Origin of the sequence: Aureimonas ureilytica (assembly GCF_001475935.1) — a bacterium.
Lineage (GTDB): Bacteria > Pseudomonadota > Alphaproteobacteria > Rhizobiales > Rhizobiaceae > Aureimonas > Aureimonas ureilytica_A.
The window spans coordinates 1-57,671 of sequence record NZ_LDQA01000016.1; the positions used below are offsets into that span (position 1 = coordinate 1).

The window sequence follows — 57,671 nt, forward strand, 5'->3', positions numbered from 1 at the left end:
GCGGCCGAGCGCATTCTGGAGGTCGAACCGTTGTCGGCGGACGCGCTGGCGACCAATGGCGGCAAGCGGGCCGAGCCGCGGGTACCCTTTGCGACGCTGCTCGACATGGGCCTCGTCCAGCCCGGCACGATGCTGAGCTGCGCGCGGGGGCGTCACCGGGCCTATGTGCAGGCGGACGGGACGATCCGGGTCGAGGGCGGGGAGCCGGCTTCGATCCACAAGATCGGAGCGCGGGTGCAGGGGCTGGATGCCTGCAACGGCTGGACCTTCTGGCATGTGGTGGACGGGGCCAGCCTCAAGCCGATCGACGCGCTGCGCCAGATCGTGCGCGATGCCATCGCCAAGGCCGGGCTCTAGCGAGACGGCGCGGCGGCCAGGGCCGCCTCGACGGCCTTGCGCATCAGCGTCGGCAATCCGGCGGCATTCAAATCGCCGACCGGTGCCCACCAGCCTGCGTCGGTCGGCTCGGCTTGGATCGTCGCCAGCCAGACTTCCAGCGTCAAGTCGAAATGGGTGAAGCCATGGGTGACTTCGCCCGCGCGCCGCCAGTCGGCGGCGAAGGGCGCGGCGTCAAGTCCCGTCGCTCCGTCAGTTTTCGAACTCCAATCCGTGGTGAAGGGTTCGGCCATGCCGCCGAGCATTCCCGAGGCCGGTCGGCGACGGAGCAGGATCGCGCCGTCGCGCGCCCGCCGGGCGACGAAAGCCGCGCCGCGCCGGGACGGTTTCGCCTTCTTGGCGAGTTTCTTCGGAAACTCCTCCTGCCGCCCCTCCTGCCGCGCCACGCAGCCTTCGCTGACGGGGCAAAGGATGCAGGTCGGCGATCGAGGCGTGCAGATGGTAGCACCCAGATCCATCATGGCCTGCGCGAAGTCGCCGGCGCGGCTCTTTGGCGTCATCTCCGCGACGCGCACGCGAATTGCCTTGCGCGCGGCGGGCAGGGGCGTTTCGATCGCATAAAGGCGCGTCGTCACCCGCTCGATATTGCCGTCCACAACCGGCGCAGGCTCGTCGAAGGCGATGGAGGCGATGGCCGCTGAGGTGTAGTCGCCGATCCCCGGAAGATCGCGCAAGGCATCGGCGGTTTCGGGAAAGCGGCCGTTGCGATGGCGCGTCACTTCGCGGGCGCAGGCCAGGAGGTTGCGGGCGCGGGCGTAATAGCCAAGCCCTGCCCAGGCCCCCATGACATCCTCGTCGGCGGCGTTCGCCAGCGCCTGGACGTCCGGCCAGCGCTGCGTGAAAACGGCAAAATAGCTTTTGACGGCGGCAACCGTCGTTTGTTGCAGCATGACCTCCGACAGCCAGACCCGGTAGGGATCGGGCCGCACGCCCTGCGCGCGGTCGCCGGGTGAAACGCGCCAAGGCAGACTGCGGGCATGGCGATCATACCAGCCCAGCAATCGATCCGAAAAAGGAGGCAATCCGGTCATGCCGACCTCGCGGCTTGACTTCGAGCCTGTGCCCGTCCATCCGACGCGCTGATCGCCGGCAGCCGTGATGCCGCCGTCCAGCGGGATATGTTCTTGAAGATCGAATTCTTCGTCATCAACCTCGACCGCTCGCCCGAACGCCTCGCCGCCATCCGCGCGGAAGCCGCCGCCTCGGGCATCGACCTGATACGGGTCGCTGCCGTGGATGGAAAGAGCGTGCCGGAGGCTGAGCGCGTGCTTCTCGATCGGTCCGGCTTTCTGCGCGACCACGGAAAGCGGCCGATGGACGGGGAATATGGCTGCTATGCCAGCCATCTTGCGGCCTTGCGCCGCATCGCCGCCGGCGAGGCGGAGGCGGGCGTGATCTTCGAGGACGACATCAAGCCGCTGCCCGATCTCGTGCCCGTTCTGGAAGCCCTGGCGGATCGGGACGATTGGGACGTGGTGCGCTTTGCCCATCATCGCCGCGCGGCGCGCAAGGTGGTGCGCGACCTCCCACGCGGCCGCCAACTCTGCGCGACCTATTTCGGGCCGACCGGGAGCGCCGCCGCCTATATCGTTCGCCGCGAGGCGGCCGGGCGGCTGGCCGACGCGCTTACCCCGATGCGTCTTCCTTATGATGTCGCGTTGGAGCGCGGCTGGGCGACGGGCCTGCGCACCTATGACATCTGGCCCGATCTGGTCGGCTTCGGATCGCTGTCGAAGACCAGCCTGACGCGGGAAACCAGCCAGTACGCCGCGATGAAACTTCCCGCATGGCGGCGTCTGCCGACGCTGGCCTTTCGCACGCAGGATCTGGCGCGGCGCATCTGGCGCACCGCGACCATGGGACGACACACGGCATGACCATGATGGGCCGGACGCTTCTTCTGCGCCGCAGGATCGACCCTCTCATCCTGGGCGGCGGGGTGTTTCTACTCGGCCTCATGCTGGGTGCGGGCAAGGTCGCCTTTCTCTTCTTTGCGCTCTGCGGCCTCTACCTCGCTCTGATCCGTCACCGTGCTTGTCGAAGCGCGCCGGTGGTTTTCTCCGGCCTGCTTCTCGCTTGGTCCCTTTGGCAGATCGGCCTCAGCCTCCTGCGCGGAGAGCCGGTCTCAGGAAACCGGGTTCTTTCCTATGCCGCGATCGAGCTGGCCATCGTGTTCTTTCCGATCGGGCTCTGTCTCGTGAGACGACCGGCGGACGCGCTGGCGACGGGCGCACGTCTCGCCCTTCTGGCTTTGCTGGTGGCAACGCCGATCAACTATCTCATGGTCGGCGATCGCGTCGGGCTCGGCGCGAACGAAGCGCTGTTCGCCTTCGTAGCGGGCGTCGTCGGGCTGGCCGCCCGGCTGCCGGCGGTTCGCCCCTGGCGCTGGCTGCCCAATGGCGCGGGATGGACCTATCTTTCGATCGTTCCGATTCTTCTGTCGGGAACGCGCGCGGCTCTCGTAGTCGTGGTCTTCGCGGCACTTGCGGATGTCCTGCGCATGGCTGGCGGCGGGCGGTTCCGCGTCTCGTGGAAACTCGCCATTGCCGCAGGCCTTGGCTTGATTCTTTTGGCCTACCCCGCCAGTCGGATGCTGAGCGAGCGTTTCGAGAGCGGCGTCAGCGAAGTGCAGAATTTCGAGGCGACCGGAGACGTCACGGGTTCGGTGGATGTGCGGCTCGTCATGTGGAAATCGGCCTTGCTCGTCATCGGCGAGCATCCGCTGATCGGGGTTGGCGGAACGCACAAGATGGAAGCCGCCGGTGAGAAGGCCGGTCGCAACGCCTATATGGTCACCTACTACCAGCACCTGCACAATTTCATTCTGGATGAGGCAATTTCGAGCGGGATGATCGGTCTGGGTCTGATGCTCTCGGTCTTCGCGAGCTTTCTGGTCACGGTCTTTCGTCGGACTACGTCGCGCGGCCTGCGCGAAGTCTCCTGTCTCCTCGTCGCCTTTCTCGTGTCCTTCGGCTCGTTTCACGGCGTCCTTCTGAACGAATGGACGTTGATCGTGTTGTTCGGCACGATGGGAACCGTTCTGGCGACGATCGCACGGCAGCGACATTTTCGCCCTGAGCCAGACCTTAAGGGAACACGATGAAGGACGGAGGAGACAAGAGCACACGACCGTCGAAGCCGCGCGGGCCGCGCCCGCTCGCCGATCTCGTGTCCGATCTGGTGGACCCGATCGTGTCCAAACGGGCGGGAATGACGGCTGGGCTTCTCTCGGCTTGGCCGGAGATCGCCGGCCTCCGGCTCGAACAGGGGTGCCGCCCGGAGAAGCTCCTATGGCCGCCGAGGCGTAGCGACGACGATCCGTTCGAGCCGGCCACCCTAGTGGTCGCCTGCGAGGGGGCCTATGTCCTCCGGCTCCAGCACGAAGCGCAGGACCTGCTGACGCGGGTCAACGGCTATTTCGGCTATCCCGCCGTTTCGCGCCTTCGCATCGTTCAGAAGCCCGTGCAGATTCACCGTGTCAGCCGCAAGGTGCCGTCCAAGCCGATCGGCCCCGGCGATCGCCAGATGATCGCGGAGGCAACCTCGCGAATCGAGAACCCGCGCCTTCGCTCCGCGCTGGAGCGCTTCGGCGAAACTGTGCTCGGGCGCAACGCGGCCGAGCGCGATCGCGGCGGGCGATAGTCGTTTTCGACGGGTTTTGCCAGCGGACAGGCGCGCTTACGTTGGATTTGCCACATTTCCTGCGCTAGGTCGGGCATGGCGAAGCCGATGGGGCTTCTTTCGCGAAAGGCCGAGTCGAGATCATGACCCTCCCGAACGAGACGACCCGCATCACATCCGGCGTGGCTTCGAAGCGCAGACGTACGGTCCTCGTCGCGGGCGCGGCCATGCTGGCGATGACGCTGGGTGCGGCGGGAACGGCCTGGAGCCAAAGCGCGACGCCGGCGCAGACCCCCGCCGCCAGCCAGCCGGAGGCCCGCGCCACCAACCCGTCCGCCGCCAAGCCGCCCGCTTCCGAAGGCAAGGTGGACGTGGCCAAGCTCATGGCGCCACAGGCCTTGCCGGATGTGGTGATCGGCAAGGCCGACGCGCCTGTGACGATCGTCGAATATGCCTCGATGACCTGCTCGCACTGCCGCGACTTCCATTCCGAGAGCTACCCGGCGATCAAGAAGGACTATCTCGACACGGGCAAGGCAAAGCTCATCCTTCGCGAGTTCCCCTTCGACCCGCGCGCCGTTGCCGCCTTCATGCTGGCGCGTTGCGCCGGTGACGAGCGTCGCACCGCGATGGTCGATGTCCTGTTCGACCAGCAGCGGGACTGGGCGGCCGCCGAGAATGCCTCCGTCGCGCTCCTGAAGATCGCGCAGCTCGCCGGCATGTCGCAGGATCAGTTCAAGGCCTGCCTCCAGAACACCGAGCTGCAGGGCAAGGTCGTGGCGGTGCAGGAAGCCGGGCAGAAGGAGTTCGGCGTGTCCGCGACACCCACCTTCTTCATCAATGGCGACAAATATGCCGGTGCCATGTCGGCCGATGAGATGGCGGCGATCATCGACAAGCATCTGTGAGATGATCGAAAGATCGAATCATTCGATCTTCGAGATGAAATCGCTCGGGTGCCGCGCCGCAGCATTGGCGCGGCGCGCGCATTTGCGTAAAGATCGCAGGCTGAAGTGATCGCGGTTTCGAAGCCGCCGGGATAGTCAGATATTTCGATGGCCAAAAGACTGTTCACCTTCCGACGAGGTGCCGCCGATCGAACAGCCGATGCGACGGAAGCGCTCGGGCTGAAAGGCTCGAACTTGGCGGTTCTGGCCTCTCTCGATTTGCCGGTGCCACCGGGATTTACGATCTCCACATCGGCCTGGCGCGAGGCGGTGGCGGCGGGAAGCGATCTTCCCCCGGCGCTGCGCAACGAAATGCTGGCGGCCATCGAATGGCTGGAAGGGGTGACGGGGCGCACCTTCGACGGCTCCGACAAGCCTCTGCTTCTGGCGGTGCGCACCAGCGCCCGCGCCATCATGCCCGGGCTGGCCGATACGGTTCTCGATGTTGGCCTCAACAATCGCACGGTGGAGCGTCTGGCGCAGGAGCTCGGCGATCTTGGCTTCGCCTTTCGTAGCTATCGCCGTTTCATCGAAAGCTATTGCTCGCTGGTCTATAGCATGGACCCCGGCGAGTTCGACGAGGTGGCCGACAAGCAGCGCGAGCGTTCCGGCTGGCAAGGCGGCGAGCCGCATTCCCTCGTGGATTGGCGTACGCTCATCGGCGCCTACCTGTCCTTCGTGGAGGACGAGGTGGGTGAGGCGATGCCGCAATCGCCTCTCGAACAGCTTTACCGCGTAGTGGAAGCAAGCTTTGCAAGCTGGCGCGGCCCGGTGGCGCGCGCTTTTCGTATGGTGCACGGGATCGGCGAGAACGCCGGTCTGGCCGTTACCATCCATGCCATGATCTTCAACGAGCGGGGCGAGAAATCCGGCACCGGCCGCGCGCTCTCGCGCGACCTCAAGACGGGCGAGCCGCAACTGACTGGCGAATTTGCGCTGGGCGGCCGGGGCGGCGACGGTATCCAGCCGCATGTGGAGCCGATCGATCTCGGCGCGCCCAGCATTCAATCCCTGTTTCCCGCCGACCTCGGCGCATTGGCCGACCACGCGCGACGCATCGAAGCTCATATGGGCGATGCCTGCGAGATCGATTTCATGGTCGGGGACGGTGAACTGTTCCTGCTCCAGTCCCGTATTCTCAAGCGCAGTGTGGCGGAGGGCATCCGCATCGCCATCGCCATGACGCGCGAAGGGCTGATTGGCGAGGAAGACGCGCTGTTGCGGATCGAGCCCTCGGCGCTCGATCAATTGCTGCATCCCTCGATCGAGCGCGGCGAAGAGGTCGTCGTCATCGGTAAGGGAATGCCGGCCTCGCCGGGCGCGGCGAGCGGGCAGATCGTCTTTTCCTCCGAGCAGGCGATCGCGCTGGCGGCCGAAGGGCGCAAGTCCATCCTGGTTCGCAACGAGACCCTGCCGGAGGACGTGCATGGGATGCATGTGACGGAAGGCGTCCTGACGGTTCGCGGCGGCACGACAAGCCACGCCGCCGTTGTCGCGCGCGGCATCGGCAAGCCTTGTGTCACCGGCGCGGGGGCGCTGCGCGTCAATACCGAGGCCGGCACGCTGACGGCGTCCGGCCGAGTGCTGGAATATGGCGACTGGCTGACGATCGATGGTACGACCGGCGAGGTGATCGCCGGCGCGCCGAAGCTCAAGCGCCCCTCGCTGACCGGCGACTTCGCCACGCTGATGGAATTCTCCGACCGCGCACGCCGAATGCGCGTGCGCACCAATGCCGAAACGCCGGCCGAAGCGCGCGCAGCGCGGGCCTTCGGCGCGGAGGGCATCGGCCTGTGCCGCACGGAACATATGTTCTTCGAGGGCGAGCGCATTTCGATGATGCGCGAGATGATCTTGGCGCGCGACGAGGCGGGCCGGCGCGCGGCTCTCGACAAGCTGCTGCCGATCCAGCGCTCCGACTTCATCGAACTGTTCGAGATCATGGCCGGAATGCCGGTGATGATCCGCCTGCTCGACCCGCCGCTGCATGAGTTCCTGCCCAAGGGCGATCAGGAAATCACCGAAACCGCATCCTCGCTCGGCATCAGCGTGGCCGTCGTGAACGAGCGGATCGACGCGCTCCACGAGTTCAACCCGATGCTCGGCCATCGCGGCTGCCGGCTGGCCATCTCTCATCCCGAAATCGTGGAAATGCAGGCGCGCGCGATTTTTGAGGCGGCGATCGAGGCCGGCGAGCGCAAGGGCAAGGCGGTCGTGCCCGAGATTATGGTGCCGCTGGTCGGGCTGCGCAAGGAACTGGATTTCGTCAAGGCGCGCGTCGACGGGGTGGCCAAGCTCGTGATGGCGGAGCGCAACCGCGAGATCACCTATCTCGTGGGAACCATGATCGAATTGCCGCGCGCCATCGTCCGCGCCGACACGATCGCGGAGGTCGCCGACTTCTTCTCCTTCGGCACCAACGACCTGACCCAGACCGTCTATGGCATCTCGCGCGACGATGCGGCGAACTTCCTATCGGCCTATGAGCGGCAGGGAATCATCGAGCGAGATCCGTTCCAGACGCTGGACATCGAGGGTGTCGGCGAGTTGATCGCGCTCGGCGTCGAGAAGGCGCGCCGCACGCGGCCCGACATTCCGCTCGGCGTCTGCGGCGAGCAGGGCGGCGATCCCGCGTCCATCGCCTTCTTCGAGCGTACGGGGCTGGATTACGTGTCCTGCTCACCCTATCGCGTGCCGATTGCTCGTCTGGCTGCCGCGCAGGCGGCCATCCGGTTCGAGCGCGCTATCCGCACGGCGGCTGCACCTAAAACTCGCACGAGGTTCTAGAACATTTCCAGCGAAAGCCGAGGTGGCTTTCGCGCCCGGACAATGCGTCTAACCAACCCCTCACAGCCTCGTCATTCCGCCTTGGACTCGGCGGCTGGACAAGCCGCGTGATCTTCGGAACACTCGACCGCTCAGACGCCGGGCAGCGGCGCGATGGGCGGGAGGAAAGTGTGATGTTGGGCTTGATACAGGACTGGCCGCTTCTATGCACGAAGGTGATCGATCACGCGGCGCTCAACCATGGCGCGCGCGAGATCGTGTCCCGCTCGGTGGAAGGGCCGATCCATCGCACGACCTACGCTGACGTCCGCGTCCGCGCGCTCCGCTTGGCCAAGCGCCTTCAGGCGGACGGCATCCAGTCTGGTTCTCGGGTCGCCACCATGGCCTGGAACACCTGGCGTCACCTGGAATGCTGGTACGGCATCGTCGGGGCGGGGGCGGTCTATCACACGCTGAACCCGCGTTTGTTCCCCGATCAGATCGCCTGGATCATGAACGATGCGGAGGATGAAATTCTCTTCGCCGATCTGACCTTCCTGCCCATCCTCGAAGCGGTGGCGCCGCGCGTGCCGAGCCTGCGCCGCATCGTGATCCTGACCGACGAAGCGCATCTGCCGGAGAGCACGCTCGACATCGTGCCCTACGAGACATGGCTGGCCGAGGCGGACGAGGATTTCCAATGGGTCAAGCTCGATGAGCGGGACGCCGCCGGCATGTGCTATACTTCAGGCACGACGGGGATGCCGAAAGGCGTTGTCTATTCGCATCGCTCGAACGTTCTCCATTCCATGATCGCGATCCAGCCGGACGCGATGAACCTGTCCTGCCGCGACCGGATTATGCCCGTCGTCCCGCTGTTCCACGCCAATGGCTGGGGCATTGCCTTCTCCTGTCCGATGGTGGGCGCGGCGATGGTTTTGCCGGGGCCGAAAATGGATGGCGCATCGATCCATGAGCTGCTGACGAGCGAGCGCGTGACCTTCAGCGCGGCGGTGCCGACGGTCTGGATGATGCTGCTTCAGCATCTTCAGGCGAGTGGCGGTCTCCTGCCTGATCTCAAGCGCGTGGTGATCGGCGGTGCGGCTTGTCCGCGCGCCATTCTCGAGGCGTTCGAGAAGCGATACGGCGTGGAGGTCGTCCATGCCTGGGGCATGACCGAAACGAGCCCTCTCGGCACGCTGAACGCGCCGACGCCGGAATGGGACGGTTTGGACGACGAGACGCTTTACGCGCTCAAATCCAAACAAGGCCGCGCCCCGTTTGGCGTCGAGATCAAGGTGACGGATGATGAGGACCGCGAATTGCCGCGGGACGGCCGACGTTTCGGTCGCCTGAAGGTTCGCGGCATCGCCATTTCGTCGGCCTATCACAAGGGAGCGGGCTCGGAGGCTTTCGGGGCGGACGATTGGTTCGACACGGGCGATGTCGCCCATATCGACGCCAACGGGACCATGCAGATCACCGACCGCGCCAAGGATGTCATCAAGTCCGGCGGCGAATGGATTTCGACGATCGAGCTGGAAAACCTGGCGGTCGGCCATCCGGACGTGGCGGAGGCTGCGGTGATCGGCGTCGCGCATCCCAAATGGGACGAGCGGCCGCTGCTGGTCGTCGTGCCGCGTGAGGGCGCCCGGCTGACCCGTCAGGACATGATCGATCATTTGAACGGCCGGGTCGCGCGCTGGTGGATGCCCGATGACGTGGTGTTCGTGGATGCAATCCCGCACACGGCCACCGGCAAGATCCAGAAGATGGAGTTGCGCAAGCAGTTCGCCTCCTATCGTCTGCCGACGAACGAAAGCGCGGCTTGAACTGTCGCGCCTCGCCGGCATCTGATACATCGCTGAGGACGAATAGCGGGGCGGCGACGTGGCGGGACATTATCTGACAGGGCGCAGCCGGAGCGCGGACTGGGCGTGGAACCTCGCCCTGTTCGCCCTCGCGCTGCTTCCCGTCTCGGTCCTGTTCTTTCGCCTGCATCTCCTCGATCAATCGGTCCTGTCGCTCTCGCTCGCCCTGGCGGGCGGGCTGGCAGCGCTGGGGCTGCTCCTGGCGGTCTTTGCCATTCTCCTGATCTGGCGCAACGGCGCGCGTGGGGGTGGGCGAGCCATCGGGGCGCTGTTGGTCGGCGGGCTGGCCGCCACGCCCTTTCTGGGGGCGGCCTATCTCTTCTCGAAATATCCCGAAGGCCACGCGGCCGAGACGACGGGGATGAGTGCCATGGCTCTTCCGGCCCAGCCCATCCCGACGCAGGACGGCGTTCTGGTCGGGCGCGATTTCCAGGCGACGGCTTCGACCGTGTTTCAGGCGGCGCGAACCGCTATGGAAAAGCGCGGCATGGTGCTGGTCGATGTGCGCACGCCCGATATGGCGCGTCCGGAAGGGCCTGATCTTGGTGTGTCCGGCACGGTGCTCGTGCCCATCCCGACGCTGCGCGATTCGCTTCGTTTGGACGAAGAGGAAGACGAGGAGGGCGATGAGTTTTCCGATCTCGATTCCGACGATTATACGATCCTTGCCACCGGATATGCGCCGCTCTTTGCATTCCCGAGCGACATGACGATCCGTATCGTCGAGAATGACGGGACAACCTATGTCGATGTCCGCTCGGTGTCGCGCACGCTGGAGCGCGATCTCGGCGAGAACCGCCGGCTGATTCAGGGGTTTCTGGATCGGCTGGACGAGGCGATGAAGGTGCTGGAAGGCGTCGCGCCCGAAAGCTGAGCTGTCGACGGCTCAGCAGGGCTCGAAACGTCCGCTGAGATCGCAGTCGCCTTCCGTCGCCACCAGCCCGCGCTCGCATAGATTTTCAAGATGCGCGAAGACCGAGAGTGCCGCCGCGCCGTGCAGCGCCACCGGCGTGCTGCGATAGATAGCCTTCACGATCTCAGGAATCGTTCGATCGCCGGCGCGGACACGCTCCAGAATGGCCTGTTCGCGCATGCGCCGGTGTGTGCGCAGCGCCCGCACGAAGGCGAGGGGCTTGGCGATCGGCCCGCCATGTCCGGGCAGATAAAGCGTATCCGAGCGAAGCAGGAGCTTGTCGAGCGAGGCCATATAGTCCGCCATTCCGCCATCCGGCGGGGCGACGATCGATGTCGACCAGGACATCACATGATCGCCCGAGAAGAGGATGCCGGATTCCTCCAGCGCGAAAGCCATGTGATTGGCGGTATGGCCAGGGGTCGCGGTGCCGGTGATCCGCCCGGCGGTGGTCGTCATAGTCTCTCCGTCTCGCAACGTCCTGTCGGGCCGAAACGCGTGATCGGCGGCGGCGTCCAGACGGTTGATCTCGTTGGCAGCGAGAGGACGGGCGGTTCGATGCGGGCCTTCCGCTACGACAGGGGCGCTGGTTCGTGCCTTCAAGGCGTCGCACAGGCCGCTGTGGTCGAGATGGGTATGCGTCACCAGTATCGACTCGACGGGCCGACCGTCGATGACACGCAGCAACGCTTCGAGATGACGCTCGTCGCTCGGGCCGGGGTCGATCACGACCAATCTGTCCCGGCCCAAAAGGTAGGTGTTCGTGCCGGTGAAGGTCATCGGGCTGGCATTGGGCGCCGTCAGGCGCACGATCTCTGGCGCGACTTCGACGGGGCGACCATGCTCGGGCTGAAAATTCGTATCGAGATCGAGGCTCATCGGCGCATGAGGTCGTCAGATGGGGCGGTGGAGTCAAGGGGTGTTTGATACCCGGCCGGGCACGGAGTATAGGGCCTGATGACTTGGACCATCGTCGCTCTCTACCGTTTCGTTTCCATTCCGGATTTGCCGTCGCTGCGTGCCGAGCTCTTCGAGTTCGCGCAGGCGCGTGGCATCTTCGGCACGTTGCTGCTCGCCTCCGAAGGCGTCAACGGAACCGTTGCCGGCAGCGCCGAGGCCATTGGCGAGCTGGTGGACGAACTCGACCGGCGACTGGGCGTCCGCCAGGGCGAGGTGAAATATTCAAAGGCCGACGATCGCCCCTTCGCGCGGTTGAAAGTGCGCATTCGCCCCGAGATCATCACCATGCGCGCGCCCGAGGCCGATCCGACTCGGCAGGTCGGAACCTATGTCGCCCCGGCCGACTGGAACGCTCTTTTGACCGACCCTGACGTTCTCGTGATCGACACGCGAAATCGATATGAGACCAAGGTCGGAACCTTCGAGAATGCCGTCGATCCCGAGATCGACAGCTTCACCGAGTTCAAGGATTTCGTTCGCGAAAAGCTCGATCCCGCGCGCCAACCCAAGATCGCCATGTTCTGCACCGGCGGCATCCGATGCGAGAAAGCGTCCTCCTTCATGCTGGCGCACGGGTTCTCGGAAGTCTTCCACCTCAAAGGCGGTATTCTGCAATATCTGGAAGATGTTCCCGCCAGCGAAAGCCGGTGGCAGGGCGAGTGCTACGTCTTCGACGGACGGACGGCGGTGGGCCATGAGCTGAGCCAGACGGAGTCCTGGCTGCGATGTTTCGGCTGCGGCTCGCCGATCACGCGGGAGGACGAGACCGATTCGCGCTTCGAACCGGGCGTGTCCTGCCCGCATTGCTTCGATCGGCTGACACCCGAGCGCGCCAGCGCGCTCCGGATGCGCCAATCCCAGATGGCAAAAGGTCAACGCTGACAGGAAGTCGTGGAAATCCCGAGTGTTTGGGTGCGACGCAATTCTTTCGTCACGGCATTGCAACAAAAATTGGGGTAGAAACCTTCGATCCTCAACCGGTGATCGGAGGCGTCCATGCTAACGTTTCGTGACCGTAGAATGCATATAGCTGGCCTCGCCGGTCTTGGAATCACCGGTGCGCTTCTGCTGAGCGACAGGGTCGATTTCGTATCCTTCGCTCGCGGGGCGACCGATGTTCGAAATGACATCTCCACGCTCCAGTCCACTCTTCCAGCTCAGCAAGGGGATGGCAGCATTCTGGAGGAGGTGACGTTCGACGGTCGTCTCGTCACGCTTCAATTCGTTGCGGACGAGCGGATCGAGCTGAACGTCTGGCGGCGCGGCGACGAGAAGGCCCGCTGCGGCATGTGGAAGAAGGCCCTGCGCTCGCGGCAGGTGGCCTCCGTCGAATATCGATACCGCGTCGGCGGTAGCATCTCGTCCGTCTTCATCGACCGCGCAGTCTGTAGCTGAAGCCTATCCATCGAAAGCGGCGTTCAGCTTTCAGGCGATGGGACGGAACCGAGCGGATAGGGGCCCGGCGAGCGGGCCCCCCGAATAGGCGTTAGCTGGTCTTGAGCGCCTTGACGATCTGGTCCGCATTGTTGCGGAACATGTCGAGATAGGTCGGGGCCGGACCGTTGCTCGGCGACAGTGCGTCCGAAAAAAGCGAACCGCCGACCTTGGCCTTCGTCTCTCGGCTGATCTGTTCGATCAAACGCGGGTTGGAGATGTTCTCGACGAAGACGGCGCGGATATGCTGCGCGCGAATCTGGTCGATGATCTTGGCCACGTCCTGCGCGGACGCTTCCGCTTCTGTGGAGACGCCCTGCGGCGCGATGAACTTCACATGATAGGCCTGGCCGAAATAGCCGAAGGCATCATGCGAGGTCACGATCAGGCGCTGGTTCTCGGGCACCTGATTAATCTCCGCGCGGACCTTCTCGTCCAGCACCTTCATCTCTGCGATATAGGCGTCGCCGCGCTTGAGATAGTCCTTGGCGTGTTCGGGATCGGCCTTGGCGAGGCCTGCAGCGATGTTCTTGGCGTAGATCTCGCCGTTCTTCAGATCTTGCCAAGCGTGCGGATCGACGTGGTCGTGATCATGATCGGCCTCCGCATGGGCTTCGCCGCCATGGTCATGTGCCTCCTCGGCGGCTTCCAGAGCCTGTTCCTCAGGCGTCAGTTCGCGCGGCTTCACGCCTGTGGAGGCGATCACCGTTTCGCCGGAGAAGCCCGACGTCTTGACGAGGCGGGGCAGCCAGCCTTCCATGTTCAGGCCGTTCTCGACCAGCACTTTGGCTTCCCCGAGCGCCTTCGCATCCTGCGGGGTGGGCTCGTAGACATGCGCGTCGCCGTTGGGACCGACCAGCGTGGTGACGGCGACATCCTTGCCGCCGATCTCCTTGACCATGTCGCCAAGGATCGAGAAGGAGGCCACGACCTTCAGCGGCTCGGCGAAGGCGGGGGAGAAGGCAAGCGTCGAGGCGCCAAGCGCCAGCGCGAGGGAAATCGAGCGAAAGACCATCGAAATGTCCTCGAAGGACGGCCGGGTTCAGGGATGATGGCGGAGCTGAATGCTGCGCACGAAAACGCTGTCGATTCGGCCGACAAGGACCGACAGCGCATAGATGACGCTGGCCGAAAGAATGATGGCCGGCGAAGCGGGGAGGTTCTGATGAAAGGACAACAGAAGCCCGACATAGGAGGAAATCAGCCCGATGAGGCAGGAGATGATCATCTGCCCCGTCACGGTGGACGACCAGAAGCGGCTGGCGGTTGCCGGCAGCATCATGATGCCCACCACCATCAGCGTTCCCAGCGCCTGGAATCCGCCCACGAGATTGAGGACGACGAGCGCCACGAAGGCCATATGGACCACACCGCCGCCGCCGCCGACCGCGCGCAGGAACTGCGGGTCGAAACATTCCGCGACCAGGGGGCGGTAGAGAAGCGCGAGCAGCAGCATCGTCACGGTCGCGATGGAGGCGATGAGCAGGATCGCAGGATCGTCCAGCGCCAGAACGGTGCCGAACAGCACATGGAGAAGATCGACATTCGACCCGTGAACGGAGACGAGAAGAACGCCGATCCCGAGCGAGGCGAGATAGAAGGCGGCGAAGCTCGCGTCTTCGCGCAGCGGCGTGTAGCGCGATACGATGCCGGCGAGGCCCGCCACCAGAAGCCCGGTGACGATGCCGCCGATCGTCATGGCGAACAGCGAGAAGCCCGCGATCAGGAAGCCGACCGCCGCGCCCGGCAGGATGGCATGGGACATGGCATCGCCGACAAGGCTCATGCGCCGGAGCACCAGAAGCACGCCGAGCGGGCAGGCGCCGAAGGAGAGGGCGACGCAGCCGACCATCGCGCGGCCCATGAAGCCATAGTCGAGAAACGGGCCGAGCAAAAACTCACCCGGCGTCATGCCGCGACGCTCTCGAACGGATCCACCCAGTTCTCGGAGAGGTTCCTGGCCTCGCGCAGCCGCTCCCTCGTGAGGACGTCCGATGTGTGTCCCCAGCCCACCAGATCGCGGGCGATGAGAAGCGTCTGAGGGAAATGCTCGCGAACGAGTTCGATGTCGTGAAGAACGGCGATGATCGTCCGCCCTTCGGCGTTCCAATTGCGCACGATTCGCAGGAGATCGGCTGTGGTGCGTGCGTCGATGGCGGTGAAGGGCTCGTCGAGCAGCAGGAGCCGCGCATCCTGCACCAGCATTCGCGCGAAGAGCGCCCGTTGCAATTGCCCACCCGACAGAGAGCCGATCACGCGCTTTTCGAAACCCTCCAGCCCGACGGCGCGGATCGCGTCCGCCACGCGGGCGAGATGCGCGCCGGTGATGCGCCCGAAGAAGCCAGCCTTCCGCCAAGCGCCCAGCGACACGAGATCCAGAACGTCGATCGGGAAGCTTCGGTCGATTTCGGCGCTTTGGGGAAGATAGGCGATGTCGTGACGGGAAATATCGTCCAGCCGAATTTGGCCATCGGACACGGGAACGAGGCCCATCAGACCTTTCAGGAGTGTGGACTTGCCCGCGCCGTTGGGGCCGACGATAGCCGTCAGGGAGCCTGCCGCGAAACGGCCGGAAATGCGGCGGACAGCCGGCTGGCGGTGATAGGCCAGCGTGAGATCGTCGAGGGAAACGGAAGCGCTCATGCTTTCAGTGTCCCAGAACCCATGCGACGAGGAGCCAGAGCGCCACGATCGGAATGCTGACGAAGCCCACCCGCTCCAATGCGGATCGACGCAGGGCAGAGGGTCGGACAGTGGTTCGCGGTGGCTGCAACATGCTCATCGGCTCGAAAGACTTGCCGACTGTTATAACGTAACACGCCGAATGGCCAGTGCCCTTTCCGAAAATTCCTGGAATCGCGGGGCATCGTTGGGCTGGCTCTCGGACCGTCGGCCCAGAAAAAAGGCGGGCTCCGAGAAGCCCGCCTGGCAGTCGATCAGAAGCTCTTGCCGAGCTCAGTCCCGGTTGGCGCGAGGCTTGCGCGGACGACCCTCGGGCTTGCCCTCGGAGCGGTTGCCTGCGGGGCGGCGATCCGGCTTGCCCGGGCCGCCGGGCTTCTTGTTGAAGCGCGGCCGCTCGGTCGAACGCTCTGCAGGGCGTTCGCCTCGTGGCGCGGAACGCTCGCCCTTCGGCGGCGCGTCGGCTGAGGCGATCGTGATATCGTCGTCCAGTCCTTCAGCACTGGCGGCAAAGCGCTTGGCGGCCGCGTCCACGATCTCAAATCGGGTTTCCCGATCGAAAATACGGATCGCGCCGATGTCTTCGCGGGTGATCTTGCCCCGGCGGCAGAGGAGCGGCAGCAGCCATTTCGGATCGGCATTGTTGCGGCGGCCAATATCCATGACGAACCACGAGGTCGGCCCGACGTCGCGCGAACGCGGCGCGCGCTCGGCTCGATCGCTGCGCTCGGGGCGGCCGTCGTCCTCACGGCGCGGCTTCACGCTGCGCGGCTCGCCGGGATCGTAGACATCCTCCGGCGCGGGCAGGCGCTGGCGGTACAGGCGCGCGAAGGCGCCGGCGATTTCCTCGGGCGTGCGCTTGGCGATGAGATCGCGCACGACGTCCTGATCTTCCTCGCCGATCTCCTCGGAGAGAATCGGATCGCTCAGGAGCCGTTCGCGATCCAGCGCGCGAATCTCGTCGGCGGACGGTGCCGCCATCCAGTTCGGCTTGATGCGCGCATCCGACAGGAGGCGCTCGGCCTTGCGGCGGCGCGACAGAGATACGAGCAGAACCGATACGCCCTTGCGCCCGGCACGGCCCGTGCGGCCGCTGCGATGCTGGAGCGTTTCCGCGTCGTTGGGGAGTTCGGCATGGATGACGAGGCCAAGGCTCGGCAGATCGATGCCGCGCGCGGCGACGTCGGTCGCCACGCAGACGCGCGCGCGGCCATCGCGCAGGGCCTGCATGGCCTGATTGCGCTCGGCCTGACCGAGTTCCCCGGACAGGGCGACGGCGGCGAAGCCGCGATCGACGAGCCCGGTGTGGAGGTGGCGGACCTGCTCGCGCGTGTTGCAGAACACGATGGCCGACTGCGAGTCGACCTGACGCAGGATGTTGACGACAGCGAGTTCGGACTCGGTCGGCGCGATGCGCACAGCGCGATATTCGATGTCGGCATGGCCGCTATCGCGCGACGTGGCCTCGATTCGCATCGCATTGCGCTGGTAGCGCTTGGTCAGGCTGACGATGGGCTTGGGCAGGGTCGCCGAGAACAGCAGCGTCCGACGCTCGTCGGGCGTGGCTTCCAGAATGAATTCGAGATCTTCGCGGAAGCCGAGATTGAGCATCTCGTCGGCTTCGTCCAGCACGACGACGCGCAGACGGCCGATCAGGAGACGACCGCGCTCCAGATGGTCGCGAAGGCGGCCCGGCGTGCCGACGACGATATGCGCGCCGCGCGCCAGCGCGCGCTGCTCGGCGCGCGGGTCCATGCCGCCGACGCAGGTGATGATGCGCGCATCCACCTTCGAATAGAGCCATTCCAGCTCGCGCTGAACCTGAAGCGCCAGTTCGCGCGTCGGCGCGACCACCAGCGCCAGCGGCTCGCCGGCTTCCGGCAGGGCGTCCGATTCGCCGAGCAGCGTGCTGGCGAAGGCGAGGCCGAAAGCCACTGTCTTGCCGGAGCCGGTCTGGGCCGAGACGAGGAGATCGCGCTCGCCGACACTGGGGTCGAGCACGGCGTCCTGAACGGGCGTCGGGTCTTGGTATCCACGCTCCTCGAGCGCGGCGGCGAGGGCGGGGTGAGTCGGGCGGAAGGGCACCGGATTTTCCTTGAAGACTGTGCCGTTCCATCGAACGACGGCTGATGGCCGTCGCTTCCCGTCATGGCTCCATTGATCACGCGGGATCGCAATCCCTATCGCGCAATGGGCCAGCCTTCCGGCACCCATAGAAAGCCGGCTCGCCGATCCAAACGCGAGAATGACGCGTCTATACGCGCAAACACGGAAGATGGCGACCCCTTGTCGAACAGGGCGCGCATAGGCTCACGAATGGGACCGGGAGCCCTCTGATCAGATCGCCAGTGCGATGTTCAAAGCCGCCAGCCAGAACACCGAAGACAGGAGAGCCCCGATCGTCAGGCCTCGCCCCATGGCGAGGGGATCAAAAGAATGATGCATCGAAGTCCTCCCGTTGAAGGCAGCGTTGGAGGTTTTCCTCGTTTCTAAGCGTCTGCCCTCGATCGTTAAAATTGCACCCTTTTTTCCTTACGACAAAGGATTTTTGCGCACGATTCCTTTTGCGAAGCTGCTGCCGCCGGAAAAAGGAAGATGGTCAACTCCTGAGTTGCGTACCTCGAAGCCTCAATGGATCAGCCGTTCCCGGCTGAGGGTAGAAATTTCCCGTCAAGCTGCCTGCTGCGATCGTTCTTTTCTCTCTTGCGGCCTCGACCGCCCGCTTCGCCGCCTTGTTTGGAATCGTTTCGAAAGCGAGGATCAGTCCATTCTATCGATGGAGTTTGATGTAACCCATGAAACGACTTTCCTTCGGACTTCTCGCCATGGGTCTCGTGATGGCGGCGGTACTTCCGGCCGGCGCGCAGACGACGCTGCTCAACGTGTCCTACGATCCGACGCGCGAACTCTATCGTGACTACAATTCGGAATTCTCGAAGTTCTGGCAGGGGCAGGGCCATGACGCGGTCACCGTTCGCCAGTCGCATGGCGGATCGGGCGCGCAGGCGCGGACGGTCATCGACGGGCTGGACGCCGATGTCGTGACGTTGGCGCTGGAGGCCGACATCGACGCCATCGCCAAGGCGACGAAGAAGATCCCCGCAGACTGGCGCACCCGCCTGCCGCACAATTCCGCACCTTATACCTCGACCATCGTTTTCCTTGTGCGCAAGGGCAATCCCAAGGCGATCCATGACTGGAACGACCTGGTGAAGGATGGCGTGCAGGTGATCACACCCAACCCAAAGACATCGGGGGGTGCGCGCTGGAACTATCTGGCCGCTTGGGCCTATGCCAACAAAGCGTTCGGCAACGATCCGGAAAAGACCAAGCAGTTCGTCGGCGACATCTATCGCCACGTTCCCGTTCTCGACACGGGCGCTCGCGGCTCCACCACGACCTTCGTGCAGCGCGGCATCGGCGACGTTCTCCTTGCTTGGGAGAACGAGGCGTTCCTGGCGCTGGAAGAACTCGGCCCCGATCAGTTCGAGATCGTTGTTCCCTCCATCTCGATCTTGGCCGAGCCGCCGGTCGCGCTGGTGGATGGGAATATCGATGCCAAGGGCACGCGCGAGGTCGCCACGGCCTATCTCCAGCATCTCTACAGCGATGCCGGCCAGACGATCGCGGCCAAGCATTACTATCGCCCCTCCGAGCCAGAGAAGGTGACCGATAAGGCGCTTCTGGAGCGCTTTCCGAAGCTGAAACTCGTGTCGATCGACGATCCGCAGTTCGGCGGCTGGGCGAAGGCGCAGCCTGAGCATTTCGGAGACGGCGGCATCTTCGATCAGATCTACAAGCCGGGCAAGTAAGCGACCCGTTCCCCAAGCGTTCCTCCCACGACTTGGGGACTTCACCCCGGCGGGACTTGTCCCGCCGGGTTCTTTGCACGGATAATGCCGGGTCACGGCAGGAATGAAGGGGTTCACATGCTCGACCGGACGGCTTTCCGGCGGCGGCTTTTTTCGCGCTCAATGCTCCCTCGCGTGGCTTGAGCGATGGCGTCGTCCGTTCTGCCGCGCTTTCGCGCTCCCAGCGTCATACCGGGTTTCGGTCTCGCGCTCGGCTTCACGCTGACCTATTTGACGCTCCTCGTTCTCGTTCCGCTTTCGGCCTTGGTTCTGCGCAGTTCCAGCCTTGGTTGGGAGGAGTTCGTGCGGCTGGCCCTCGATCCGCGCGTTCTGGCGGCGCTGCGCCTGTCCTTTGGCGCGTCCTTCTTCGCGGCGCTCATCAATGCCGTGTTCGGCCTGCTGATCGCCTGGGTGCTCGTGCGCTATGATTTTCCCGGCCGGCGCTTCGTGGATGCCGTAATCGATCTGCCTTTCGCGCTGCCGACCGCCGTTGCCGGCATCGCGCTGACGGCGCTCTACGCGCCCAATGGATGGGTCGGGCAATTTCTGGCGCCGCTGGGCATCAAGGTCGCCTACACCCCGCTCGGCATCGTGGTGGCGCTAGTCTTCGTGTCGCTGCCCTTCGTCGTGCGCACCGTGCAGCCCGTGCTGGAAGAGATCGACGCGGAGGTGGAGCAGGCTGCCGCGACGCTCGGCGCGAACAGGTTTCAGACGGTGACCCGCGTCGTGCTGCCCAGCGTCATGCCGGCTTTGCTGACCGGCTTTGCTTTGGCGCTCGCCCGCTCGGTTGGCGAATATGGCTCGGTCATCTTCATCGCCGGCAACATTCCCTACGTCTCGGAAATCGCGCCGCTGCTGATCGTGATCCGATTGGAAGAGTTCAACTACGGCGGGGCGACGGCGGTCGCGGCCATGATGCTCGCGATCTCCTTCCTGATGCTTCTCGCCATCAACCTCATTCAGGCCTGGAGCCGGCGGAGATACGGTCATGGTGCTTGACGCCTCCTTGGGCGCGACGCCCGATGCACCCACGCGCCGCCGACCGGTGACGAGCGAAGCGCCGGCGGTCAAATGGGCTCTGATCGCCGTCGCGCTGGTCTTTCTTGCCTTCTTTCTGTTTCTGCCTCTGGTCGCCGTCTTCGTGGAGGCCTTCCGCAACGGGCTGTCGCTCTATTGGCAGGCGATCATCGAGCCCGACGCGCTGGCCGCGATCCGCCTGACGCTTCTGGTGGCGGCGATCTCGGTGCCGCTCAATGTCGTGTTCGGCTTGGCAGCGGCCTGGGCGATCGCGAAATTCGAGTTCAAGGGAAAGGCGCTGCTGATCACGCTGATCGACCTGCCATTCTCGGTCTCGCCGGTGATCGCGGGTCTCGTCTACATCCTCCTGTTCGGAGCGCAGGGCTATTTCGCGCCGCTGCTTCAGGGCACGGGAATCCAGATCGTCTTCGCGTTGCCCGGCATCGTGCTCGCCACCGTCTTCGTCACGCTGCCCTTTGTCGCGCGCGAGCTGATCCCGCTCATGCAGGAGCAGGGGACGGGAGACGAGGAAGCGGCGATCTCGCTGGGCGCGAGCGGCTGGAAGACCTTCTTCCGGGTCACGCTGCCCAATGTGAAATGGGCACTGCTCTACGGCGTGCTTCTGTGCAACGCCCGCGCCATGGGTGAGTTCGGCGCGGTCTCGGTCGTTTCGGGCCGCATTCGCGGCCAGACGAGCACGATGCCCCTGCATGTCGAAATTCTCTACAATGAATACAGCTTCTCCGCCGCCTTCGCCGTCGCGTCCATTCTGGCCTTCCTGGCGTTGATCACGCTCGGCCTGAAGGCGCTTCTGGAATGGCGCTATGCCGGCGACATCGCCTCTTCGCGCGGCGGACACTGAGTTTGGGAAACAGCTTCATGGACATCAAAGTTCGCAATATCCGCAAGGAGTTCGATCGCTATCCCGCGCTGCACGACGTTTCGCTGGATATCCGCTCGGGCGAGCTGATCGCGCTTCTGGGACCTTCCGGCTCAGGCAAGACGACTCTGCTTCGGCTGATCGCGGGACTGGAATTCCCGACCGCCGGCCAGATTTTTTTCGGTGCGGAAGACGCGTCCGAGAAGAGCGTTCAAGAGCGTAATGTCGGCTTCATGTTCCAGCACTATGCGCTGTTCAAGCATATGACCGTCGCCGAGAATATCGGCTTCGGTCTCAGCGTTCGCGACCGGGCGACCCGGCCCGGCAAGGCGGAGATCCGCCGCCGTGCCAGCGAACTGCTCGACCTCGTGCAGCTGTCAGGTCTTGAGAAGCGCTATCCCAACCAGTTGTCGGGCGGTCAGCGGCAGCGCGTGGCCTTGGCTCGCGCGCTCGCCATCGAGCCGCGAGTCCTGCTTCTGGACGAACCCTTCGGTGCGCTGGACGCCAAGGTCCGCAAGGATCTGCGCCGCTGGTTGCGCGAGTTGCACGACAAGATCGGCCTCACCACCATCTTCGTGACTCACGATCAGGAGGAGGCGCTGGAACTGGCGGACAGGGTCGTGGTCATGAGCCAGGGCCGGATCGAGCAGGTCGGCTCGGCCGACGACATCTACGACCGTCCCAGCACGCCTTTCGTCTTTTCCTTCATCGGTCAGTCGAACCGGCTTCCCGTCGACGTGCGCGGCGGCGAAATCCGCCATGGCGACATCGTTCTCGGCCGAACCGCCGAGGCCGACGGGCGCTGGAACCTCTATATGCGCCCGCACGATCTCGATCTCGTGGATGCCGGGGCGCCTGGGCTGACAGGCACCGTGTCGCTGTCGCGCCGCGCCGGCGGCTCTCGCATCTCGGAATTCGAGTTCGGCCCGGAGCGGCACCGGATCGAGGTCGAGCTGCCCGCCGATCGGGGCGGCGAGCCCGGCACCGAACTGCGCGTTCGCCCCCGCCGCTGGCAGCTTTACCGCGAGGGCGCGGCGGCCTGAGGGGCAGCCTGTCAGCGCTCGCTCAGCGTCTTCATCACCAGAAAACTCGCCGTCGCCCGGTTCTCGACGCCGAGCTTGGTGAAGACGACCTCCAGATGCTTGTTCACCGTCCTCGGACTGAGATCGAGGATGGTGGCGATGTCGCGGTTGGATTTGCCGCGTGTCAGCCAAAGAAGCACGTCCGCCTCGCGGGCGGTGAGATTGAAATGCCGGCGCAGCAGGGCTTCCTCGCCAGCCGTATCGTCCACCGTCAGGCGGAAGAGATGCTCGTTCTCGCCCACCTTTCCGAGCGGGCTGAGTTGAAGGCGCACTCCGTCCTCCGACATCAGTTCGCCGCCTGGCGGCGGAGGCGGTTGGGAACCGGCACGAAGCCAGTCGCACAGCGCGGTGGGCAGGGCAGGCCGCCCATCCTTATCAGCGAGGACTCCGGCCAGAAGCCGCGTCGCCTGCGGTGTCGACCAGAGAATGAGACCGTTGCCGTCGACAGCCAGAAGAAACCGGCCGGCCGTGTCGAGCGCGGCGCGGGCGTTCTGGGCCGCGCGCGCATTGGCAAGATGCACGCGCATCCGCGCCAGAAGCTCGTCCGGCACGATGGGCTTGGTGACGTAGTCCACACCGCCCGCTTCCAGCCCACGCACGACATGTTCCGTTTCCGCGAGCCCCGTCATGAAAATCACCGGCACATGGCGCAGCGCGGCGTCGGCCTTGAGGCGGCGCGTCGTCTCGAACCCGTCCATGCCCGGCATGACGGCGTCCATCAGAACGATGTCGGGCGTGATGGCCTCCGCGATCCCGAGCGCCTGCGCGCCGTCGAGCGCGACGAGAACGGTTGCCCCGCCAAGCTCGATCGCGTCCGTCAGCATGCGCAGCGTATCGGGCGAATCGTCCACGACGAGAACGATGTCGCGCTCCCGCTCCAGCGTGGACGTTGCCTTGCTAGTCATCCCGCGCGGTCTCCAGCGCCTCTGCCAGCCGCTTGAGATCGAATCCGCTGAGGTGAACCTTCATCGCCTGTGTGAAGGGTCGATATTGCGGATCGTCGTCCAGAGCGGCCAGCTTCTGTTCGATCCCCCTTGCATAGCCGATCCGGCAGAAGCGGAGAAGTTCGGCGATGTCGGCGGGCGGAGGAAAGCGGAGCGGTTGGGTCACCGGCTCGGCGGCTGGCTTGGCGGTCGCGCCCGTCCATTCCAGTCCGAGCACATCGCGCACCGTCGCCAAGAGTTGGCGCAGGTCGAAGGGTTTGGGCAATTGGGCCGCCGCGTCCGACCCGCTCTCGCCCGCGCGGGGCGCTTCGGCGAAGGTGGCTGAGAGCATGACCGTGCGTCCCGTCTGGCCGCTGGCCCGCAGCGCTTTCGTCAGTTCCCATCCGTTCATACCGGGCATCTGGACATCCAGAAGGAAGAGATCAGGCCGCATCTCGGCGGTCACAGCCAGGGCAGCAGGCCCGTCGGGCGCTGTCAGAACGATGAAGCCGAGCGGGCGCAGAACCTCGACCATCAGATCGCGATGTGTTTCGTCGTCGTCCACCACGAGGACCGTGCGGCGCGAGCCGGCATAGCCCTCAATCGCAAGCGGCGCGCCGGGGTCGGTGGAAACAGGGACGATCGCCTCACGCGTGGCGGCGACGGCCGAGAGCATCACCCGCACTTCGAACCGGCTTCCCTTGCCGGGTGTGGAGGAAACCTTGATGTCACCGCCCATGAGATTGGCCAGAAGCCGCGTGATGGTGAGCCCCAGGCCGAGGCCCGGCGCCTTGCCCTGCGCGGCGCTGCCCCGCTCGAACGGCTCGAAGATACGCTCCAACTCAAGCGGTGGAATGCCAGGGCCCGTGTCGGACACGGTGATGATGGCAACCTGGCTGCGATAGGCGACATCGAAGCCGACGCTGCCGGCTTCCGTGTATTTCACGGCATTGGAGAGGAGATTGATGAGAATTTGGCGCAGTCGCTTCTCGTCGGTCCGCACCACTTCGGGGAGCGTCTCCGGCCGTGTGAAGCGAAACTCCAGCCCCTTGGCGCTGGCCTGGAGGCGGAACATGTCAACAAGCTGAGCCAGAAAATCGCCGAGGCGCACCTCGCCGCGCTGGAGCTGAAGCCGCCCCGTTTCGATCTTGGAGATATCCAGAAGCCCGTCGATCAGGCCCGACAGATGCTCGGCCGAGCGGCGAATCGTCTTGATGCCGCCCAGCTTGGCCTGCGGAATGGCGATATCCTGTTCCAGAAGCTGGGCATAGCCGAGGACGGCGTTGAGCGGCGTGCGCAATTCATGGCTCATGCCGACGACATACCGGCTCTTGGCCAGACTCGCCGCTTCGGCCATTTCCTTGGCTTTTTGGAGGGCTGCGTCGGTGCGCCGATGCGCCTCGATTTCCTTCAGGAGCAGCTGTGTTTGGCGGGCCGATTCCTCCTGCGCCACCCGCCGCGATTCCTGCGCCAGCACGAAGAACCATGTGGAAACACCAGCCACGATCATCAGCACGAAGAAGGCCGCCCAAAGTGCCTTCGCGATGACGTCCGTATCGTCGGGGCTGGCCAAGATTGCCTGATAGTAGATCAGCGACAGAACGACCGAAATGACGCCCGCCAGAAGGGCGAGGCCGCCGATATAATGGCCGACCTTGGCGTCGATCCTGCGGCGCAACCGCTCCGGCAGGGCGGCCTTGCCCGCCGAGGCCATCTGCGCGGAAAAACGCGCCTTGGGTTTGCAGAGATCGTGGCAACGCGCATCCAGCGAGCAGCAGAGCGAGCAGATCGGCGCGGCATAGGCCGGGCAATAGGCCATGTCCTCGGGCTCGAACGGGTGTTCGCAGATAGAGCAGGTGATCTCCGTTCGCCTCTGCCACTCGGCGCGCGGCTTGCGGGCGAGATAGAACCGTCCGCCCGTGGCAAATGCGATGATGGGCGCGGTGATGAGGGCGACACCCAGCGCCACGAAGGCCGACAACGCCTGCGCCGTCTCCCCGAACACGCCGCCGAAGGCCAGAAGCGCCACCAGCGTCGCCAGACCCATCGAACCCAAGCCCACCGGGTTCAGGTCGTAGAGATGCGCGCGCTTGAACTCGATGCCCTCAGGCGAAAGGCCGAGCGGCTTGTTGATGGCGAGATCGGCGGTGATCGCGCCGAGCCAGGCAACGGCGACATTGGCGAAGAGGCCGAACGTCACCTCCAGCGCCTCATAGATGCCGAGTTCCATCAGGAGGAGCGCGATGGCGACGTTGAAGACGAGCCAGACGACGCGGCCGGGATGGCTATGGGTGAGGCGCGAGAAGAAGTTCGACCATGCGAGCGACCCCGCATAGGCGTTCATCACGTTGATCTTCAGCTGCGAGACCACGACGAAGGCCGCCGTGAGGAACGCCGCTGCCACCGGACTCGGCAGCACGTAGCCGAAGGCGACGTCGTACATATGCGCAGGCTCGGCTGCGTGTTCGGCCGGCACGCCGGCCCGCAGCGCGAGAACAGCGAGGAAGGAGCCGAACAGGAGCTTGGGCGCACCGAGCACGATCCAGCCCGGCCCGGCCGACAAAAGCGCCAGCCACCAGGATCGCGTCGCCGGGTCGCGCCAGGATGTCGTCTTGGGCTTGGGGAGAAAGCGGAGGATGTCCACCTGCTCGCCGATCTGCGGCATGAGCGCCAGAATGACCGAGGCCGCCGCGCCGAACTTCACCAGCGACAGGCCATCCATCTCCCCGGCGTTCAGACCGGGGAAATGCAGCCACGCTTCGACCGAGCCCCAATCGTGCCAAAGGATGAAGCCGACCGGCAGAATGTTGAGACCGATCCACAGCGGTTGCGTGGCCAACTGGAACCGGCTGATCCAGGTGACGCCGTGGGTCACGAGGGGCACGACCGCGACGGCCGAGATGATATAGCCGAGCCAGAGCGGCAGGCCGAAGGCGAGTTCCAGCGCCGCCGTCATGATCGACGCTTCCACCGCGAACAGGATGAAGGTGAAGGTCGCGTAGATTAGCGATGTGACGGTCGAGCCGATATAGCCGAAGCCCGCGCCGCGCGTTAGAAGGTCGATGTCCACCCCATAGCGCGCGGCATAGAGGCTGATGGGCAGGCCGGTCACCAGCAGAAGGAGGCCGACGACGAGAATAGCCAGCGCCGCGTTCGAGAAGCCGAAGGAGAGGGTGATCGCGCCGCCCACGGCCTCCAGCGCCAGAAAGGAGATCGCGCCGATCGCCGTCTGCGACACTTGCGGCGCGCTCCAGCGCCGGGCGCGCTTGGCGGTGAAGCGCAGCGCATAGTCTTCAAGCGTCTGGTTGGCGACCCAGCGATTATAGTCGCGGCGCACCGGAAGGATCCGCTGGCGTCCCGTCATGTCGAACGTCCTGATCAGCGCCAGGAGGGCGCGGCTTCTCCATAGCCGGATCGCACGGCGAGGGGGTACGTCATTTGACGTATACCCGCTCTTCACCATTCCGCCGATGGTCCCCCACGGCGGCAATGAGAGCCGCGACGAATTTGAGGGGACCTTCCATGCGACTTTCCCGAAAGGCCGGCTGGCTCTTGGGCGCTTACGCCGCCACCATGCTCTCGGGCCTCAGCGCCCGTGCCGCCGAGGATACGATCAAGGTCGGCATTCTCCACTCCCTGTCCGGCACGATGGCAATTTCAGAAACGACGCTGAAAGACGCCATGCTCATGCTCATCGACGAGCAGAACAAGAAGGGCGGTCTTCTCGGCAAGAAGCTCGAAGCCGTTGTGGTGGACCCCGCGTCCGACTGGCCGCTTTTTGCCGAGAAGGCTCGGCAGCTGATCGCGCAGGACAAGGTCGCCGCGACCTTCGGCTGCTGGACCTCCGTGTCGCGCAAGTCGGTTCTGCCGGTCTTCAAGGAACTGAACTCGATCCTCTTCTACCCCGTGCAGTACGAAGGCGAAGAGTCCGAGCGTAACGTCTTCTATACCGGCGCTGCTCCCAACCAGCAGGCGATCCCCGCCGTCGACTACCTGATGAAGGAAGGCGTGCAGCGCTGGGTTCTGGAGGGCACGGACTATGTCTATCCACGCACCACGAACAAGATCCTCGAAGCCTATCTGAAGTCCAAGGGCGTCGCGGCCGAGGACATCAAGGTGAACTACACGCCCTTCGGCTTCTCCGATTGGCAGACCGAAGTCTCCGCCATCAAGGACTTCAGCGGCTCCGGCAAGAAGACCGCCGTGGTCTCGACCGTGAACGGCGACGCCAACGTGCCCTTCTACAAGGAACTGGCGAACCAGGGTGTCTCGGCCGAGACGACGCCGGTCATGGCCTTCTCGGTGGGCGAAGAGGAACTCGCCGGCATCGACACCGCGCCGCTCGTCGGCCATCTCGCGGCTTGGAACTACTTCGAATCGGTCGATACGCCCGCGAACGAAGAGTTCATCGCGAAGTGGAAGGAGTTCACCAAGGACCCCAAGCGCGTGACGAACGACCCGATGGAAGCCAGCTATATCGGCTTCAACATGTGGGTGAAGGCCGTCGAGGCCGCCGGCACGACCGATCCAGACAAGGTAATCGACGCGATGGTCGGCGTCGCGGTGCCCAATCTGTCGGGCGGCTATTCCTCGATGGGCGCGAACCACCACATCACCAAGCCCGTCCTGATCGGCGAAATCCAGGCCGATGGCCAGTTCGAGATCGTCGATCAGACGCCCGGCCTCGTGCTTGGCGATGCATGGTCGGATTACCTGCCGGAATCGGCGCCGCTGATCGCCGACTGGCGCAAGCCCATGAGCTGCGGCAACTTCAATACGAAGACCGGCAAGTGCGGCGGCGCCGACGCCAAGGCCGCCTCGAACTAAGCCCCACGCGTCCGCCGATATCAGGCGGATGACCTTGGCAAAACGGCCCCCCGCTGCGGGCGGGCCGTTTTCTCGTCTGATCGGCCGGTGTCTCGGCCCTCCCCAAACAGGCTTTTCCATGTTGAAGACGCTTCGCGCCCGATGGGCGGGTACTTGGGAGGCGCTGGCTTTCGGCCTTGCGTTCCTTCTGGGCCTCGCTCTTGCAACAGCCGGCCCCTCGCTTGCGCAAGGGGCGGACCCCGCTTCCATCATCGCCGGCTTTGCGGGCAAGAAGAGCTTCGAGGAGACCGAAGCCAATGTGCGCGCGCTGGCCGCGACGGGTGATCCCCGCGTGTCGACCACGCTGGACGCGCTAGCCTCCGGCGATCTCTACTACTCCAAGACCGACAACCGCGTCGTGATCGCGAGCGGCAAGGGAACCTCCTTTGCCACCTCCGACCCGCTGACCGGCGCGTCGCTGGGCGATGCGCCGAAGGCGAGCCTGGAAAAGGTTCGCGTCAAGAATTCCATTCGCGCGCTCGTGGCGGAGTTGAAGGGCGGGCTGACGCTCGGCTCCAGCGACCCGGCCGAGCGCATGGCCGCCGCCGTCAGCCTGTTCGATAAGGCCTCGCCCGATCAGCTGGCCGTGCTGGACTCTGCCATCGCCAAGGAAACCGATCCGGCGATACGCGCGCGCTTTGCCGAGGCGAGGGCGGTGGCCGTGCTGCGCTCCGACCGCCCTTCCGAGGAGCGGCGCGAGGCCGCGCAACTCGTCGCTGCGCGCGGGGATCGCGCCGCGCAGAACGTCCTGTCGGGGTTTGTCGCCGATCCTGATCCGGCTGTCGCCAAGGCGGCCAGTGCGGGCGCCGCCTCGATCGCGCAGACGATCGCGCTTTGGGGGCAGGCGCAAAACATCTGGTACGGGCTTTCGCTCGGCTCGGTTCTGCTTCTGGCGGCGATCGGCCTCGCCATTACCTTCGGGGTCATGGGCGTCATCAACATGGCGCATGGCGAGATGGTGATGATCGGCGCCTACACGACCTTCGTCGTGCAGCAGACACTCCGCCTCCATGCGCCGCAATGGCTGGACTGGAGCCTCGCGCTCGCCCTGCCGCTCGCCTTTCTCGTCGCCGGTTTCGTCGGCTTCGTCATGGAGCGCGGCATCATCCGCTTCCTCTATGGGCGTCCGCTCGAAACCCTGCTCGCAACCTTCGGCGTGTCGCTGATCCTCCAGCAGGCGGTTCGTACGATCTTCGGCCCGACCAATCGCGAGGTGTCCAATCCCTCTTGGATGTCCGGCTCCTTCGATGTCGGTCTCATGGCCGTTACCTGGAACCGGCTCTGGATCATCGTCTTCGCGCTCGCCGTCTTCGCCGCGCTGCTCTTCGCGCTGAACCGCACCTCGGCCGGCCTCAAGATGCGCGCCGTCACACAGAACCGGCGCATGGCCGCCGCCATGGGCATCCGCACGCCGATGGTGGACGCCATGACCTTCGCGCTCGGCTCCGGCATCGCCGGCATGGCCGGCGTCGCGCTCAGCCAGATCGACAATGTGTCGCCCGACTTGGGCCAAGGCTACATCATCGACAGTTTCATGGTCGTGGTCTTCGGCGGCGTCGGCAATCTCTGGGGCACGCTGGTCGGCGCCATGAGTCTGGGCATCGTCAACAAGTTCCTTGAGCCCTATGCCGGCGCGGTGCTCGGCAAGATCGTCGTGCTCGTCCTCATCATCCTCTTCATTCAGAAGCGCCCGCGCGGCCTCTTCGCCCTCAAGGGAAGGTTCGTCGACGCATGATCACCGCTCGCTTTCTGGGGCCTCGTGCCCTCTGGCTCGCCGGACTTCTCGTTCTCGTCGCCGTGCTCGTGCCCCTCTCGAACCTCGCGCTCGAAATCGGCCATCCCTTGCGCGTACCGGACCATCTCGTACCCCTTCTCGGCAAGTATCTGTCCTACGCCATCCTGGCGCTCAGCCTCGATCTCGTCTGGGGCTATGTCGGCATTCTCTCGCTCGGCCATGGCGCGTTCTTCGCGCTCGGCGGCTATGCGATGGGCATGTATCTGATGCGCCAGATCGGTAGCCGGGGCGTTTACGCCAATCCGGTGCTTCCCGATTTCATGGTCTTCCTGAACTACAAGGAACTGCCCTGGTTCTGGCAGGGGTTCGATCAGTTCTGGTTCGCCGCGCTCATGGTGCTGCTCGTGCCGGGGCTCCTAGCCTTCCTGTTCGGCTTTTTTGCCTTCCGCTCGCGCGTCACCGGCGTCTATCTCTCGATCATCACGCAGGCCCTGACCTATGCGCTGCTGCTCGCCTTCTTTCGGAACGATATGGGCTTTGGCGGCAATAACGGCCTGACCGATTTCAAGGATATTCTCGGCTTCTCCATCCAGGCCGGCTCGACCCGCGCCGCGCTCTTCGCCGCGACGGCAATCGTGCTCGCGCTCTTCGTCCTGATGGTTTCGGCCGTGACGCGCTCCAAGCTCGGGCTTCTGATGGTGGCGGTGCGCGACGCGGAAAGCCGCACGCGGTTCCTGGGCTGGCGGGCCGAGCATGTGAAGCTCTTCGCCTTCACGCTGTCGGCCGTCATGGCGGGTGTGGCCGGAGCGCTTTACGTGCCGCAGGTCGGCATCATCAACCCTGGCGAGTTCGCGCCGCTCAACTCGATCGAGGTCGTGGTCTGGACGGCGGTCGGCGGGCGCGGCACGATCCTCGGGCCGGTGCTCGGCGCGCTGCTGGTCAATGGCGGCAAGAGCTATTTCACCGCCGCCGCGCCCGAAAGCTGGCTTTTCGTCCTCGGCTCGCTCTTCGTGGTCGTCACGCTCTTCCTGCCGCGCGGCATCGTCGGCACTATCGACCACGGCTGGCGCGCCCTGTCCGAGCGCCGCCGCGCGGCCCGTGCCGAGAAGGGCGTCTCTTCGGACGCTGCCACCAATCCTAGCCCGGCGGAGTGACCCTCATGAGCATGACGAACGCGACCCCGGCGCGCATTTCCCCCCATCCTTACGCGACGCTTCTGGCCGAGGCCCGCGAGAAAGAGGCTGCCGGCCGCCCGCCACGCGGCGAAACGCTTCTCTATCTCAACGGCGTGACCAAGAGTTTCGACGGCTTCAAGGCGATCAACGATCTCTCGCTGGTGGTCGCGCGCGGCGAAATGCGGGCGATCATCGGCCCGAACGGTGCCGGCAAGACGACCATGATGGACATAATCACTGGCAAGACCCGGCCGGACGCGGGGGAGGTCTACTTCGCCGGAAACACCGACCTGACGCGCCATGACGAGGCGGAAATCGCCTCCATGGGCATTGGCCGCAAGTTTCAGAAGCCCACCGTTTTCGAAAGTCATACGGTGGAGGACAATCTGGTTCTCGCACTCTCAGGTCAGCGCGGCATCTTCTCGACGCTGTTTCACAAACGGTCAGAAAGCGATTCCAAGCGGATCGATACAATCCTCGAAACCGTTCGCCTGACGGCCAAGCGGCACCTGCCGGCGGCCGATCTCAGCCATGGGCAGAAGCAATGGTTGGAAATCGGGATGCTGCTGGCGCAGGATCCCGAACTTCTTCTGGTGGACGAGCCGGTGGCGGGCATGACCGACGCCGAAACCGAGGAAACGGCCAAGCTGCTGCGCGAGATCGCCGAGACGCGCTCCGTCGTCGTGGTCGAGCACGACATGCACTTCGTTCGCGCATTGGGCGTGAAGGTGACCTGCCTGCACGAAGGCCATGTTCTCGCCGAAGGCCCGCTGGATCAGGTCTCGGCCGATCCGCGTGTCATCGAAGTCTATCTGGGGCGCTGACCATGCTGAGTGTTTCGAACGTCGATCTCTACTACGGCGCGGCGCAGGCTCTGCGGGGCGTTTCCCTCGAGGCCAAGAAAGGCGAGATCACCTGCGTCCTCGGCCGCAACGGCGTCGGCAAGACCTCGCTCATGCGGGCCATCGTCGGGCAGCAGGCGATCCGCTCCGGACAGATCGCGCTGGATGGCTCCGATCTGAAAGGCGAAGCGCCCTACACGCGGGCGCGTCGCGGCATCGGCTTCGTGCCGCAGGGACGAGAGGTCTTTCCGCTGCTTTCCGTCAAGGAAAACCTCCAAACTGGCTTCGCACCGGTGAAGCGCGGTGAGCGCACCATCCCCGATCATGTGTTCGAGCTCTTCCCGGTCCTGAAATCCATGCTCTCACGGCGCGGCGGTGATCTGTCGGGCGGCCAGCAGCAGCAACTCGCCATCGGCCGGGCCTTGGTGACGCGCCCCAACCTTCTCGTGCTGGACGAGCCGACCGAGGGCATCCAGCCCTCGATCATCAAGGATATCGGCCGAGCCATCCGCTACCTGAAGGAGGCGGGCATGGCCGTTCTCTTGGTCGAGCAATATCTCGAATTCTGCCGGGAACTGGCCGATAAGGTCTATATCATGGACCGCGGGCAGATCGTGTTCGAGGGCGTCGGGGCCGATCTGGACGACCCCGACGTGCGCAAGCATCTGACCGTCTGACGCTCAGGCGCGGATTTCGGGCAGGTCGCGATAGAGGTCCAGAGCCTCGGGGTTCGCCAGAGCCTCCTTGTTTTTGACCTCGCGGCCATGCACCGTATCGCGGACGGCCAGTTCCACGATCTTGCCGCTTTTGGTGCGCGGGATGTCGGAGACCTCCACGATCACGGCCGGAACATGGCGGGGCGACGCGCCCGCGCGGATCGTCCGACGGATCGTGTCTCGCAACGCGTCATCCAGCTGTGCGCCGTTGCGCAGCGTGACGAAGAGCACGACGCGCACATCCCCTTCATGCTCCTGCCCGATGCAGATGGCCTCGTTGATCTCGGGGATTGTTTCCACCTGCGCATAGATTTCGGCCGTGCCGATCCGCACGCCGCCGGGGTTGAGCGTCGCATCCGAGCGGCCGTGGATCACGAGCCCACCATGCTCGGTGCGCTCGGCGAAGTCGCCATGGCACCAGACGCCGGGAAAGCGCTCGAAATAGGCGGCGCGATATTTCGCGCCGCTGTCATCGGCGAAGAAGCCGAGCGGCATCACCGGGAAGGGTTGGGTGCAGACGAGTTCGCCCTTTTCACCCACCGCAGCCGGCTTGCCCTCGTCCGTCCAGACCTCGACCGCCATGCCAAGCCCCGGCTCCTGGATCTCGCCGGGCCAGACCGGTCGCGTCGGATCGCCGAGCACGAAGCAGGAGACGATATCCGTTCCGCCCGAAATCGAGGCGAGATGCAGGTCGGTCTTGATGCCCTCGTAAACGAAGCGGAAGCCTTCGATGCTGAGCGGCGAGCCCGTGGACATCATGGCCCGAAGCTTCGTCAGGTCATGGCTCTCGGCAGGGCGCACGCCGGATTTGCGCAGGGCGTCGATATATTTGGCCGATGTGCCGAAATGGGTCATGCCCTCCCGCGCGGCATAGTCGAACAGCACGGAGGGGGAAGGATGGAAGGGCGAGCCGTCGAAGAGCAGCAGCGCCGCCCCGCGCGCCAGACCCGACACGAGCCAGTTCCACATCATCCACCCGAGCGTCGTGAAGTAGAAGAGCCTGTCTCCCGGCTTCACGTCCGTATGCAGCCCGTGCTCCTTCAGATGCTGAAGCAGAACGCCGCCGGCGCGGTGGATGATGCATTTGGGAGCGCCCGTCGTGCCCGACGAAAAGAGAATGAACAGCGGATGGTCGAACGGCAGACGCTCGAAGCGCAGCTCGTCCGGCGCGAAGTTATCGATATAGGCATTCCAGCCGATCGCCTTCGGCAGCGCGGATAGATCGAGACCGTTCTCTGTCAGTGGAATGACGACGACGCCTTCCAGCGAGGGAAGCTGCGGCAGCACTTCGGCCAGCTTGTCGCGCAGGTCGATGCGCTTTCCTGCATACCAATAGCCATCGACGGTCAGCAGCAGCTTGGGCTCGATCTGGCCGAACCGATCCAGAACACCGCGCGGCCCGAAATCCGGGGAGGCGGAGCACCAGACGGCGCCGAGCGAGGTGGCCGCCAGCATCGCCGCGATGGATTCGGGAATGTTCGGCAAAAGACCGGCCACGCGGTCTCCCGCCGCAATGCCGGCAGCGGCCATGGCCTGTTGCAGGCGGGAGACTTCGGCCCTCAACCGGTTCCAGGACCAGCGGCGCTCGCTTTTGTCTTCGCATAGGGAAATGAGGGCGTCGGCCTCGCCATCGATTCCATCCAACTTGCGCAGGAGGTTTTCGGCGAAGTTGAGCCTGGCTTCCGGCAGGAAGCGCGCGCCGGGCATGGCGCTTTCGTTCTCGATCGGCACCGAGCCCTTCTCGCCGACGACGCCGAAGAAATCCCAGACGGCATCCCAGAACGCGGTTGGTTGTCCCAGCGACCAGTCATGCAGCGCCGGCGTGTCGGCAAAGCTCGACCCCGACCGCTTTTCGCAGAACGCGCGAAACGCCGCCATGCCGGACGCGGCTGCGCGGTCGGCTGACGGGCTCCAGAGCGGAAGGGAAGTGACCATGGATCGGGCCTCGCTGAAACGGGATGAAACGATGGGAGTATGACGCGGGCTCAGGCGTCAAGAAGTCACTGTAAACCAAGTCCACAGATGATCTTGGGAATGAAACATCCTGTTAAAGGCCGTCCTCATACCTTGGCTCCGATACGGAAGGGCCACCGGATGATATCGACGATCGATTACCTCGGGATGCGATTTCTCGACGCGAATCTGACCGGCGTTCGCTCGGCCTTCCGTGAGGCGCTGCGGGGGCGATTCGGCTATGTCGTCACGCCCAATGTGGACCATGTCGTTTCCTATCATCGTGGCGACGCCGCCTTGCGCGAAGTGTATGATGGTGCGCTCTTTCAGATTTGCGACAGCCGCGTCCTATCGCGACTGGCTGGCCTGTCGGGTCTTCACCTGACGCCTTGTCCCGGCTCCGACCTGACGCGGGACCTGCTCGAACGCCCGCTCTTTCCGGCGATGCGGATTGCCGTGATCGGGCCCGATACGGACGCCTTCCGCGATCTCCAGCAGCGCTTTCCCTCGGTGTCTCTGACGCTGATCCCATCGGCGCAAAGGCTCTCCATCGGCTCGCCGGAATGGAAGGAAACGGTGGCGCGCACGGCAGGCACGCGGTGGGACCTGCTGCTCGTCTGCTTGTCCTTTCCCAAGCAGGAGTTCTTCGCGCGCGATCTCGGCCGGGCGGGGCGGGTGCATGGGTTGGCGCTTTGCGTCGGGGCGAGCATCGATTTCCTCACCGGGCGGCAGAAGCGCGCGCCCGAAATCTTTCGCAAGGCCGGGCTCGAATGGCTGCACCGTTTGGCGCAAGACCCTCGGCGAATGGCCTCGCGCTATCTTCAGCGGGGGCCTGCCGTCTTCGCCTTGGCCGGCCGGGAATGGGCGCGACTGCGTCAGGAGGGACCCATGGTGGCGGATCGGCCAGGGTCGCCCAAACGCGTTCTTTTTCTCACGACCGTCATGCCGCACGAGCGGATGACGGGCGGTGAAATCGCCTCCATGAACTTCATCGACGGACTCAAAGCCTCGGGCTGCGACGTTGAGGTCATCGCTTATCGGCGGGAGGGACAGGCGGACGACCTGCCGGTCGGTTTCCTGTCGCCCGTGGACTGGCCGATCGAGAGTGCGGGTCGTCCCGTGCGCAGCGGGGCCTGGATGGCGTCGGCCTTTCTGGCGAGGCGTCCTTATTCCGTGCAGAAATACGTTTCCCGCGCCATGCGCCGCTTCGTGCGCCTGCGCTTGCGCAGCGTGCCCGCGGATCTGGCTGTGGTCGATCATGCCCAGGCCAGTTGGCTTCTTCCGCTTCTGCCTGCCGATCTGCCGACCGTTCTGATCGCCCACAATGTCGAGCATCAGCTCTACGAGGGGCATGGCGACGCCCTGTCCGATGTGGCGAAGCCCCGTCTTCGCGATCGTCTGAAAGCGCGGATCTATCGACGCGAAGGCGAACGGCTCCTGGCGGTCGAGCGACAGGCGATGGCGGGCGTGCGCGAAGTCTGGACCCTGGCGGAAGACGATGCGGCGGCTTTGGCCCGCCTGTCGCCGCAGACGCCGGCTCGCAGTTTCGGCTTGCCCGGCCAACCCTTCCTCTCGTCGGCCGAGGCCCTGCCGGAGCCGACGATCGATGTCGGTCTATTGGGAAGCTGGGTCTGGGACGTCAATCGGGCAGGCCTTGACTGGTTTCTCACGGTCGTCGCACCCCGCTTGCCGGCTCATGTGAAGGTCGTCGTCGGCGGCAAATCGCTCCATCCGCCAGGTACCGTGACAGGTTCCGTTCGCTTCGCCGGATTTGTGCCGGATGCCGGGGCGTTCTTGCGGTCGTGCTCCGTGGTGGTCATTCCCAGCACCACGGGATCGGGCGTGCAGATCAAGACGATCGAGACCCTCGGGCTTGGTGTGCCCACCGTCGCGACGACGGTTGCCCTGCGCGGCATCGACGATCCGCCGCTGGATCTGCGCCTCGCCAATAGCGCGACCGATATGGTCAACGCCATTCTGGAAACGCTGCAAGCACCGCGCCCGGACGGGCGCGATGGCGCGGCCTGGCGTCTGGCGCGCGAGCGGGCCTTCGAAACCGATATTCGAAACGCTTTGTCCGGGCTGTTGTCGCCGCAGACGAGCGATAGGACCTCGAAGGACGCGGCGGATCGTATTCGGTCGACGCGGCAAGCGCCGCCGGCGCGGATCACGGAAGACGCTGCATAGGAGCTATGTGCAGGCAGCGCTTCTCCTGCACGAGCAAAGCTGGTTTATTGAACAGGCAACACTTCCTCCCAGATCGTTGCACGTTTCGAGCCCGCTCCGTCCTCCCCGGAGCGGGCTTTTTCTTTAGGCCTTCCGCCGCCATTTCCCGCCGGGGCGCAGCCGGCGAAACAGCCCGCGCTTGCTGAACGGTTCGAACATCTCGTCCGGTCCTTCGGGATCGAGCACCTCGTTGTCGGCCAGCCATTCTTCGATCGACGTCAGTTCTGGCGGCTCGTAGGGGCGCAGAGACTTGCCGGAATCACGTAACGCTTCGATGGCGGCGATCAGCGAACCGGTTCGCTCGATCTCGGCCGTGACTTCGCTCTGCGATCTGTTCAGATGCTCGCTCAGAAGATCGTCCCGCAGCGCCCGGATCGTTGAGGCCTTATCGAAATTGCCCGGAAGCGCGGTATCAACCGTCACGTCGCATTCCGTGTCGAGGCGCATGGAGCGATTGTTGAGGTTGGACGAACCGACGCGCAGGATGCGGTCATCCACGATCAGGATTTTGGCGTGCACATAGATCGGGTCGCCGCCCTCGGTGAAAGGGTGGTAGATGCGAAACCGTCCATGCCGGTCATGCCGGCGTAGCACTTCGTGCAATCGCGCGCGCGCCGTATCCATCGCCAGCGGTTCCAGCCAGCCTTGCGCGGACAGTGGATTGATCAGGACGATCTCGGGGCCGTCCTCCTCATCCAGGCGTTTGGCAATGGCCTCCGCGATCCGTCGCGAGGCGAAATACTGGCTCTCGGCATAGATCACCCGCCGCGCGGCGGCGATCTGTTCGAGATAGAGGTTCTCGATTTCGAGGATCGGCCCGTGCGACGGATTGGGCGGGCTCGACCGCGATACGGCCATTCTCACATTCTCGAAATGAGGAACCAAGCGCTCCGGCCAGGGATCGTAGACCCGGCCCAGCGGCTCCATCGGTCGCCCGCCGGCATCGTGCCACCGATCGCGCGCGACCTGCGCGAGGGCGAGAGCCATCGGCCCGTCCACGGCCGTCGTCGCATCGTGCCATGGCTTGTGCGGTTTGCCGCTGACCAGCAGACGGCGGGGGTCGTGGTGGATATGGGCGCGCGTGTCCCAGCGTTCCTCGGTCATGTCGATGCCGCCGCAGAAGGCGAGGCTTTCGTCGATGACGACGATCTTCTGATGATGGGAGGCGCCGGGCGGGTGCACGCTGTCGAGCTTGGTGTGAATGCGGTGATGGGCCATCCACTTGAAGACGGTCAGCATGGTCGAGCCGCGCGTCAGCGTCTTCAGAGCTCCCAGGTCCCAGCGCAGAAGGAAGACTTCCAACGCCGGGTTCTGCTCGACCAGCCAATAGATGAAGTCGCCGATCTTTTCAGGTGCGCGATCCCCGGCGGATCGGCCGAGGCGAATGCGGGCGTCGAAGTCCCAGCCGATCAGCACGATGCGCCGCTTGGCCCGCAACATGGCCGCGCGCGCATGGGCGAAATAATCATCCGCATCGATGATCAGCGCGGCGCGATGGGCTTCGGCGACACAGAGGCAGTTTTCGAGGGGTCGAAAGGGCGAAACCTCGGCCTCTCTTGAAAGGGCCGGGGGCGAGGCAGGCGTTTCCGGGGCTCGACCGTGCATGGCGTCCTTCGATGCTTCCAGGCTTTGGGGATCATAGGCTCCCCGATGTGCAGTCCTATGACGCTCAGGCGCCTAACGGGTTCGTGAGAACATGCGTCACGTTGTCGTTCGGGCAAGCGGTGAGGGCGTCGACCGACGGGGTTTGAAGAAATCACGCCTGCGTGAACTCATATAATTTCGATTCAGGGGCTGACGATCGGGAAAAGCTCACCATTCTTTTGCTGCATGGCAGCATCAAAGGCGGTTGACCCCGCATCTCGACGGGCTTGAGTTCCGCCCGGCTTTGACAAACCGACAGCGCTCGACCCGGACGCTTTGATGATCGCTGAGTGGCAGCGATTTCGCGTTGCGGTCCGGAGCGAAACCGAACGAGGCCTCCTTGCAGAAGCTCTTCGCCGCGATCGCAACGCTTTGCCTGTTTCTTGCGACACTCGGCTTCCCATCGACGGCATGGGCCCAAATCCCCGCCATCCCCGGACTCACGACGGCCGCAGCGTCCAAATCGGAAACCGCCGCCAGCGCGGAGACGAATCTTCAGGCCGATCGTGACGCCCTCCAGAGGGTGATCGGCCTCTTGTCCGACGATACGAGGCGGGCCGCACTTCTGAACGAATTGCGCTCGGTGGAGAGCGCGTTGGATACCAACTCTTCTGGCACGGCCGACGCTGGCAAGGCGACCGGCGCGCCCGCCGAGGCGCCGGCGAAGGACGAGGCCGCGCCGATCATCGGCGACAAGGGCTTGATCGGCGCAATCTCCTCCAGCCTCGCGGAAAGCGGGCAGGGCATGGAAGCCACCAGCCTCGGCGCTCCCGTGGAAGAAAAGCTCGGTCGCGCAGTGGATGAGCTTCAGGCGCGCATCGACAGCTCGCTTGGTGGGCAGGCCACGATCGACTTCCTTCAATGGGCTCTGCCGGGCGCCGCTGTGGTCATCGGCCTTGTTCTTATCCTGTTTCGCAACAACTGGCTGCGACGCCATCGCGAGTTGCAACAACGGCCGGGGGGCACGGCCTTCCAGATTGCGCGCGCCATCGCGAAATGCGTTCCGTTCGGCCTCATTCCGCTGTTTCTAGTGGTGGCTGCGGCCTCTGGCTGGGCGGCTGCCTTCGCGCCCTCCTGGCAAGACGGGCGTTTGTTCCTGGCGCTTTTCTCGCCGCTCTTCGCCGCGCTCGCGACGCGCCAGATTCTCTACTATCTCCTGATGGCGCTGGGGCCTTCTCGGGGTTGGCGTCTCGTCGGATATGCGCAGCGGCGGCTTTTGGGTTGGGTCGGCCTTCTCGCGGCCTTGGCGGCGACGGCGGGCGTGCTGCGCGAGTTCTCGCTGCGGGTGGTCGTGGGCTTCGACGTGGCAGACGTCGCCTCGCTGCTGATCGACCTCGGCCTCGCCGTGCTGACGGCGGCCTTCATCATGCGCCATCGCCTGACAGTGCGTAGCCTTCTGATCCGAGGCCACCGCGACCGGGAGGGGCAGGACCATTCGTCCGGCATCTTCTCGTCGGCCTTCCATGCTCTCGCGGCATCCTGGCATCTGGTCGCACTGGCCTTCGTCGTCGCCAATGTCGTCGCGCGCATCACCGGCACGGGCAACGGCCAATTCATTCTCGAAAGCTCGGGCGCGCTACTCTACATCTTCGGCGGCCTTGCCCTGCTGGCGGTCGCCAATGCCGGCTTCAAGCGCATGGCGGACAGCATAGGCCGTGGGCGTGTGACGTTGCGCAGCGCCATCATGCTGCGCTATCTCGATATTTTCCACCTCCTCTTCCAGATCGCCGTGGCGGCCTTCGTTCTGGTGCAGGCGGTCGATGTCTGGGGGTTCGATCTCGCCGGCTGGCTCGGCTCGGAGCGGGGGCAGCGTTTCCTGCGCCCTGCCTTGTCGCTGGTCCTCGTGCCGGCCGTGATCTATGCGATCTGGACGACGATCGACACGGCCGTCACGCATTCGCTTCAGCCGACCGACAGCCGAGGCCGAACGCGGAACCGCTCGGGCCGCATTCGCACGCTTCTGCCTCTCCTGCGCAATCTCGTCTTCGTCGTCCTGTCGGTCGTCACGGTGATTGCCATGCTCGCCAATATCGGTGTGGACGTCACGCCGCTTCTGGCCGGCGCGGGCGTCATCGGCCTGGCCTTCTCTTTCGGCGCGCAGCAGCTCGTGCAGGATGTCATCACCGGCTTCTTCATCATCTTCGAGGACACGATCGCGGTGGGCGATGTCATCTCGACGGGAGATCGGACGGGCACGGTCGAGGGCCTGACGATTCGCACCGTGCGCATCCGCGACGGAAACGGGGCGCTTCATTCCGTGCCCTTCAGCCAGATCAAGGCCTTGCAGAACAATTCGCGCGGCTTCGGCATCTTTCCGCTCAACGTTTCCATCGCCTTCGGCGCAGACGTGGACCGGACCATGGAGATCATGCAGGAGGTCGGCCGCGATCTCCTGACGGACGCGACCTATGGGGACATGATGCTGGCGCCGATCGAGATGTGGGGCGTGGACGGATTCACGCGGGAGGGCGTGGTGATCAAGGGCGCGATCCGCTGCAAGCCGCTCCAGCAATGGGGGGTCGGACGCGAGTTCAATCGACGGCTGAAGCGCCGACTGGATGACGAGCATATCCGCTTCTTCGCGGCGGAGCAGCGCATCGCCGTCCACGACGATCAATCGCTGCGCGTCGTCGCCAACTGACCGAGAGCGCCGTCAGGCGGATTCGCGAAGCACCATCTGCGAGGGGAGGAGCACGTGCTCCTCTTCCGCGGCGTCCAGGTCGGGATCGCCTTCCCGCTCGGCGGCGATCTTGCGCAGGAGGATAGCCATGGCTCGCCCGCCGATCTCGCTATAGTTCTGCGCCACCGTGGTCAGCGGCGGACTGGCGAAGCGCGAGAGCGGATGATCGTCATGCCCGGCGATCCGCAACGCGCTGTCGCCCTCGTGCCCGACCTTCACTCCGGCCTTCCAAGCGGCGGACAGCGCTCCGAAGGCGACGCGATCATTGGCGCAGAGGAGGGTCGAAGTCGGAAACCCGTCCTCGCGCAGGATGCGCGACACCTCGTCAAAGCCGAAGCTTTCGAAATCCCAAGTCAGCTCGACGCTGATCGGCACGACATGAGGCTGGAGCCCCAACCGATCCATGGCTTCGATATAGGCGAGGCGGCGGTTGGAGGCGTTGCTGTTGACCTCTGGCATACCGAGAAAGCAGGGCGGCGTGCCGGAGCGGCAGAGATAATCCACCATGATCTGAAACGAGCGACGATTGTCGGTCCCGACGAAGGCCGTACCCTCATCCAGCGGCAAGTCCACATAGACGAGCGGGATCGAGGCGGAGAAGCGCTCCAGCGCCGCAGCGCGGGAATGAAGCCCCAGCGGCGCGACCACGGCCCCCGCGACGTTCATCGACGTCAGCGTTTCCAGAGCGCGCTCTTCCAGTTCCGGGTCGCCATCCGACGAGAGGACGAAGGTGAGGTAGCCTTCCTCCCGCGCGATCGCTTCCACGCGCCGGGTCAGGGCGTTGTAGAACGGGTCGGCAGATGTCGGAATGAGCATTCCGATGATATTGGAGCGGCGACGATTCAGGTTGACCGCGAACATATTCGGCCGAAATCCGGATTCGCGGATGGCCGCTTCAATCATCTCGCGCGTCTTGCGGCGAACCGAATTGGGGTCATTGAAATATTTGGAGACGGTCGGACGTGACAGGCCGACGAATACGGAAAAATCCTCCATCGTCCTGACCGGCCTGTCCATTCCTCTGTCCTTTCCGACCGGTGCTCTCGGCTCCGGTCCATGCCCATAGGCCCCCCGTCTCGATCCACACAGACGCGCCGTCTCCGTCAAGACGCGATCGATCAGCCTGCCGCGAACTGAACCTTCATGGTGGCTGCGGATGCGCCGCCTTTCTCGAAAAAGGGCAGCATCTCAGCCATGGGCAAGCGGTGCGAAACGAGCCGCGCCATGGTTCCGTCATCGGCTTGGAGAAGCGTCAAGGCGTCTTGGATCTGGCCATTCAGCGAATGCGAGCCGCAGAGGCGGAGTTGCCGTCGGAATATTTCGAAGGGCGAGATGGCGATGCGCGCCTCCGGCGCACAGACGCCGAAGAACAGGACGGTCCCGCCATCGCTCGCATAATCGATCAGGCTCTCGGCAACGCCCGCGACGCCGGTCGCATCCGCCACGAAATCGAAGCCCTGCCGTTGTCCTTTCAGCTGATCCGAGCCGGAAGGCAGGGCGGCGAGGCCGAGACTGTCGGCGAAGGCGAGACGGGATTCGTTGAGATCGGCCACCGACACCGTTTCGACGCCGCGTGCCTTCAGCGCAAGCGCGAGCAGAAGGCCGATCGGGCCGGCACCGACGACGAGGGCCTTCTCCGGGCGTCGCGGATCGCTTTCGAATCCTGATGCGCCCAGTCCGTTGAGGACACAGGCGAGCGGCTCGGCGAGCGCCGCCCGATCGAACGGAAGCGAGCCGATCGGATGCAGATGCTTGGCTCTTACGACGCTGAATTCGGCAAAGCCACCGTCATGCGTGACGCCATAGGCCTTCAGATCGGTGCAGAGATTGGTGAGACCCCGCCGGCAAGCCCGGCAGGTGCCGCAAGGAATGTTCGGATCGACAGCTACCCGGTCGCCTACCGACACGCCGGTCACGTCGTCGGCTACCGCTTCCACGATCCCGGCATATTCATGCCCCGGCACGACAGGAAAGGCGCTCGAACCGTAACGACCATGGAGCACGTCGATGTCGGTATGGCAGAGGCCGGATGCCATGACGCGGATCAGCGCATGGCCGGGCTGGAGTTCGGGCTCGGCCAAGTCGGCGAAGCGCGCCTCGCCTTTGCCGACGAAATGAATGGCCTTCATGGGATCGACCTTGGGAACGCTTTGAGAGGAGGCGTGCCGACGCGCGTGCGCCGGCACACCGCGAGCTTCAGCTCATCCAGTTGCCGCCGTCGACATTGTAGGTCTGGGCGAGAATGTAGTCGCTGTCGGCCGAAGCCAGGAACACGGCAAGGCCCTTGATATCGTCGGGCGTTGCGAAGCGGCCGATGGGCACCGACTTGGCGACCTGCGCCTTTTTCTCGCCGGGCGCGAGCCCTTCCCACTTGGCGAACTCCGCATCCACCACTTCCCAATGCTCGCCATCCACCACGCCGGGCGCGATCGCGTTCACATTGATGCCGTGCTTCACGAGAGCCAGCGCTGCGGATTGCGTGGCGGAGATGACCGCGGCCTTGGAGGCGCAGTAGAGCGTCACCAGCGCTTCGCCGCGCCGTCCCGCCTGGCTCGCCATATTGATGATCTTGCCGCCGCGACCCCGCTGGATCATGACGTTGGAGACCGCCTTCATCATGAAGAGCGGCCCCTTCAGGTTGATGTCGAAGACGCGCTCGTAGCTCTCTTCGGTGATGGCGTTGATCGGCGCCATGTCGAAGATCGCGGCATTGTTGACGAGAATGTCGATGCCGCCGAACTCGGCATCGACTTCGGCAACGAGTTTTTCGATCTCCTCGACCTTGGTGACATCCAGCGCCTTGGCCGTTGCGGCCGGGCCGATTCCGGCAGCCGCCGTGCGAGCGCGCTCGATATTGATATCGGCGATAACGACCTTGGCGCCTTCCTTGACGAAGGCTTCGGCGAAGCCGAGGCCGATGCCACGCGCGCCGCCGGTGATGAGGGCGATCTTGTTCTGAAGTCTCATGGAATATTCCCTGGGAGAAGGGCTTGGGGAGGAGTCAGCGGACGGCTTTGGGGATCGATCCGGCTAGCGCATGGCGATGGAGCCGGGGCAGGGCGTGGCCATTGCCGTCGAAGAGATGAGCCGCGTTGGGGTCGAAGCTGAGCTGCACGGTCTCGTGCAGACGCGCCGTGCTGTCGCCGCCCGCCTCCGCGATGATCAGGTCGCCATTGCCGGCCTGGATGTAAAGATAGGTCTGGCCGCCGAGCCGTTCGATCACGACGATCTCGCCGGGCAGCATGGCTTGCCCGCCGGGAGAGAGATGCTCCGGCCGGATGCCGAGCTGGAGCTTCTCGCCGGGCCTAGCCCCTTCGCCAAAGACGGGCACCTGCAGCGTCGCGCCCGAAAGAAGGCGCACCGTGACGCCCTCCGGTCCGGTGCTCACGACCTCGCAGTCGAGGAAATTCATCTTCGGGGAGCCGATGAAGCCCGCGACGAAACGGTTGACCGGGTGATGATAGAGTTCCAGCGGGGTGCCCACCTGCTCGATCCGCCCGTCGCGCAAGACGACGATCTTGTCGGCCAAGGTCATGGCCTCGACCTGATCGTGCGTGACATAGATCATGGTCGCATTGAGCCGCTCGTGCAGGCGCGAGAGCTCGATGCGCATCTGGACGCGCAGCGCTGCGTCGAGGTTGGAGAGCGGCTCGTCGAACAGAAAGACCTTGGGCTCTCGCACCATGGCGCGGCCGATGGCGACGCGCTGGCGCTGGCCGCCGGACAGCGCCTTGGGCTTGCGGTCGAGATAGGGCTCCAGCTGAAGAAGGCGGGCGACGTCCTGAACCTTGCGATCCTGCTCGGCCTTGGGAACCTTGGCGAGCTTCAGCGCGAAGGCCATGTTCTCGCGAACGCTCATATGCGGATACAGCGCGTAGGTCTGGAACACCATCGCTAGGCCGCGCTCGTCGGGCGGGATGTCGTTCGCACGCTTGCCGTCGATGTCGAGATCGCCTTCGGTGATCTCTTCCAGCCCCGCGATCATGCGCAAAAGCGTGGACTTTCCGCAGCCGGACGGCCCGACGAAGACGACGAATTCGCGGTCTGCGATGTCGAGATTCACGCCCTTGATGACGTCCACCGCCGCGAAGGACTTCTTGACGTTCCGAAGGTGCAAAGTGGCCATGGGGAACTTCCTTACTTGACGGCGCCGAAGGTGAGGCCGCGCACGAGCTGGCGCTGCGTCATCCAGCCGAAGACGAGAATGGGGGCGACGGCGAGGGCGGAGGCCGCCGAAAGCTTGGCCCAGAAGAGGCCCTCGGGCGAGGAGAAGGAGGCGATGAAGGCCGTCAGCGGAGCCGCGTTCGAGGCCGTCAGGTTGAGGCTCCAGAAGGCTTCGTTCCAGCAGAGAATCGTGGAGAGAAGCGCTGTGGACGCGATGCCCGGCAGGGTCAGCGGCAGGAGGAGATGGCGCATCTGATCCTTGAACTTGGCGCCATCCATGCGCCCCGCCTCCAGGATCTCGTGCGGTACTTCCTTGAAGAAGGAATAGAGCATCCAGACCACGATCGGCAGGTTCGACAGGGTGAAGACGATGATGAGGCCGAGCCGCGAGTCGAGAAGCCCCGTGTCGCGGAACAGGAGATAGATCGGCACGAGGACGCCGACCGCCGGGAGCATCTTGGTCGAGAGCATCCACAGAAGCAGATTCTTGGTTTTCGGGCCGGGATAGAAGGCGGCCGCATAGGCGGCGGGAACGGCGATGGCGAGCGAGACGACCGTCGCGCCGATGCTTTCGATCACGCTGTTCATGGCATAGCGCATGTAGTCGGCGCGCTGGTTCACGGCGGCGAAATTCTCCAGCGTCGGCTCGAAGAAGAATTTCGGCGGCGTCGCCACGGCATCGATCTCGGTCTTGAAGGCGGCGAGCGCCATCCAGAAGATCGGGAAGAACATCAGCAGCGCCGCTGCCCAGCCGACCACACCGGCCCAGAATGTCGCGCGGCTCGCACGTCGTTTGGCCATGGATCGCGCTCCTAGTTTTCGAGGTTGCGGGCGACGGTGCGGATCAGCACCGCGGCGACGACATTGGCGAGAAGGATGGCGACCACGCCCCCAGCGGAGGCTCCGCCGATGTCCCACTGAAGAAGGGCCTTCAGGTAGATGAAATAGGTGAGGGTGGTGGTCGCGGAGCCCGGGCCGCCCGATGTCGTGACCTGAATTTCGGCGAAGACCGACAGAAGGAAGATCGTCTCGATCATCACCACGACGGAGATCGGCCGCAGGAGATGAGGCAGGATGATGTGGCGGAACATCACCAGCCCGCGCGCGCCGTCGAGCCTCGCCGCCTCCATCTGCTCGCGGTCGAGCGACTGCATCGCCGTCATCAGAATGAGCGTGGCGAAGGGGACCCATTGCCATGCCACGATCATGATCAGCGACAGCATCGGATATTGGACAAACCAGTCGATGGGCGTCAGCCCGACGCTGCGAAAGATCGCGGCGAAGAAGCCGTTCACCGGGTGCATCAGGAGGTTCTTCCAGATCAGCGCGGCGACGGTCGGCATGACGAAGAAGGGCGCGATGACCAGCAGGCGCGCGATGCCGCGTCCCTTGAAGTCCTGATCGAAGACGACGGCCAGCAGCGTCCCGAAGACGACGGTCAGCGCCAGAACCGAGCCGGTCATGATCAGCGTATTGGCGATCGCGTTCCAGAGCCCGGCGCTCTTCAGGAGAAAGCGATAGTTCGAAATACCCGCAAAGCCCGTCAGGAATGGGTTCAGAAGATTATAATGCTGGAACGAGAACCACAGCGTCATCGCCAGTGGGACGATCATCCAGGCGAGAAGAAGGACGACCGACGGCGCGAGAAGCGGCCCGGTTCGAACGGCGCGTCTGGATCGACCAGCGGCAGCGACGGCGCTCATGATCGGTTCTCCCTCGAAACGAAAGGCTTGGCCATCCGATCACCAACCCATGCGGGGTTCGCGGTCGACACGGCAGTCGCCGAACGCAGCTCGGACATCCGGGGCGAGCCCGGAGTTCAACGAACAGCCTCGACACAGGCGGATAAGGGTGATGGAGGGCCGGCCTCGAAAGGCCGGCCCGATCCGCTTATTTCGGGTAGCCGGCCTGTTCCATCATGGCTTCGACCTGACCTTGAGCGCCATCGAGTGCGGCGTCCACCGACTGCTGCCCTGCGACCGCCGAAGAGACGGCCTGACCGACGAGCGTGCCGATGGCCTGAAACTCGGGGATCGCGACGAACTGGATGCCCGTATACGGAACCGGGTTCAGCGTCGGCTTGGTCGGATCGGCGGATTCGATCGCCTTGATCACGGTCGCGGCGAAGGGGGCGGCCTTCTGATAGTTCGGGTTGTCATAGGTCGACTGGCGCGTGCCGGGCGGCAGGGCCACCCAGCCCTCTTTCTCGCCAACGAGCTTGATGTAGTCTTTCGACGTCGCCCATTTCACGAAGGATTTTGCCGTGTCGGCCTTCTTGGTCGATTTCGGAACGGCCAGATTCCAGGACCACGCCCATGATGACCCGTTCGGGGTCACCTTCACAGGTGCCTTGGTGAAAGCGATCTTGTCCGCCACCTGGCTCTGCTTGGGGTCGTAGAGGCGGCCCGCGGCCGAGGTCGCATCGATCCACATGGCGCAATGGCCGGTGGCGAAGAGCGCCTGATTTTCGTTGAAGCCGTTGGACGTGATGCCGGGAGGGCCATAATCGGCCATGGCCTTCACATACCAGCCGATCGCATCCTTCCAGGGCTGGGAGGAAATCTGCGGCTTCCACTCCATGTTGAACCACTCGCCACCATAGGTGTTCACGAGTGTGCCGAGATAGGCCATGTTCTCGCCCCAGCCCGGCTTTCCGCGCAGGCAGAGACCATAGACGCCCTTCGACTTGTCGGTGACCTTGGCCGCGTATTCCGCGATCTGATCGTAGGTCGGCGCCTCCGGCATCTTGATCCCGGCCGCTTCGAAGATATCCTTGCGGTACATGGTGAAGGAGCTTTCGGCGTAGAACGGCACGGCGAAAAGCTTGCCGTCCACGGTCAGACCCGCCTTCACCGGGGCGATCAGATCGGCATAGTCATAGTCGCTGCCGAGATCGTCCAGAGCCGTCAGCCAGCCGGCCTTGCCCCAGATCGGGGTCTCGTAGCCGCCGATCGTCATGATGTCGAACTGCCCGCTGCCGGTCGCGATGTCGGTGGTAACGCGCTGGCGCAGGACGTTTTCTTCGAGCACGACCCAGTTGATCTTGTTGCCCGTCGCCTTCTCCCATTCGGGCGAGAGCTTCTGCATGACGATCATATCGGCGTTGTTGACCGTGGCGATCGTGATGTCTTCCGCCGAAGCAAGGCTCGCCGAAAAGCCGAGCGCCGCCATCGAACACGCCGTCAACCACGCAGTCCGCTTGATCCGCATAGTGTTCCTCCTCCTACGATGCGTTGCGCGAAACTATGCACGCGTAAAAGAATGTGTCAAATCCGTAACCCATATCGTTTGTGCGAAAACCAATAATTCCTCGCCGCACTGCAAACTGAGCTCCGCTGCAGTGCGTTAGCTGCGATGGTGTCTGAAAGCCACGAGACCAATCAGCCGACAGGCTTTTCGCGCGTAAACTTTGATTGACAGTTGAACAGGGCTTCGACAGTCTGTGAGAAGCCCCGAACGAGCATGACTGGGACTGAGACGCGAACATGTTCCAGGAGTGCGCGGGGGGCCGAGAGGGAGATGACATGACGATTCGCACGGCGCGGGGTCTCGCCCCCGAAGCCCTCGGGCCGACGGTGACGATCGGGGAAATCCTGGTGGAGATCATGGCGGAAACGCCCGGCGTCGGCTTTCTGGAGCCGCAGCCTTTGACGGGCCCTTACCCCAGCGGCGCGCCGGCCATCTTTATCGATCAGGTGGCGCGCCTCGGCGGTGCGGCCGGCATTGTCGGCTGCGTGGGTCATGACGATTTCGGACGGTTGAACATTGAGCGCTTGCAGCGCGACGGTGCGGATGTTTCCGCCATCTCGATTCACCCCGAGCTTCCCACGGGCAGCGCCTTCGTGCGCTATCGCCCGGACGGTGCGCGCGATTTCGTCTTCAATCTGACGCGCTCGGCTGCGGGACAGATCAGTTTGGACGATGCCGCGAAGGCGCTTCTGGATCGGGCAGGGCATCTTCACGTCATGGGCTCGGCCCTGTCGATTCCCGGCGCCTGGGACTTGATCCGCTACGGACTGGATCGGATCGCGGAGTGCGGCGGCTCGGTGTCGCTCGATCCCAATGCCCGCAAGGAGTTGCTTTCCAGCCATGAGGCGGCTGGGCAATTCGCAGCAATCGTGGCCGAAGCCGATCTCCTGCTCCCCTCCGGGGACGAACTCTTTGCGGCGGCTGGCTGCGAGGGCGAGGAGGCGGCTCTCGCAGCTCTCTTTGATCAAGGCGTGTCGGAGATCGCGCTGAAGAGAGGGGACAAGGGTGCGACGGTTTTCCGGCATTCGGGCGAGCGTACGGATGGCGCGGCTTTCCAAGTCGAAGAGATCGACCCGACGGGTGCGGGGGATTGTTTCGGCGCGGCCTATCTCACATGCCGGCGCATGGGCTTTCCGCCGGACCGCGCTCTCCTCTACGCCAATGCCGCTGGCGCGCGGAACGTAACCCGAAAAGGCCCGATGGAAGGCGCGGGCAGCTTCGATGAACTCGACGCCTTCATCGCCAACACATCGAGGGCCTGACATGTCGTCTTTTCTCACTGGTCTCGCGGGCGACCTGCGCGCCGGCCATCCGCGCGGCGTCACGTCCGTTTGCTCGTCGCATCCGATCGTCATCCGCGCCGCCTTGCGCCGCGCGGTGCTGGATGAGAGCGATGTGCTGATCGAGGCGACCTGCAATCAGGTAAACCAGTTTGGCGGCTATACCGGGATGCAACCGGCCGACTTCGTGCGCTTCGTTCTGCAGATCGCTGACGAGGAAGGGTTGGCGCCGGCGCGGATCGTGTTTGGCGGCGATCATCTCGGACCCAATCCCTGGAAGGGTGATGCGCCAGAGGCCGCGATGGAAAAGGCGGAGGCGATGGTCGAAGCCTATGTCGCCGCCGGCTTCCGAAAAATTCATCTGGACGCGTCCATGGGGTGCCTCGGCGAGCCGGTGGCGTTGGACGACGAGACGACGGCGGGCCGCGCTGCGCGTCTGGCCAGCCGGGCGGACGCCGTGGCCCGAGAAAAGGGCCTGCCGCTTCCGCTCTATATCATCGGGACAGAAGTGCCGGTGCCCGGCGGAGCCGACCACGCTCTCAGCGATCTTCAGCCCACCGCGCCAGAAGCGGCGCGGCATACGATCGAGGTTCATCGGCGAATTTTTGCAGAGCGCGGGTTGGACGGCGTTTTCGAGCGAGTCCTGGGCGTCGTGGTTCAGCCGGGTGTGGAGTTCGGCAGCGAGAACGTCATTCCCTATCACCCCGAAAATGCCTCCTTGTTGAATGCTGTCCTGGAAGAGGAGCCCAAGCTCGTCTTCGAAGCGCACTCCACCGACTATCAGTCGCAGGCCGCACTGACGGCTCTGGTGCGGGACGGCTATGCGATCTTGAAGGTCGGGCCGGGTCTCACCTTCGCTCTGCGCGAGGCCTTGTACGGGCTGGATCTCGTGGCGAGCGAGTTGGAGCCGACCTACGGCGACCGGCCGCTGCGCGCCGCCATGGAGCATCTCATGCTGCGCGAGCCCAAGGATTGGAAGGGGCACTATCACGGCACGGATGCCGAGCAGGCGCTGCAGCGCCATTACAGCTATAGCGACCGCATTCGCTATTACTGGAATCGCCCGGAGGCGGAAGCTGCCGTCGCTCGCTTGCGTGATGCGCTGGACGGGCGCGTGATCCCCGAAACTCTGATGCGCCAGTTCCTGCCTTTCTTGGATGTTGGGCTCGGGCAGACCGGAAGCGTGGACGACATCCTCATTGCGTCCGTCGATCGCGAGCTCGCCACATACGCCGCAGCCTGCCGGGCGTAAGCGCCGAAAAGGCTCGGAAACGAGGGGCGACACGGTTTGCCCTTCGCTTTCGACACTCGCGGCGAGTCATAGTCCGATAAACGACTTCCCTTATGGAGCCGCTTGCTACCGATGGCGGGCGTCAGTTCATAATCGGAGGGAGGATCGCCGCCGCAATCAAACGCATCGCCTGCGGGATCATCGTGTCGCCGTAGGGCTCGGTGAAGCCTGTCAGCAATTCTTACAGCTTAGCTTATACGGTGATTTGAATGGTGGGCGCGACAGGGATCGAACCTGTGACCCCCTCGGTGTGAACGAGGTGCTCTCCCGCTGAGCTACGCGCCCGCTCTTGCCGTTTATTGTCGGCCAGCGGTGAGTGGTCGTATAGAAGCGAACGGCGCGGGCGTCAATCGGATCAATGCGTTTTTCAGCCTGCGTGCGCCAAGTCTCTGTTTTTACACCGCTTGAACGCGCAAGGCGCGAGGTTCGAAAAGCGAATCGATCAAATGCGGGGTCAGATCGGAGAAGCGCTCGATGGAGCAGGTCGCGCCCGAACGGGCCTCCGAGCCCGGATCGTAACCGAACAGCACGAGTATGGATGGCACGCCCGCCGCCCGCGCAGCGAGAATGTCCGTGTTGGTATCGCCAACCATGAGAGCGTTTGACGCCGAGCCACCCGCTTGTTCGATCGTGCCGAACAGATGAATCGGATCGGGCTTGCGCGCCGAGAACGTGTCGGCCCCACAGATCGCCGGGAAGCGCGACGCGAGTTCCATTTCTTCCAATAACCGCCGCGCCAGACGCTCGGTCTTGTTGGTGCAGATCGCAAGCGTCAGCCCGGCTTCGCTCAACCGATCCAGCGCGGCGATGCCACCGGGAAACAGCGCGGATTCCACTGCGATATGGGCTTCGTAATGTTGCAGAAAGCACGCTGTCTGCTCGGCAAGTTCCTCCGCCCCAAGCGGGCGCTCCGCCAGCCGGTAGGCCTCACGCAGCATGGCCTGCGCACCGTGACCGGCATGGGGACGCACGATCTCCAAAGGAAGCGGGGGGAGGCCGATACGGGACAGGCAATGATTGAGACTGCCCGCGAGGTCGGGCGCGGTGTCCACCAACGTTCCGTCGAGATCGAAGACGATGGTCCGCTGCGATGGTCCTCCGGTTGCCGCTTCGAAAAAGTGGGCTTCGTGGACCGAGGAACGATGGATCGGGAGGGCTGCGCTCATGATCGGACTTTGGCCTCAAAGCAGGGAGGGTCAAGCGGACAAGGCCCGCACGGGGCTCAATGAAGGATCGGGACGCCGTTCGGGCCTTCGCTTGACGCAGGCGAGCCACAGTCTGGCGGTCAGGCCATCAACAAACCGTTAGGGCTGATCGGCGGTGAGCGGATGAAGGATTCGTCCTGAGCGTTTGGCGGCAGCGGCTCGATGGCGTAAAGCCACTTCCGAGAACGTGCGTCATGGAGGGATCGAGCAATGGATGCGGCAGCGATGAAAGACGAGGTCGCGCGCGCGGCGCTCGCTCATGTCGAGTCCGGAATGCGGCTTGGCATCGGCACCGGATCGACCGCCGAGGCCTTTATCCGCGCTCTGGCCGGCCGCGTGTCCGAAGGATTGCGGATCGTCGGTGTGCCGACCTCTGAGCGCAGCGCCAAACTGTGCGGCGAACTCGGCATTCCCTTGGCGACGCTGGAAGACCTGCCGGAACTCGACCTGACGATCGACGGGGCCGACGAGGTGGACGCGAGGCTTCGTCTGATCAAGGGCGGCGGCGGCGCGCTTCTGCGCGAGAAGATCGTGGCGGCCGCCTCGGCGCGGATGCTGGTGATCGCCGATGCGTCCAAGAAGGTCGAGCATCTCGGCGCCTTCCCGCTGCCGATCGAGGTGAACGGCTTCGGCGTCTTGGCCACGACGCTGGCGATCGAGAAGGCCAGCGCGATGCTCGGGCTTTCGGGCTCCATCCGGCTTCGCATGGTAGGCGACAAGCCCTTCATCACCGATGGCGGACATCTCATCATCGACGCATCATTTGGCCTCATTCCCGATCCAGAAGCCCTGTCTGCTGCTTTGCACGCCATTCCGGGCGTGGTCGAGCATGGTCTCTTTCTCGGATTGGCGTCCTCCGTGCTCCTCGCCGGGCCGGAAGGGGTCGAGCGGCTCGGCGCCGCGTGAGGCGCGCCGGTCGCATCGGGATTTCGGGGCTTGCGGCTCGAACCGGAGTTTGGCACGGGTGCGCCGATCAGGAATTGATGGAGTAGGAAGTCCGATGGTTTTCAGCCAAACGCTGCGTGGCGGTCTCTTCGCTGCAGTGACCCTCGTGGGTCTCGCGGTCTCGCCCGCTCTGGCGCAGGAGATTAGCCCGTCGCATCTCGCCGCCGCGCGTGAGGCTGTGGACGCGATCGACACGAGCGAACAGTTCGATCAGATCCTTCTCAACGCCGCGACGCAGATCAAGGCGGAGCTGATCGTCAACAACCCGGATCTTCAGTCGAAGATTTCCGAGATGGTCGATGACAGCGCGATCGCCCTTGCGCCGCGCCGCGCCGATCTGGAAAACGAGATCGCCCGCGTTTACGCCAAGATGTTCACCGAACAGGAGCTGCGCGAGATCTCGCAGTTCTACAATTCGGAAGCCGGCCGCAAGTTGATCAAGCAGGGTCCGCAGGCGACGCGCGAGATGATGGCGGCCGCCGATGTCTGGACCAACGGTATTGTTCGCGACCTGCGCGACAGTGCCATGAAGGGGATGCAGAAGCTCGCGCCCGCGACGGCGGCGGCTCCCGCAAAGTCGAAGTGACGATCGCGAATCGTCCGCTATAAGGATTCATAAGGGCGGCCACTCGGTCGCCCTTTTTCGTGACGGAAGAGGCGTCTTGGCATGTCGGCATTCGACTACGACCTGTTTGTGATCGGCGGCGGTTCAGGTGGCGTGCGCGCGGCGCGGCGAACGGCGGCCCTGGGGCATAAGGTTGGCATCGCCGAGGAATATCGCTACGGCGGAACCTGCGTCATCCGCGGCTGCGTTCCCAAGAAGCTGCTCGTCTACGCCTCGCAATATTCCGAAGCCTTCGAGGACGCGGCTGGCTATGGCTGGTCCGTCGGGGAAACGGAGTTCGACTGGCCGAGCCTGATCGCCGCCAAGGATCGCGAAATCGATCGGCTGGAGCAGATCTATCGCCGCAATCTCGAGAAGGCCGGCGCCGAGATTCTCAAGAGCCGCGCCGTGCTGGAGGGACCGAACCAGATTCGCCTCCTTGCGACCGACAAGATCGTCACTGCCGAGCGCATCCTGATCGCGGCCGGCGGACGCGCCAATCCGTTCGCCGACATGCCGGGCGCGGAGCACTGCATCACCTCGAACGAGGCTTTCCACCTCCAGCGCCTGCCGGAGTCGATCGTGATCCTCGGCGGTGGTTATATCGCGGTCGAGTTCGCCAATATCTTTCTCGGGCTCGGCACCGCGGTAACGCTGGTCTATCGAGGCAAGGAGATCCTTCAGGGCTTCGATGACGATCTGCGCCATGAACTGCATCAGGCCATGCTGCGCAAGGGCTGCCGGATCGTCTGCGAGGACACGCTCGTTCGGGTCGATCAGAAGGCGGACGGCCGTTTTCAGGCGCACCTGAGGGGCGGAGAATGCCTCGACGCGGACGAGGTGATGCTCGCTGTCGGACGCCAGCCCAACACGATCGACCTCGGCTGCGAGAAGGCCGGCGTCGAGCTGGATTCCAAGGGCGCGATCAAGGTCGACGACTATTCCCGCACCAGCGCCGAGAATATCTGGTCGATCGGCGACATCACGGGCCGCATCCAGTTGACGCCGGTCGCCATCCATGAGGCCATGTGCTTCGTCGATACCGTGTTCCTGAACAAGCCGACCAAGCCGGATTTCGACCTGATCCCGACCGCGGTGTTCTCGCAGCCCGAGCTGGGAACGGTCGGCCTGACGGAAGCCCAGGCGGCGAAGGATCTCGGCGATCTCGACATTTTCCGCGCCCGCTTCAAGCCGATGCGCCACACGCTGACGGGCCGCGAGGAGTTCATGTTGATGAAGCTCGTCGTGGACGCCAAGACGAATGTCGTGGTTGGCGCCCATATTCTGGGACCCGATGCCGGCGAGATGGGGCAGCTTCTTGGCATCTGCGTGAAGGCGAAGTTGCGCAAAGAAGATTTCGATCGCACCATGGCGCTTCACCCTTCGGCGGCAGAGGAGCTGGTCACCATGTACGAGCCGACCTATCGCATTCGCGGCGGAGCGCGCGTGGATGGCTGATGTCGAGCCGCCTATTCATCAGGACGATCCGCAGCTGGAGCGGCTCGCCCGTGAGGGGCGGGTCATCGCCTATTTCGGCTATGGCTCGCTCGTGAACAAGCGGACGCTGCGCACCAAGTTCTTGGGCATTCGCCGTGCCGAGGTCCTGGGATGGCGGCGGGCCTGGCTGCCGCGCAAGGGGCAGTCCATGGCGCTTCTGTCGGTGCGGCCGGACGAAGCGGCGCTGACGCAAGGCGTCGTCGTCTACGATCTGGCCGACCATCTGCCATCGGTGGACGAGCGCGAGGCGGCCTATCACCGCCGCGTCGTCATGCCAGGCCATATCACCATTCGAGGCCACGCCCTCCCGGATGTGCCGCTCTTCATCTACGAGGGCAAGCCGGAGGAGCCGGATGCCTCGCAGACCGGGGCGGCGATCCTGCAATCCTATCTCGACGCGGTGATGCAGGGCTTCTACTCGCTTTACGAAGAGGCCGGGCTGCGGCGTTTCATGGCGGAAACCGAGGGGTTCGAGACCTCCATCCTGAAGGATCGCGCCGCGCCGCTCTACCCCCGCCCGGTGACGCTGGCCGACGGCGAGGCGGAGCTGTTCGACCGCCTCGTCACCCAGCGCGGCGCGCGCTTCATCGAGTGCTCGTGAGAAGCACGTAAAGCCATTCGTGACAAATGCTGCGGTTCGTGCCACTACGCCACGACCGAGCGTTGATGGCCTCTTGATTGGCCTGCCCGCGAAGCCGTCCCGAAAAGACAGAACCCGAAGGGAGACGGCCGGACAAGGCTCGGGAAAGGAGAGGTTCATGGCCAAGGATTGGAACCCCGCGAGCTGGCGCAGCAAGGCGATCGAGCAGGTCCCGCTCTATCCCGACCCGAATGCCCTGGCGGAAACCGAGAAGCGCCTTGCCACCTTTCCCCCGCTTGTCTTTGCAGGCGAAGCGCGAAAGCTGAAGCGGGCCTTGGGCGAGGTGGCCGAAGGCCGCGCTTTCCTGCTTCAAGGCGGCGACTGCGCGGAAAGCTTCGCCGAGCATGGCGCGGACAATATCCGCGATTTCTTCCGTGCCTTCCTCCAGATGGCGGTCGTCCTGACCTTCGCGGCCTCGTCGCCGGTGGTGAAGGTCGGCCGCATCGCCGGCCAGTTCGCCAAGCCGCGTTCGTCGGGTTCGGAAACCAAGAACGGCGTGACGCTGCCGTCCTACCGGGGTGACATCATCAATGGCATCGAGTTCGAGGAAGCCTCGCGCATTCCGAACCCGGAACGCCAGGAGATGGCCTACCGGCAGTCGGCGGCGACGCTGAACCTGCTGCGCGCCTTCGCGCAGGGCGGGTACGCTAATCTCGACAATGTGCATCAGTGGATGCTCGGCTTCGTGTCCGGCTCGCCGCAGGCGGAGCGATACGGCGAGCTCGCGGATCGCATTTCCGAGACCATGGCCTTCATGCGCGCCATCGGCATCGATTCCGAGACGCATCCCTCGCTGCGTGAGACCGACTTCTTCACCAGCCACGAGGCGCTGCTGCTGGGCTACGAGCAGGCGCTGACGCGCGTCGATTCGACCAGCGGCGAGTGGTACGCGACATCGGGCCACATGATCTGGATCGGCGACCGCACGCGCCAGATCGACAACGCGCATGTCGAATATTGCCGTGGTATCCGCAATCCGCTCGGCCTGAAGTGCGGCCCGTCGCTGGCGCCGGACGATCTCCTGCGCCTGATCGACATTCTGAACCCGCAGAACGAGGCCGGCCGCCTCACGCTGATCGGGCGTTTCGGCCACGAGAAGGTCGGCGATCATCTGCCGGCGTTGATCCGCGCCGTGGAGCGGGAAGGGCGCAAGGTCGTTTGGTCCTGCGACCCGATGCACGGCAACACGATCACCGTGAACGACTACAAGACGCGCCCCTTCGACCGCATCCTGAAGGAGGTCGAGACCTTCTTCGAGGTTCATCGTGCGGAAGGCACCCATGCCGGCGGCATCCATGTCGAGATGACCGGCAAGGATGTCACGGAATGCACCGGCGGCGGCGCGCGTCCGGTTCTGGCCGAAGATCTGTCGGATCGCTACCACACGCATTGCGACCCGCGTCTCAACGCCGATCAGGCGCTCGAGCTGTCCTTCCTCGTGGCGGAGCGGATCAAGAAAGAGCACGAGACCCGCGCACCGAAGTCCGTCGTCAATTTCTGACCGGCTCGTCTCTCGAGTGGTTGAACGAAAAGGCCGGGTCGATCGACCCGGCCTTTTTCATGTCGGCTACAAGGGAATTAAAGGCCGTCAGCGGCGTGGGGCATCGCGATCGGACGAA

The 57,671-nt window shown here is 64.4% G+C and carries 46 protein-coding genes, 1 tRNA gene and 1 pseudogene (1 of these 48 running past the window's edge); 28 read left to right on the forward strand and 20 right to left on the reverse strand.

Annotation, left to right across the window (positions count from 1 at the left end):
* Positions 1-357, forward strand: a pseudogene (locus NS365_RS06840) (modification methylase); the annotation flags it as partial.
* On the opposite strand, the gene mutY reads toward NS365_RS06840, so the two are convergent.
* Positions 354-1,427, reverse strand: coding sequence for an A/G-specific adenine glycosylase (mutY, locus tag NS365_RS06845; RefSeq protein WP_058599540.1), 1,074 nt, complete (start codon positions 1,425-1,427; stop codon positions 354-356). The pseudogene NS365_RS06840 and the gene mutY overlap by 4 nt on opposite strands.
* 93 nt (positions 1,428-1,520) lie before the next feature.
* Here mutY and NS365_RS06850 point away from each other — a divergent pair, with 93 nt between their 5' ends.
* From NS365_RS06850 to NS365_RS06880, 7 genes are all read left to right on the forward strand, one after another.
* Complete coding sequence (locus NS365_RS06850; RefSeq protein WP_193753405.1) at positions 1,521-2,273, forward strand: glycosyltransferase family 25 protein; 753 nt, start codon at positions 1,521-1,523, stop codon at positions 2,271-2,273.
* On the forward strand, positions 2,270-3,499 hold the full coding sequence (locus NS365_RS06855) for an O-antigen ligase family protein (RefSeq protein ID WP_058599542.1): 1,230 nt from the start codon (positions 2,270-2,272) through the stop codon (positions 3,497-3,499). The genes NS365_RS06850 and NS365_RS06855 overlap by 4 nt, the downstream gene beginning before the upstream one ends.
* Positions 3,496-4,038 (forward strand): DUF721 domain-containing protein, encoded by a 543-nt coding sequence (locus NS365_RS06860; protein ID WP_058599543.1) that lies wholly within the window; start codon positions 3,496-3,498, stop codon positions 4,036-4,038. The genes NS365_RS06855 and NS365_RS06860 overlap by 4 nt, the downstream gene beginning before the upstream one ends.
* A 122-nt stretch (positions 4,039-4,160) precedes the next feature.
* The gene (locus tag NS365_RS06865; protein ID WP_058599544.1) at positions 4,161-4,925 is read left to right on the forward strand and encodes a DsbA family protein; all 765 of its coding nucleotides are present in this window, start codon (positions 4,161-4,163) and stop codon (positions 4,923-4,925) included.
* 147 nt (positions 4,926-5,072) lie between these two features.
* Positions 5,073-7,751: a pyruvate, phosphate dikinase gene (gene ppdK / locus NS365_RS06870; protein ID WP_058599545.1), complete on the forward strand. Its 2,679-nt coding sequence runs from the start codon at positions 5,073-5,075 to the stop codon at positions 7,749-7,751.
* Positions 7,752-7,924: 173 nt separating this feature from the next.
* Positions 7,925-9,562: a long-chain-fatty-acid--CoA ligase gene (locus NS365_RS06875; RefSeq protein ID WP_058599546.1), complete on the forward strand. Its 1,638-nt coding sequence runs from the start codon at positions 7,925-7,927 to the stop codon at positions 9,560-9,562.
* A 58-nt stretch (positions 9,563-9,620) separates the two neighbouring features.
* Positions 9,621-10,475 carry a DUF1499 domain-containing protein gene (locus tag NS365_RS06880; RefSeq protein ID WP_058599547.1) on the forward strand — a complete coding sequence of 285 codons (855 nt, stop codon included), beginning with the start codon at positions 9,621-9,623 and terminating at the stop codon, positions 10,473-10,475.
* A 12-nt stretch (positions 10,476-10,487) separates the two neighbouring features.
* On the opposite strand, the gene NS365_RS06885 is transcribed toward NS365_RS06880, so the two are convergent.
* Complete coding sequence (locus NS365_RS06885) at positions 10,488-11,393, reverse strand: MBL fold metallo-hydrolase (RefSeq protein ID WP_058599548.1); 906 nt, start codon at positions 11,391-11,393, stop codon at positions 10,488-10,490.
* 78 nt (positions 11,394-11,471) lie between these two features.
* Here NS365_RS06885 and NS365_RS06890 point away from each other — a divergent pair, with 78 nt between their 5' ends.
* Complete coding sequence (locus tag NS365_RS06890) at positions 11,472-12,356, forward strand: rhodanese-related sulfurtransferase (RefSeq protein ID WP_058599549.1); 885 nt, start codon at positions 11,472-11,474, stop codon at positions 12,354-12,356.
* A gap of 138 nt (positions 12,357-12,494) precedes the next feature.
* Entirely contained in the window at positions 12,495-12,869 is a 375-nt protein-coding gene (locus tag NS365_RS06895) for a hypothetical protein (protein ID WP_058599550.1), read from the forward strand.
* Positions 12,870-12,960: 91 nt separating this feature from the next.
* Here NS365_RS06895 and NS365_RS06900 read toward each other — a convergent pair whose 3' ends face one another.
* The 4 genes from NS365_RS06900 to NS365_RS06915 form a co-directional block, all read right to left on the reverse strand.
* Complete coding sequence (locus NS365_RS06900; RefSeq protein ID WP_058599551.1) at positions 12,961-13,923, reverse strand: metal ABC transporter substrate-binding protein; 963 nt, start codon at positions 13,921-13,923, stop codon at positions 12,961-12,963.
* Positions 13,924-13,950: 27 nt separating this feature from the next.
* Positions 13,951-14,820, reverse strand: a complete 870-nt coding sequence (locus tag NS365_RS06905; RefSeq protein WP_058599552.1) for a metal ABC transporter permease — start codon at positions 14,818-14,820, stop codon at positions 13,951-13,953.
* A complete protein-coding gene (locus NS365_RS06910) occupies positions 14,817-15,551 on the reverse strand; it encodes a metal ABC transporter ATP-binding protein (protein WP_058599553.1) in 735 nt (244 codons plus the stop codon). The genes NS365_RS06905 and NS365_RS06910 overlap by 4 nt, the downstream gene beginning before the upstream one ends.
* Positions 15,552-15,863: 312 nt before the next feature.
* Positions 15,864-17,672, reverse strand: a complete 1,809-nt coding sequence (locus tag NS365_RS06915) for a DEAD/DEAH box helicase (RefSeq protein ID WP_058599554.1) — start codon at positions 17,670-17,672, stop codon at positions 15,864-15,866.
* A gap of 710 nt (positions 17,673-18,382) precedes the next feature.
* Here NS365_RS06915 and NS365_RS06920 point away from each other — a divergent pair.
* The 4 genes from NS365_RS06920 to NS365_RS06935 all read left to right on the forward strand — a co-directional run bounded on the left by NS365_RS06920 (position 18,383) and on the right by NS365_RS06935 (position 22,378).
* Positions 18,383-19,399, forward strand: a complete 1,017-nt coding sequence (locus tag NS365_RS06920; protein ID WP_058599555.1) for a sulfate ABC transporter substrate-binding protein — start codon at positions 18,383-18,385, stop codon at positions 19,397-19,399.
* Positions 19,400-19,585: 186 nt separating this feature from the next.
* A complete protein-coding gene (gene cysT / locus NS365_RS06925) occupies positions 19,586-20,437 on the forward strand; it encodes a sulfate ABC transporter permease subunit CysT (protein WP_058599556.1) in 852 nt (283 codons plus the stop codon).
* Positions 20,427-21,317 (forward strand): sulfate ABC transporter permease subunit CysW, encoded by an 891-nt coding sequence (gene cysW / locus NS365_RS06930; protein ID WP_244498388.1) that lies wholly within the window; start codon positions 20,427-20,429, stop codon positions 21,315-21,317. The genes cysT and cysW overlap by 11 nt, the downstream gene beginning before the upstream one ends.
* Positions 21,318-21,334: 17 nt before the next feature.
* Positions 21,335-22,378: a sulfate/molybdate ABC transporter ATP-binding protein gene (locus tag NS365_RS06935; RefSeq protein ID WP_058599557.1), complete on the forward strand. Its 1,044-nt coding sequence runs from the start codon at positions 21,335-21,337 to the stop codon at positions 22,376-22,378.
* Between the two features lie 11 nt (positions 22,379-22,389).
* Here the strand turns inward: NS365_RS06935 and NS365_RS06940 are convergent, their stop codons facing one another.
* The gene (locus NS365_RS06940) at positions 22,390-23,322 is read right to left on the reverse strand and encodes a response regulator transcription factor (protein ID WP_058599558.1); all 933 of its coding nucleotides are present in this window, start codon (positions 23,320-23,322) and stop codon (positions 22,390-22,392) included.
* Positions 23,315-26,704, reverse strand: a complete 3,390-nt coding sequence (locus NS365_RS06945) for a hybrid sensor histidine kinase/response regulator (protein ID WP_058599559.1) — start codon at positions 26,702-26,704, stop codon at positions 23,315-23,317. The genes NS365_RS06940 and NS365_RS06945 overlap by 8 nt, the downstream gene beginning before the upstream one ends.
* Before the next feature lie 158 nt (positions 26,705-26,862).
* On the opposite strand from NS365_RS06945, the gene urtA reads away from it, so the two are divergent.
* The 5 genes from urtA to urtE all read left to right on the forward strand — a co-directional run bounded on the left by urtA (position 26,863) and on the right by urtE (position 32,635).
* Positions 26,863-28,167, forward strand: a complete 1,305-nt coding sequence (gene urtA, locus NS365_RS06950) for an urea ABC transporter substrate-binding protein (protein WP_193753406.1) — start codon at positions 26,863-26,865, stop codon at positions 28,165-28,167.
* Between the two features lie 118 nt (positions 28,168-28,285).
* Positions 28,286-29,941 carry an urea ABC transporter permease subunit UrtB gene (urtB, locus tag NS365_RS06955; RefSeq protein ID WP_153003685.1) on the forward strand — a complete coding sequence of 552 codons (1,656 nt, stop codon included), beginning with the start codon at positions 28,286-28,288 and terminating at the stop codon, positions 29,939-29,941.
* Complete coding sequence (gene urtC, locus NS365_RS06960) at positions 29,938-31,095, forward strand: urea ABC transporter permease subunit UrtC (RefSeq protein ID WP_058599560.1); 1,158 nt, start codon at positions 29,938-29,940, stop codon at positions 31,093-31,095. The genes urtB and urtC overlap by 4 nt, the downstream gene beginning before the upstream one ends.
* A gap of 5 nt (positions 31,096-31,100) precedes the next feature.
* Positions 31,101-31,940, forward strand: coding sequence for an urea ABC transporter ATP-binding protein UrtD (gene urtD / locus NS365_RS06965; protein ID WP_244498389.1), 840 nt, complete (start codon positions 31,101-31,103; stop codon positions 31,938-31,940).
* A 2-nt stretch (positions 31,941-31,942) separates the two neighbouring features.
* A complete protein-coding gene (urtE, locus tag NS365_RS06970) occupies positions 31,943-32,635 on the forward strand; it encodes an urea ABC transporter ATP-binding subunit UrtE (protein ID WP_058599561.1) in 693 nt (230 codons plus the stop codon).
* 3 nt (positions 32,636-32,638) lie between these two features.
* Here the strand turns inward: urtE and NS365_RS06975 are convergent, their stop codons facing one another.
* Entirely contained in the window at positions 32,639-34,609 is a 1,971-nt protein-coding gene (locus NS365_RS06975; RefSeq protein WP_058599562.1) for an acetoacetate--CoA ligase, read from the reverse strand.
* Positions 34,610-34,768: 159 nt separating this feature from the next.
* Here NS365_RS06975 and NS365_RS06980 point away from each other — a divergent pair, with 159 nt between their 5' ends.
* Positions 34,769-36,814, forward strand: coding sequence for a WecB/TagA/CpsF family glycosyltransferase (locus NS365_RS06980; protein ID WP_058599563.1), 2,046 nt, complete (start codon positions 34,769-34,771; stop codon positions 36,812-36,814).
* A 123-nt stretch (positions 36,815-36,937) separates the two neighbouring features.
* On the opposite strand, the gene NS365_RS06985 is transcribed toward NS365_RS06980, so the two are convergent.
* Positions 36,938-38,458, reverse strand: coding sequence for a phospholipase D-like domain-containing protein (locus NS365_RS06985; RefSeq protein ID WP_082684482.1), 1,521 nt, complete (start codon positions 38,456-38,458; stop codon positions 36,938-36,940).
* A 379-nt stretch (positions 38,459-38,837) separates the two neighbouring features.
* Here NS365_RS06985 and NS365_RS06990 point away from each other — a divergent pair, with 379 nt between their 5' ends.
* Complete coding sequence (locus tag NS365_RS06990) at positions 38,838-41,138, forward strand: mechanosensitive ion channel family protein (RefSeq protein ID WP_058599564.1); 2,301 nt, start codon at positions 38,838-38,840, stop codon at positions 41,136-41,138.
* Between the two features lie 12 nt (positions 41,139-41,150).
* On the opposite strand, the gene NS365_RS06995 is transcribed toward NS365_RS06990, so the two are convergent.
* From NS365_RS06995 to NS365_RS07025, 7 genes are all read right to left on the reverse strand, one after another.
* Positions 41,151-42,173, reverse strand: a complete 1,023-nt coding sequence (locus NS365_RS06995; protein ID WP_058599565.1) for a LacI family DNA-binding transcriptional regulator — start codon at positions 42,171-42,173, stop codon at positions 41,151-41,153.
* Positions 42,174-42,295: 122 nt separating this feature from the next.
* Positions 42,296-43,306, reverse strand: coding sequence for a zinc-dependent alcohol dehydrogenase family protein (locus NS365_RS07000; RefSeq protein ID WP_058599566.1), 1,011 nt, complete (start codon positions 43,304-43,306; stop codon positions 42,296-42,298).
* Positions 43,307-43,373: 67 nt separating this feature from the next.
* Positions 43,374-44,144: an L-iditol 2-dehydrogenase gene (locus NS365_RS07005; protein ID WP_058599567.1), complete on the reverse strand. Its 771-nt coding sequence runs from the start codon at positions 44,142-44,144 to the stop codon at positions 43,374-43,376.
* Between the two features lie 34 nt (positions 44,145-44,178).
* Complete coding sequence (locus NS365_RS07010; RefSeq protein ID WP_058599568.1) at positions 44,179-45,303, reverse strand: ABC transporter ATP-binding protein; 1,125 nt, start codon at positions 45,301-45,303, stop codon at positions 44,179-44,181.
* 11 nt (positions 45,304-45,314) lie between these two features.
* Positions 45,315-46,142, reverse strand: a complete 828-nt coding sequence (locus NS365_RS07015; RefSeq protein ID WP_058599569.1) for a carbohydrate ABC transporter permease — start codon at positions 46,140-46,142, stop codon at positions 45,315-45,317.
* Between the two features lie 11 nt (positions 46,143-46,153).
* On the reverse strand, positions 46,154-47,044 hold the full coding sequence (locus NS365_RS07020; protein WP_058599570.1) for a carbohydrate ABC transporter permease: 891 nt from the start codon (positions 47,042-47,044) through the stop codon (positions 46,154-46,156).
* Between the two features lie 187 nt (positions 47,045-47,231).
* Positions 47,232-48,512 carry an ABC transporter substrate-binding protein gene (locus NS365_RS07025; protein WP_244498391.1) on the reverse strand — a complete coding sequence of 427 codons (1,281 nt, stop codon included), beginning with the start codon at positions 48,510-48,512 and terminating at the stop codon, positions 47,232-47,234.
* 353 nt (positions 48,513-48,865) lie between these two features.
* On the opposite strand from NS365_RS07025, the gene NS365_RS07030 reads away from it, so the two are divergent.
* Positions 48,866-49,852, forward strand: coding sequence for a tagatose kinase (locus NS365_RS07030; protein WP_058599572.1), 987 nt, complete (start codon positions 48,866-48,868; stop codon positions 49,850-49,852).
* 1 nt (position 49,853) lies between these two features.
* A complete protein-coding gene (locus NS365_RS07035) occupies positions 49,854-51,122 on the forward strand; it encodes a D-tagatose-bisphosphate aldolase, class II, non-catalytic subunit (RefSeq protein ID WP_058599573.1) in 1,269 nt (422 codons plus the stop codon).
* A gap of 249 nt (positions 51,123-51,371) precedes the next feature.
* Here the strand turns inward: NS365_RS07035 and NS365_RS07040 are convergent.
* Positions 51,372-51,446: transfer RNA gene (locus NS365_RS07040), tRNA-Val, on the reverse strand.
* Between the two features lie 110 nt (positions 51,447-51,556).
* Complete coding sequence (locus NS365_RS07045) at positions 51,557-52,327, reverse strand: HAD family hydrolase (RefSeq protein ID WP_082684483.1); 771 nt, start codon at positions 52,325-52,327, stop codon at positions 51,557-51,559.
* Between the two features lie 249 nt (positions 52,328-52,576).
* Here NS365_RS07045 and rpiA point away from each other — a divergent pair, with 249 nt between their 5' ends.
* From rpiA to NS365_RS07070, 5 genes are all read left to right on the forward strand, one after another.
* Positions 52,577-53,272 carry a ribose-5-phosphate isomerase RpiA gene (gene rpiA / locus NS365_RS07050; protein ID WP_058599574.1) on the forward strand — a complete coding sequence of 232 codons (696 nt, stop codon included), beginning with the start codon at positions 52,577-52,579 and terminating at the stop codon, positions 53,270-53,272.
* Positions 53,273-53,366: 94 nt separating this feature from the next.
* Positions 53,367-53,897: a DUF2059 domain-containing protein gene (locus tag NS365_RS07055; RefSeq protein ID WP_058599575.1), complete on the forward strand. Its 531-nt coding sequence runs from the start codon at positions 53,367-53,369 to the stop codon at positions 53,895-53,897.
* A gap of 81 nt (positions 53,898-53,978) precedes the next feature.
* Positions 53,979-55,373 (forward strand): glutathione-disulfide reductase, encoded by a 1,395-nt coding sequence (gene gor / locus NS365_RS07060; RefSeq protein ID WP_058599576.1) that lies wholly within the window; start codon positions 53,979-53,981, stop codon positions 55,371-55,373.
* Positions 55,366-56,013: a gamma-glutamylcyclotransferase family protein gene (locus NS365_RS07065; RefSeq protein ID WP_058599577.1), complete on the forward strand. Its 648-nt coding sequence runs from the start codon at positions 55,366-55,368 to the stop codon at positions 56,011-56,013. The genes gor and NS365_RS07065 overlap by 8 nt, the downstream gene beginning before the upstream one ends.
* Before the next feature lie 157 nt (positions 56,014-56,170).
* Positions 56,171-57,553: a class II 3-deoxy-7-phosphoheptulonate synthase gene (locus NS365_RS07070; protein ID WP_058599578.1), complete on the forward strand. Its 1,383-nt coding sequence runs from the start codon at positions 56,171-56,173 to the stop codon at positions 57,551-57,553.
* Between the two features lie 87 nt (positions 57,554-57,640).
* Here NS365_RS07070 and NS365_RS07075 read toward each other — a convergent pair whose 3' ends face one another.
* On the reverse strand, positions 57,641-57,671 hold the final stretch of the coding sequence (locus NS365_RS07075; protein ID WP_058599579.1) for a DedA family protein. The gene runs 653 nt beyond the window's last position; 31 of the gene's 684 nt are visible here — the last part of the coding sequence; its start codon lies beyond the right edge, outside the window; its stop codon occupies positions 57,641-57,643.

Bases quoted from the DNA above. Each gene is read 5' to 3' on its own strand.
- NS365_RS06885 (WP_058599548.1), bottom strand. From the start codon at position 11,393: ATGAGCCTCGATCTCGATACGAATTTTCAGCCCGAGCATGGTCGCCCC.
- urtB (WP_153003685.1), top strand. From the start codon at position 28,286: ATGTTGAAGACGCTTCGCGCCCGATGGGCGGGTACTTGGGAGGCGCTG.
- NS365_RS07070 (WP_058599578.1), top strand. From the start codon at position 56,171: ATGGCCAAGGATTGGAACCCCGCGAGCTGGCGCAGCAAGGCGATCGAG.
- NS365_RS07035 (WP_058599573.1), top strand. From the start codon at position 49,854: ATGTCGTCTTTTCTCACTGGTCTCGCGGGCGACCTGCGCGCCGGCCAT.
- urtD (WP_244498389.1), top strand. From the start codon at position 31,101: ATGAGCATGACGAACGCGACCCCGGCGCGCATTTCCCCCCATCCTTAC.
- rpiA (WP_058599574.1), top strand. From the start codon at position 52,577: ATGGATGCGGCAGCGATGAAAGACGAGGTCGCGCGCGCGGCGCTCGCT.
- urtC (WP_058599560.1), top strand. From the start codon at position 29,938: ATGATCACCGCTCGCTTTCTGGGGCCTCGTGCCCTCTGGCTCGCCGGA.
- NS365_RS06995 (WP_058599565.1), bottom strand. From the start codon at position 42,173: ATGGAGGATTTTTCCGTATTCGTCGGCCTGTCACGTCCGACCGTCTCC.
- NS365_RS06900 (WP_058599551.1), bottom strand. From the start codon at position 13,923: ATGGTCTTTCGCTCGATTTCCCTCGCGCTGGCGCTTGGCGCCTCGACG.
- cysW (WP_244498388.1), top strand. From the start codon at position 20,427: ATGGTGCTTGACGCCTCCTTGGGCGCGACGCCCGATGCACCCACGCGC.
- NS365_RS07065 (WP_058599577.1), top strand. From the start codon at position 55,366: ATGGCTGATGTCGAGCCGCCTATTCATCAGGACGATCCGCAGCTGGAG.
- NS365_RS06975 (WP_058599562.1), bottom strand. From the start codon at position 34,609: ATGGTCACTTCCCTTCCGCTCTGGAGCCCGTCAGCCGACCGCGCAGCC.
- NS365_RS06985 (WP_082684482.1), bottom strand. From the start codon at position 38,458: ATGCACGGTCGAGCCCCGGAAACGCCTGCCTCGCCCCCGGCCCTTTCA.
- NS365_RS07030 (WP_058599572.1), top strand. From the start codon at position 48,866: ATGACGATTCGCACGGCGCGGGGTCTCGCCCCCGAAGCCCTCGGGCCG.
- urtE (WP_058599561.1), top strand. From the start codon at position 31,943: ATGCTGAGTGTTTCGAACGTCGATCTCTACTACGGCGCGGCGCAGGCT.
- ppdK (WP_058599545.1), top strand. From the start codon at position 5,073: ATGGCCAAAAGACTGTTCACCTTCCGACGAGGTGCCGCCGATCGAACA.
- gor (WP_058599576.1), top strand. From the start codon at position 53,979: ATGTCGGCATTCGACTACGACCTGTTTGTGATCGGCGGCGGTTCAGGT.
- NS365_RS06945 (WP_058599559.1), bottom strand. From the start codon at position 26,704: ATGACGGGACGCCAGCGGATCCTTCCGGTGCGCCGCGACTATAATCGC.
- NS365_RS06910 (WP_058599553.1), bottom strand. From the start codon at position 15,551: ATGAGCGCTTCCGTTTCCCTCGACGATCTCACGCTGGCCTATCACCGC.
- NS365_RS07005 (WP_058599567.1), bottom strand. From the start codon at position 44,144: ATGAGACTTCAGAACAAGATCGCCCTCATCACCGGCGGCGCGCGTGGC.
- NS365_RS06875 (WP_058599546.1), top strand. From the start codon at position 7,925: ATGTTGGGCTTGATACAGGACTGGCCGCTTCTATGCACGAAGGTGATC.
- urtA (WP_193753406.1), top strand. From the start codon at position 26,863: ATGCGACTTTCCCGAAAGGCCGGCTGGCTCTTGGGCGCTTACGCCGCC.
- NS365_RS07020 (WP_058599570.1), bottom strand. From the start codon at position 47,044: ATGAGCGCCGTCGCTGCCGCTGGTCGATCCAGACGCGCCGTTCGAACC.
- NS365_RS07045 (WP_082684483.1), bottom strand. From the start codon at position 52,327: ATGAGCGCAGCCCTCCCGATCCATCGTTCCTCGGTCCACGAAGCCCAC.
- NS365_RS07000 (WP_058599566.1), bottom strand. From the start codon at position 43,306: ATGAAGGCCATTCATTTCGTCGGCAAAGGCGAGGCGCGCTTCGCCGAC.
- NS365_RS06980 (WP_058599563.1), top strand. From the start codon at position 34,769: ATGATATCGACGATCGATTACCTCGGGATGCGATTTCTCGACGCGAAT.
- NS365_RS07025 (WP_244498391.1), bottom strand. From the start codon at position 48,512: ATGGCGGCGCTCGGCTTTTCGGCGAGCCTTGCTTCGGCGGAAGACATC.
- NS365_RS06920 (WP_058599555.1), top strand. From the start codon at position 18,383: ATGAAACGACTTTCCTTCGGACTTCTCGCCATGGGTCTCGTGATGGCG.
- NS365_RS07055 (WP_058599575.1), top strand. From the start codon at position 53,367: ATGGTTTTCAGCCAAACGCTGCGTGGCGGTCTCTTCGCTGCAGTGACC.
- cysT (WP_058599556.1), top strand. From the start codon at position 19,586: ATGGCGTCGTCCGTTCTGCCGCGCTTTCGCGCTCCCAGCGTCATACCG.
- NS365_RS07010 (WP_058599568.1), bottom strand. From the start codon at position 45,303: ATGGCCACTTTGCACCTTCGGAACGTCAAGAAGTCCTTCGCGGCGGTG.
- NS365_RS06905 (WP_058599552.1), bottom strand. From the start codon at position 14,820: ATGACGCCGGGTGAGTTTTTGCTCGGCCCGTTTCTCGACTATGGCTTC.
- NS365_RS06860 (WP_058599543.1), top strand. From the start codon at position 3,496: ATGAAGGACGGAGGAGACAAGAGCACACGACCGTCGAAGCCGCGCGGG.
- NS365_RS06855 (WP_058599542.1), top strand. From the start codon at position 2,270: ATGACCATGATGGGCCGGACGCTTCTTCTGCGCCGCAGGATCGACCCT.
- mutY (WP_058599540.1), bottom strand. From the start codon at position 1,427: ATGACCGGATTGCCTCCTTTTTCGGATCGATTGCTGGGCTGGTATGAT.
- NS365_RS06935 (WP_058599557.1), top strand. From the start codon at position 21,335: ATGGACATCAAAGTTCGCAATATCCGCAAGGAGTTCGATCGCTATCCC.
- NS365_RS06895 (WP_058599550.1), top strand. From the start codon at position 12,495: ATGCATATAGCTGGCCTCGCCGGTCTTGGAATCACCGGTGCGCTTCTG.
- NS365_RS06865 (WP_058599544.1), top strand. From the start codon at position 4,161: ATGACCCTCCCGAACGAGACGACCCGCATCACATCCGGCGTGGCTTCG.
- NS365_RS07015 (WP_058599569.1), bottom strand. From the start codon at position 46,142: ATGGCCAAACGACGTGCGAGCCGCGCGACATTCTGGGCCGGTGTGGTC.
- NS365_RS06890 (WP_058599549.1), top strand. From the start codon at position 11,472: ATGACTTGGACCATCGTCGCTCTCTACCGTTTCGTTTCCATTCCGGAT.
- NS365_RS06940 (WP_058599558.1), bottom strand. From the start codon at position 23,322: ATGACTAGCAAGGCAACGTCCACGCTGGAGCGGGAGCGCGACATCGTT.